36 protein-coding genes are annotated in these 40,849 nt (G+C 60.2%); 13 read left to right on the forward strand and 23 right to left on the reverse strand.

The window, feature by feature from the left end:
- The 12 genes from B7Y64_RS13790 to B7Y64_RS13845 form a co-directional block, all read right to left on the reverse strand.
- Positions 1–3,371: glutamate synthase central domain-containing protein (locus tag B7Y64_RS13790; RefSeq protein WP_291329162.1), on the reverse strand; the 3,371-nt coding region annotated here is incomplete at its 3' end.
- Positions 3,372–3,556: 185 nt separating this feature from the next.
- The gene (locus B7Y64_RS13795) at positions 3,557–4,252 is read right to left on the reverse strand and encodes a transposase (protein ID WP_024814130.1); all 696 of its coding nucleotides are present in this window, start codon (positions 4,250–4,252) and stop codon (positions 3,557–3,559) included.
- 101 nt (positions 4,253–4,353) lie between these two features.
- Positions 4,354–5,280, reverse strand: coding sequence for an SAM-dependent methyltransferase (locus tag B7Y64_RS13800; protein WP_291327211.1), 927 nt, complete (start codon positions 5,278–5,280; stop codon positions 4,354–4,356).
- Positions 5,277–5,900 carry a DUF1415 domain-containing protein gene (locus tag B7Y64_RS13805; RefSeq protein WP_291327213.1) on the reverse strand — a complete coding sequence of 208 codons (624 nt, stop codon included), beginning with the start codon at positions 5,898–5,900 and terminating at the stop codon, positions 5,277–5,279. The genes B7Y64_RS13800 and B7Y64_RS13805 overlap by 4 nt, the downstream gene beginning before the upstream one ends.
- A gap of 179 nt (positions 5,901–6,079) precedes the next feature.
- Positions 6,080–7,252 carry a deoxyguanosinetriphosphate triphosphohydrolase gene (locus B7Y64_RS13810; RefSeq protein ID WP_291329164.1) on the reverse strand — a complete coding sequence of 391 codons (1,173 nt, stop codon included), beginning with the start codon at positions 7,250–7,252 and terminating at the stop codon, positions 6,080–6,082.
- Between the two features lie 84 nt (positions 7,253–7,336).
- Complete coding sequence (aroB, locus tag B7Y64_RS13815; RefSeq protein WP_291329179.1) at positions 7,337–8,431, reverse strand: 3-dehydroquinate synthase; 1,095 nt, start codon at positions 8,429–8,431, stop codon at positions 7,337–7,339.
- A gap of 402 nt (positions 8,432–8,833) precedes the next feature.
- Positions 8,834–10,432 carry a carboxypeptidase-like regulatory domain-containing protein gene (locus B7Y64_RS13820; protein ID WP_291329166.1) on the reverse strand — a complete coding sequence of 533 codons (1,599 nt, stop codon included), beginning with the start codon at positions 10,430–10,432 and terminating at the stop codon, positions 8,834–8,836.
- 23 nt (positions 10,433–10,455) lie between these two features.
- On the reverse strand, positions 10,456–12,594 hold the full coding sequence (locus tag B7Y64_RS13825) for a type IV pilus secretin PilQ (RefSeq protein ID WP_291329168.1): 2,139 nt from the start codon (positions 12,592–12,594) through the stop codon (positions 10,456–10,458).
- The gene (locus tag B7Y64_RS13830) at positions 12,591–13,133 is read right to left on the reverse strand and encodes a pilus assembly protein PilP (RefSeq protein WP_087743824.1); all 543 of its coding nucleotides are present in this window, start codon (positions 13,131–13,133) and stop codon (positions 12,591–12,593) included. Before B7Y64_RS13830 ends, B7Y64_RS13825 begins: the two co-directional genes overlap by 4 nt.
- Positions 13,130–13,798, reverse strand: a complete 669-nt coding sequence (locus tag B7Y64_RS13835) for a type 4a pilus biogenesis protein PilO (RefSeq protein WP_087743821.1) — start codon at positions 13,796–13,798, stop codon at positions 13,130–13,132. Before B7Y64_RS13835 ends, B7Y64_RS13830 begins: the two co-directional genes overlap by 4 nt.
- A gap of 3 nt (positions 13,799–13,801) precedes the next feature.
- Positions 13,802–14,422 carry a PilN domain-containing protein gene (locus B7Y64_RS13840; RefSeq protein WP_291324391.1) on the reverse strand — a complete coding sequence of 207 codons (621 nt, stop codon included), beginning with the start codon at positions 14,420–14,422 and terminating at the stop codon, positions 13,802–13,804.
- A complete protein-coding gene (locus tag B7Y64_RS13845) occupies positions 14,419–15,498 on the reverse strand; it encodes a pilus assembly protein PilM (RefSeq protein ID WP_291324378.1) in 1,080 nt (359 codons plus the stop codon). The genes B7Y64_RS13840 and B7Y64_RS13845 overlap by 4 nt, the downstream gene beginning before the upstream one ends.
- A 281-nt stretch (positions 15,499–15,779) precedes the next feature.
- On the opposite strand from B7Y64_RS13845, the gene B7Y64_RS13850 reads away from it, so the two are divergent.
- On the forward strand, positions 15,780–18,179 hold the full coding sequence (locus B7Y64_RS13850; protein ID WP_291329171.1) for a penicillin-binding protein 1A: 2,400 nt from the start codon (positions 15,780–15,782) through the stop codon (positions 18,177–18,179).
- 112 nt (positions 18,180–18,291) lie between these two features.
- Here the strand turns inward: B7Y64_RS13850 and cyaY are convergent, their stop codons facing one another.
- Positions 18,292–18,621 carry an iron donor protein CyaY gene (gene cyaY, locus B7Y64_RS13855; RefSeq protein WP_291324380.1) on the reverse strand — a complete coding sequence of 110 codons (330 nt, stop codon included), beginning with the start codon at positions 18,619–18,621 and terminating at the stop codon, positions 18,292–18,294.
- A gap of 12 nt (positions 18,622–18,633) precedes the next feature.
- Here cyaY and B7Y64_RS13860 point away from each other — a divergent pair, with 12 nt between their 5' ends.
- Positions 18,634–18,843: a lipoprotein gene (locus B7Y64_RS13860; RefSeq protein ID WP_081739334.1), complete on the forward strand. Its 210-nt coding sequence runs from the start codon at positions 18,634–18,636 to the stop codon at positions 18,841–18,843.
- A 122-nt stretch (positions 18,844–18,965) separates the two neighbouring features.
- Positions 18,966–19,793 carry an MBL fold metallo-hydrolase gene (locus B7Y64_RS13865; protein ID WP_291324381.1) on the forward strand — a complete coding sequence of 276 codons (828 nt, stop codon included), beginning with the start codon at positions 18,966–18,968 and terminating at the stop codon, positions 19,791–19,793.
- 67 nt (positions 19,794–19,860) lie between these two features.
- On the opposite strand, the gene B7Y64_RS13870 is transcribed toward B7Y64_RS13865, so the two are convergent.
- The 5 genes from B7Y64_RS13870 to B7Y64_RS13890 all read right to left on the reverse strand — a co-directional run bounded on the left by B7Y64_RS13870 (position 19,861) and on the right by B7Y64_RS13890 (position 25,951).
- Positions 19,861–20,502, reverse strand: coding sequence for a protein-methionine-sulfoxide reductase heme-binding subunit MsrQ (locus B7Y64_RS13870; protein ID WP_291324382.1), 642 nt, complete (start codon positions 20,500–20,502; stop codon positions 19,861–19,863).
- A 46-nt stretch (positions 20,503–20,548) separates the two neighbouring features.
- Positions 20,549–21,544 carry a protein-methionine-sulfoxide reductase catalytic subunit MsrP gene (gene msrP, locus B7Y64_RS13875; protein ID WP_291329173.1) on the reverse strand — a complete coding sequence of 332 codons (996 nt, stop codon included), beginning with the start codon at positions 21,542–21,544 and terminating at the stop codon, positions 20,549–20,551.
- A 143-nt stretch (positions 21,545–21,687) separates the two neighbouring features.
- Positions 21,688–23,022, reverse strand: coding sequence for a c-type cytochrome biogenesis protein CcsB (gene ccsB / locus B7Y64_RS13880; RefSeq protein WP_291324384.1), 1,335 nt, complete (start codon positions 23,020–23,022; stop codon positions 21,688–21,690).
- Between the two features lie 8 nt (positions 23,023–23,030).
- Positions 23,031–25,175: a cytochrome c biogenesis protein ResB gene (locus tag B7Y64_RS13885; RefSeq protein WP_291329175.1), complete on the reverse strand. Its 2,145-nt coding sequence runs from the start codon at positions 25,173–25,175 to the stop codon at positions 23,031–23,033.
- Between the two features lie 134 nt (positions 25,176–25,309).
- Positions 25,310–25,951, reverse strand: coding sequence for a c-type cytochrome (locus tag B7Y64_RS13890; protein WP_024814114.1), 642 nt, complete (start codon positions 25,949–25,951; stop codon positions 25,310–25,312).
- Between the two features lie 72 nt (positions 25,952–26,023).
- On the opposite strand from B7Y64_RS13890, the gene yihA reads away from it, so the two are divergent.
- Positions 26,024–26,776 carry a ribosome biogenesis GTP-binding protein YihA/YsxC gene (yihA, locus tag B7Y64_RS13895; RefSeq protein ID WP_024814113.1) on the forward strand — a complete coding sequence of 251 codons (753 nt, stop codon included), beginning with the start codon at positions 26,024–26,026 and terminating at the stop codon, positions 26,774–26,776.
- Positions 26,777–26,826: 50 nt separating this feature from the next.
- Positions 26,827–27,732 (forward strand): alpha/beta fold hydrolase, encoded by a 906-nt coding sequence (locus B7Y64_RS13900; RefSeq protein WP_291324385.1) that lies wholly within the window; start codon positions 26,827–26,829, stop codon positions 27,730–27,732.
- A 163-nt stretch (positions 27,733–27,895) separates the two neighbouring features.
- Here B7Y64_RS13900 and B7Y64_RS13905 read toward each other — a convergent pair whose 3' ends face one another.
- Both B7Y64_RS13905 and B7Y64_RS13910 read right to left on the reverse strand, forming a co-directional pair.
- A complete protein-coding gene (locus tag B7Y64_RS13905) occupies positions 27,896–28,762 on the reverse strand; it encodes a lysophospholipid acyltransferase family protein (RefSeq protein ID WP_024814111.1) in 867 nt (288 codons plus the stop codon).
- Entirely contained in the window at positions 28,759–29,607 is an 849-nt protein-coding gene (locus B7Y64_RS13910) for a lysophospholipid acyltransferase family protein (RefSeq protein WP_114654735.1), read from the reverse strand. Before B7Y64_RS13910 ends, B7Y64_RS13905 begins: the two co-directional genes overlap by 4 nt.
- 132 nt (positions 29,608–29,739) lie before the next feature.
- Here B7Y64_RS13910 and metK point away from each other — a divergent pair, with 132 nt between their 5' ends.
- Positions 29,740–30,930 carry a methionine adenosyltransferase gene (gene metK / locus B7Y64_RS13915; protein ID WP_024814109.1) on the forward strand — a complete coding sequence of 397 codons (1,191 nt, stop codon included), beginning with the start codon at positions 29,740–29,742 and terminating at the stop codon, positions 30,928–30,930.
- A 366-nt stretch (positions 30,931–31,296) separates the two neighbouring features.
- Positions 31,297–32,334, forward strand: a complete 1,038-nt coding sequence (locus tag B7Y64_RS13920) for a bifunctional nicotinamide-nucleotide adenylyltransferase/Nudix hydroxylase (RefSeq protein WP_291324386.1) — start codon at positions 31,297–31,299, stop codon at positions 32,332–32,334.
- 75 nt (positions 32,335–32,409) lie between these two features.
- Here the strand turns inward: B7Y64_RS13920 and cho are convergent, their stop codons facing one another.
- Positions 32,410–33,270, reverse strand: coding sequence for an excinuclease Cho (gene cho, locus B7Y64_RS13925; protein WP_291324387.1), 861 nt, complete (start codon positions 33,268–33,270; stop codon positions 32,410–32,412).
- Between the two features lie 256 nt (positions 33,271–33,526).
- The gene (locus B7Y64_RS13930; protein ID WP_291324388.1) at positions 33,527–34,156 is read right to left on the reverse strand and encodes a hypothetical protein; all 630 of its coding nucleotides are present in this window, start codon (positions 34,154–34,156) and stop codon (positions 33,527–33,529) included.
- 189 nt (positions 34,157–34,345) lie between these two features.
- Here B7Y64_RS13930 and B7Y64_RS13935 point away from each other — a divergent pair, with 189 nt between their 5' ends.
- Positions 34,346–34,768 (forward strand): HU family DNA-binding protein, encoded by a 423-nt coding sequence (locus B7Y64_RS13935; protein WP_086926366.1) that lies wholly within the window; start codon positions 34,346–34,348, stop codon positions 34,766–34,768.
- A 207-nt stretch (positions 34,769–34,975) separates the two neighbouring features.
- Here B7Y64_RS13935 and B7Y64_RS13940 read toward each other — a convergent pair whose 3' ends face one another.
- Positions 34,976–35,386 carry a hemerythrin domain-containing protein gene (locus tag B7Y64_RS13940; RefSeq protein WP_024814104.1) on the reverse strand — a complete coding sequence of 137 codons (411 nt, stop codon included), beginning with the start codon at positions 35,384–35,386 and terminating at the stop codon, positions 34,976–34,978.
- A gap of 820 nt (positions 35,387–36,206) precedes the next feature.
- On the opposite strand from B7Y64_RS13940, the gene B7Y64_RS13945 reads away from it, so the two are divergent.
- The 5 genes from B7Y64_RS13945 to B7Y64_RS13965 all read left to right on the forward strand — a co-directional run bounded on the left by B7Y64_RS13945 (position 36,207) and on the right by B7Y64_RS13965 (position 40,626).
- Positions 36,207–37,859 (forward strand): cbb3-type cytochrome c oxidase subunit I, encoded by a 1,653-nt coding sequence (locus tag B7Y64_RS13945; protein ID WP_114654738.1) that lies wholly within the window; start codon positions 36,207–36,209, stop codon positions 37,857–37,859.
- Positions 37,849–38,493: a cbb3-type cytochrome c oxidase subunit II gene (locus B7Y64_RS13950; protein ID WP_114654739.1), complete on the forward strand. Its 645-nt coding sequence runs from the start codon at positions 37,849–37,851 to the stop codon at positions 38,491–38,493. Before B7Y64_RS13945 ends, B7Y64_RS13950 begins: the two co-directional genes overlap by 11 nt.
- A gap of 19 nt (positions 38,494–38,512) precedes the next feature.
- A complete protein-coding gene (locus B7Y64_RS13955) occupies positions 38,513–39,118 on the forward strand; it encodes a cytochrome c (RefSeq protein ID WP_291324389.1) in 606 nt (201 codons plus the stop codon).
- A gap of 153 nt (positions 39,119–39,271) precedes the next feature.
- Complete coding sequence (locus B7Y64_RS13960; RefSeq protein WP_236637175.1) at positions 39,272–39,949, forward strand: SCO family protein; 678 nt, start codon at positions 39,272–39,274, stop codon at positions 39,947–39,949.
- On the forward strand, positions 39,946–40,626 hold the full coding sequence (locus B7Y64_RS13965; RefSeq protein ID WP_291329177.1) for a hypothetical protein: 681 nt from the start codon (positions 39,946–39,948) through the stop codon (positions 40,624–40,626). The genes B7Y64_RS13960 and B7Y64_RS13965 overlap by 4 nt, the downstream gene beginning before the upstream one ends.
- The last annotated feature ends 223 nt before the right edge of the window (positions 40,627–40,849 follow it).

Consider the following 40,849-nt stretch of genomic DNA (forward strand, 5'->3'; position numbering starts at 1 on the left):
AGCACCAGGGTCTGCTGGGTTTCGGCCAGGCCGATTTCCCAGGGGCCGCCGCAATGCTTGATGGACGACCAGGGCGATGCGCCCGTGCCGCCGTCATGGCCGGCAATCACGACGTGGTCGCTCTTGCACTTGGCCACGCCCGCAGCGATGGTGCCCACACCCACTTCCGACACCAGCTTGGTGCTGATGCTGGCGTGCGGTGCGACGTTCTTCAGATCATGGATCAGCTGCGCCAAGTCCTCGATGGAATAGATGTCGTGGTGCGGTGGGGGCGAGATCAGGCCCACGCCGGGCACGCTGTGACGCAGCTTACCGATGTAGTTGGACACCTTGCCGCCAGGCAGCTGGCCGCCTTCGCCGGGCTTGGCGCCCTGGGCCATCTTGATCTGGATCTGGTCAGCGCTGGACAGGTATTCGGCCGTGACGCCAAAGCGGCCCGACGCCACCTGCTTGATGCGGCTGCGCAGCGAGTCGCCGTCCAGCAAAGGCAAGTCGACCTCGACGTTCTCGGCGCCGATCACGCTCTTCAAGGTATCGCCCTTCTTGATCGGGATGCCCTTGAGTTCGCTGCGGTAGCGTGCGGCATCTTCGCCGCCTTCACCCGTGTTGCTCTTGCCGCCGATGCGGTTCATGGCCACGGCCAACGTGGCATGCGCCTCGGTGCTGATGGAACCCAGCGACATGGCGCCGGTGGCAAAACGCTTGACGATTTCCTTGGCGGGCTCGACCTCGTCGATCGGGATCGCCTTGGAGGGATCGATCTTGAACTCGAACAGGCCACGCAGCGTCATGTGGCGCTTGCTTTGGTCGTTGATGAGCTGGGCGTATTCCTTGTACGTGTTCCAGTTGTTGGCGCGCGTGCTGTGCTGCAGCTTGGCAATGGCGTCGGGCGTCCACATGTGGTCTTCGCCACGGGCGCGCCAGGCGTATTCGCCGCCCGCGTCCAGCATGGTTTCGAGCACCGGGTCGTCACCAAAGGCGGCCTTGTGCATGCGGATGGCTTCTTCGGCGATTTCGAACACGCCAATGCCTTCCACGCGGCTGGCGGTGCCGGTGAAATATTTGCCCACGGTTTCCGTGTTCAGGCCGATAGCCTCGAACAGCTGGGCGCCGCAGTAGCTCATGTAGGTGCTCACGCCCATCTTGGACATGATCTTGGACAGGCCCTTGCCGATGGCCTTGACGTAGTTGTAAATGGCCTTGTCTGCCGACAGGTCACCACCCAGTTCCTTGTGCATGTCGGCCAGGGTTTCCATGGCCAGGTAGGGGTGCACGGCCTCGGCGCCGTAGCCTGCCAGCACGGCGAAGTGGTGCACTTCGCGGGCGGTGCCGGTCTCGACCACCAGTCCGGCGGTGGTGCGCAGGCCCGCACCCACCAGGTGCTGGTGAATGGCCGACAAGGCCAGCAGTGCGGGAATGGCCACTTGCGTGGCGCTCACGGCGCGGTCGCTGATGATCAGGATGTTGGCGCCGCCCTTGATGGCATCCACGGCCTGCGCGCACAGCGAAGCCAGCTTGGCCTCGACGCCTTCGCGGCCCCAGTCCAGCGGGTAGGTGATGTCGATGGTTACGCTCTTGAACTTGCCGTTGGTGTGGCTCTCGATGTCGCGCAGCTTGGCCATGTCGGCAAAGTCGAGCACGGGCTGGCTCACCTCCAGGCGCATGGGCGGGTTGACCTGGTTGATGTCCAGCAGGTTGGGCTTGGGGCCGATGAAGCTGTTGAGCGACATCACGATGGCCTCGCGGATCGGGTCGATCGGCGGGTTGGTCACCTGGGCAAACAACTGCTTGAAGTAGTTGTACAAGGGCTTGTTCTTGCCCGACAGCACGGCCAGCGGGCTGTCGTTGCCCATGGAGCCAATGCCTTCCTCGCCGTTTCGGGCCATGGGCGCCATCAGGAACTTGATGTCTTCCTGGGTGTAGCCAAAGGCCTGCTGGCGATCGAGCAGCGGCAGATCGGCAGGCTGGGCCGCCGCCACTTGCGCGCCAGCGTCGATGCTGTCGAGCTTGATGCGCAGGTTCTCGATCCACTGCTTGTAGGGCTTGGTGTTGACGATGTTGGCCTTGAGCTCATCGTCGTCGATCATGCGGCCTTGTTCCAGATCGATCAGGAACATCTTGCCGGGCTGCAGGCGCCACTTGCGCACGATCTTGTTCTCAGGAATCGGCAGCACGCCCGATTCGGATCCCATGATGACCAAGTCGTCATCGGTGATGCAGTAGCGCGAGGGACGCAGGCCGTTGCGGTCCAGCGTGGCGCCGATCTGGCGACCGTCGGTGAACACGATGGAGGCCGGGCCGTCCCAAGGCTCGAGCATGGCGGCGTGGTATTCATAGAAGGCGCGGCGCCGCTCGTCCATGGTGGTGTGCTGCTCCCAGGGCTCGGGGATCATCATCATCACGGCCTGGCTGATGGGGTAACCGGCCATGGTCAGCAACTCAAGGCAGTTGTCGAACGTGGCGGTGTCGGACTGGTCGGCGAAGCTGATGGGGTAGAGCTTTTGCAGGTCAGCCGCCAGCACGGGCGAAGCCATCACGCCTTCACGCGCCTTCATCCAGTTGTAGTTGCCCTTGACGGTGTTGATTTCACCGTTATGCGCCACATAGCGGTAAGGGTGGGCCAGCGGCCACTCGGGGAAGGTATTGGTTGAGAAACGCTGGTGCACCAGGCCAATGGCCGAAATGCAGCGCTCGTCGGACAGGTCTTTGTAGTACACGCCCACCTGGTCGGCCAGCAGCAGGCCCTTGTAGACCACGGTGCGGCTGGACATGCTGGGCACGTAATACTCTTTGCTGTGCTTGAGCTTGAGCGCCTGGATATTGGCGCTGGCGGTCTTGCGGATCACATACAGCTTGCGCTCCAGCGCGTCCTGCACGATCACGTCGTTGCCACGTCCGATGAACACCTGGCGCAGGATGGGCTCCTTCTTGCGCACGGTGGGGGACATGGGCATGTCCACATTCACCGGCACATCGCGCCAGCCCAGCAACACCTGGCCTTCGGCCTTGATAGCGCGCTCCATCTCCTGCTCGCAGGCCAGACGGGATGCGTGCTCCTTGGGCAAAAAGATCATGCCCACGCCGTATTCGCCAGCCGCAGGCAAGGTCACACCCTGCTTGGCCATCTCTTCGCGGTACAGCGCGTCGGGAATCTGGATCAGGATACCGGCACCGTCACCCATCAGCGGGTCGGCACCCACCGCACCACGGTGGTCGATGTTTTCCAGGATCTTCAAGGCCTGCGTCACGATGTCGTGGCGCTTGATGCCTTTGATGTGGGCCACAAACCCGAGGCCGCAGGCGTCGTGTTCGTTACCCGATGAATACAAACCGTGTTGTTGCAGATGCTGGATCTCGGCAGCCGTAGTCATGGCGCACTCCTCATATTTTTCGCAGGGAATGCAAGATTAGTGCAATGCAACATATTTGCGCAAGCACAAAAATTGGGGTCAGATTCCAATTATTTCTGATACATTGCAAAAAACATGGAATTAGGGACACATCAATATTGATAGCTGTCATTCCTTATCCATCAAGCGCCATAAATCAATTTAACTTAATTTTTCGGTGTGATTGCGGGCCGCCCTGCCTTGGCCTTAGCAACGCGGCGGGGCGATTTTTTTTGCAACTCCGCCACAAACTCCGCATCGCCCAGCGCCCATCCGCTCAATGCCGCTTCGGTCAAAGCAGCCTGATCGCCACTGCCAATGCCCGCCTGCACCAACCCTGCATAGGCTGCTTCGCGCGCAAACGGCGTGTTGCCCAGCGCCCAATACAACGCATGCGGGGTCACGAGTTTGTCGATGCGCTGGCCCAGGTAATGGGCGTGGCTGGACCACTGCCAGGCCCCCGGTTGCGCCACCATGCCGGCCCGCACCGGGTTCAGATCGATATACACCATGCAGGCGAGCAAATAGCGCTCCGTCTCGATCAGCGTGGAGCGGTAGCGCCCCTCCCACAGCGTGCCACTGCGGGCGTGGCGCTGGTTGAAATAGCGCACATAACTGCGCCCCACCGCCTGCATCATCAAAGGCAACGCCTCGGCCGTGGCCGGTGTGGCGAGCAGGTGAAAGTGGTTGTCCATCAGGACATATGCATGGACCGCGACCGCAAACTTATGTGCGTTTTCGGCCAAAAGCGCCATCATGGTGGCGAAATCCTGGGTGTCCGCAAAGATCATCTGGCGGTTGTTGCCGCGCTGAATGATGTGGTGCGGGTAGCCGGGAAGCGTGAGACGGGGCAGGCGGGCCATGGCGAAGTCCTGAACAAGGAAACACGGGCAATTTTAATTGAGCTCTGACCCCAATTATTGAGTTGGCCACGTATTGCCCCTGAGGAGTGTTTGCCCGGACCCTATTCCTGCGGCGACACGGCGGCGTCTGCCGACAGCCCGAAACGCGCTCCCAAAGCCTGCTCGAGCCCGAACTCGCGCAAGATGGCGCGCAGCCGCTCCTGGGCGCTGCGCTTTCTCTGGCCGGTGTAGCGGGCGATGATCAGCTCGTTTTTCATGCTGTGCTCCCAACCCACCAGTTCGGTCACTGTGACCTGGTAACCGCTGGCCTCCAGGTGCAGGCACCGCAACACGTTCGTTACCTGGCTGCCCACCTCGCGGGTGTGCAGCGGGTGGCGCCACAGTTCGGCCAGGGGCGTGCGCGCCAGTTGCAGAGCCTTGCCCTGGCGCAGGCAGGCAGCCACTTCGGCCTGGCAGCAGGGCACGATGACCATCGCGCGTGCCTGTTTTTGCAGGCCGAAGGCAATGGCATCGTCGGTGGCGGTGTCGCAGGCATGCAGCGCGGTCACCACATCAATGCGCTCGGGCAGCTCGGCCGCATCGGTGGATTCAGCCACCGACAGGTTCAAGAACGACATACGCCCAAAGCCGAGTTGCTGGGCCAGTGCACGCGATTTTTCGACCAGCTCGGCGCGCGTTTCAATGCCGTAGATATGACCGCGTCCCAGCGCCTTGAAATACAGGTCGTACAGGATAAAGCCCAGATACGACTTGCCCGCGCCATGGTCGGCCAGCGTGGGGCTGTGCCCGTCGGCCGACATTTCCTGCAGCAAAGGCTCGATGAAATTGAACAGGTGGTACACCTGCTTGAGCTTGCGGCGTGAATCCTGGTTCAGCCGCCCTTCGCGCGTCAGGATGTGCAGCTCTTTCAACAACTCAACGGACTGCCCCGGGCGCAGCTCGGACAACTCTGCGCTGGCTGCCGGCAGGTTTTTGGAAGGTACCTTGGTAGCCGCTTTGGTTACCGCCTTGTGGTCCGCGGCTTTCATGCCGGGTCCTTCGGCAGTTCAGGCGTGGTTGCCGCCGTGCTCACGCCCACGTCCAGCGCCTGCCAGCCTGGCATACCCAGTTGCTCCAGCACCTCCATGTTGCGCTCGTAGATGGCTTCGGCCTCGGGGTAGGCCTGCACTGCCCGGTCAATACTGTCTTCGCGCAGCAGGTGCAAGGTGGGATATGGCGCGCGATTGGTGCAGTTGGTGACATCACCCGCACCGGTGCCCGCAAACTGGAACTGCGGATGAAAGCTGGCAATCTGCAGGGTGCCGTCCAGGTCCAGCTCCTCCAGAACGTCTTCGGCCAAACCCAGGAAATCGTTGAACTCCAGAAAATCCTGCAGGCAGTCCGGCGCCATCAGCAAGGTGGTGTCGCGCACCTCGGCAGGGGCTGCGGCCAGATCGGCCAGCTCGCGCCGCAGGTCTTGCGCCAGTGCCTCAGCACCGGTGGCAGCGCTCACCACATAGTGAATCTGCCCCTTGGCGTGCACGCCCTTGGCAAACGGGCACAGGTTCAGCCCGATCACGGCCCGCTCCAGCCAGCGCACCATGTCCTTCGTGATGAGGTCCGCCCGTTCAGAAGGCGCGAGGGGCGGCGAAGGGGCGGCAGCGTTCATGGCAGATCGATTCAGAAGACAACAAAAAAGGGGTGAAGTTTACCGAACCGCAGCCACCACGGCGGGCCAATCGCAGCGGCTGAGTGCATTTGCAAATCGGTGACGTTTGGCAAAGCCGCAGGCAGCACTGAAGTACCACAAGGCGCATCAACAGCAGCACCGGTGATTTGGTGATGACATCAGCCCAGCAGGCGCAGGCCGGTCAATCGCTCGTGTTCGCGCCCCGCGAAGCGGTCCGTCATTCCGGCGATGAAATCTGCCACCGCCCGGGCGCGTGCCGAGGGCTCGCCTTCCAGTGCCTGGCGGGTGAAACGGGGCTTCATTTCGCGCGGCTCGGCCACATACGCAGCAAACAGCTCGGTTACCACGCGCTGGGCGCGCCCGGTGGTCTCCACCACCTGCGGGTGGCGGTAAAGGTTCTTGAAAAGAAACCGCTTGAGCTCCGATGACTGGGCCCGCATGGGGGCGCTGAAGCCCACCAGCGTTGCGGCCAAACGCACGTCGGCCACACTGCGGGGCGCGGCACTGGCCAACGCGGCGCTGGTGGCCTCGATCACGTCATAGACCTGTGCACTGAGCATGCGCCGGATGGCTTCATACAGCAGGCGCCGCTCCATCGCCGCGCCCACCAGATGCGGATGCTCGGCCTGCGCCACACAGCGGTAGTGGTCAAACAGAGGAACATCGGCCAGTTGCGCCAGCGTGATCAGGCCCGAGCGCACGCCGTCATCAATGTCATGCGCGTTGTAGGCAATTTCGTCGGCCAGATTGCACAGCTGCGCTTCCAGACTGGGCTGCTCCCTGCGCAAAAACCGCCCCCCCACGCCTCCAGGTTCATTCAGCTCCAGCCGCTGCGCGTTTGCCTGCGAGCAATGTTTGAGCACGCCCTCCCGCGTTTCGAACGTCAGGTTGATGCCGTCGTAATCGGGGTAGCGCTCTTCGAGGTGGTCCACCACCCGCAGACTCTGCAGGTTGTGTTCGAACCCGCCATGGGCCTGCATGCACCCGTTCAGCGCATCCTGCCCGGCGTGCCCGAAAGGGGTGTGGCCGAGGTCATGGGCCAGAGAGATCGCCTCCACCAGGTCTTCGTTGATGCGCAACGACCGGGCAATCGAACGCCCCAGTTGCGCCACCTCCAGCGAATGCGTGAGCCGCGTGCGAAAAAGATCTCCCTCGTGGTTCAAAAAAACCTGGGTCTTGTAAACCAGCCGACGGAACGCCGACGAGTGCACGATGCGGTCACGGTCACGCTGGTAGTCGGTGCGCGTGGGCGCAGCAGGCTCAGGATAGCGGCGCCCACGCGACAACGCAGGGTCGCAGGCATAGCACGCCAGAGAAGAGCTTTGGGTCAAATTGGCCTCTAGCGCTTTAACAGCAAGCGCTTAAAGCTATCACATTAATAGCAATTGATTCAATAAATACCAGGTGACGGCCTGTCACCCGGCGCAGCAGGCGTCAATCACCTCGCGCACCAGCGCATCGGGTGCGGCACGCACGCAGGCCCGGCCCGGCCCGTCGATCAGCACAAAGCGGATCTCGCCCGCCTCCGCCTTCTTGTCCACGCGCATCAGTTCCAGATAGCGGCCGGCATTGTCAGCAGCATCCAGCACCGCGCCACGCAGGGGCAATCCAGCACGCTGCACCAGCACCTTCAAACGCGCCACAAACGCGTCATCCACCAAGCCCAGCCGGCACGACAGCTCGGCCGCCATCACCATGCCGGCCCCCACACCCTCACCATGCAGCCAGGCGCCATAGCCCATACCGGCCTCTATGGCATGGCCAAAGGTGTGGCCAAAATTCAAAATGGCGCGCAGTCCGGCCTCGCGCTCGTCCTGCCCCACCACCCAGGCCTTGATCTCGCAGCTGCGCCGCACTGCATGCGCGAGCGCCGTTCGGTCGCGCGCCAGCAGGTCATCCATGTGATCTTCGAGCCAGCCCATGAAATCCATGTCGGCAATCGGCCCGTATTTGATGATCTCGGCCAGGCCAGCGCTGAGTTCACGCACCGGCAAGGTATCGAGGGTCGCCAGGTCACACACCACCAGTTGCGGCTGGTAGAACGCACCAATCATGTTCTTGCCCAGCGGGTGGTTGATGGCCGTCTTACCTCCCACCGACGAATCCACCTGCGCCAATAGCGTGGTCGGCACCTGCACAAACGGCACCCCGCGCATGTAGCTAGCGGCGGCGAAGCCGGTCATGTCGCCAATGACTCCACCACCCAGGGCGAACAACACGGTTTTGCGGTCGCAACCGTGCTGCAGCAGGGCATCAAAAATCAGGTTCAGGGTCTGCCAGTTTTTGTGTTCCTCGCCGTCGGGCAGGACTACGGTGTGGACCTGGGCGTACTTGGGTGCGAGCGCCGAGCGCAGGGCATCGGCATACAGCGGCGCCACTGTGGTGTTGGTGACGATGAGGGCAGCGGTCGCCTTGGGCAGCGCGGCGTAGTTGGCGGGGGTGGCCAGCAGGCCAGGGGCGATGGTGATGGGGTAGCTGCGGTCGGCCAGGTTGATGGCGACGGTTTGCACGACGCTGGCGGGCAATGAAATCGACGAAGTGGACGATGCAGATGCACCACCATCGCGCTGCAAAGCAGAGTTCGGTGAGGTAATTACAGTGGACATGGTGGGCCTAGTTTAGGGCAGCCGCACGGTACGCCGGCTGCTCACAGTTCGCGCAAGGGAGTATCCGATGCCTTTTTTGCGACTGAGACCCTGAGAAGCAAACAAGTTGGGCAACGGAGTCCGTCACCCCAATTTCCCCCGCAAATAGCCGAGACCGATTCCGAACGGAAGATGATCTAAATCACCCCTGACAGAGTAAAAAAGCCGCCGCAAAACAAAAATTCAGATTCCACGCGATAGTGGCTCTGTCAGAACAAAACAGACCGATATTCACGACACCGATCTGTTTCGCCCCAAAGATGGAGTTCAATCAGGCGTGAAGCAGTCATTCACGCCATAAGCAGGCGTCAAGAACGAACCGTTTTTGTCATCGCCCTCGACAAAACCTGTTGTATAGGTCTTTTCCACCACCCCCTCAGAACCTGCCACACTGGTAGTCACTTTCACCGCATATTGAAGCCAAGTCGCAACATTCATAGGGTACTCCACCTGTATGGTGGCGCGACCATTCGTGCCGGTTGTTTTATCACCGATAAAAGACAAAACCACATCCGCTTTGCGCGGTGAAATTTCGCCATCGCCGTCACCGGCGAGGATTTCATCTGCGTCCAGAAATCCGTTCCGATTCAAGTCTTCATTCCGGCACCAAGTGCGTGGACTGGCATATAGCCCTTTTCCATAGGAACGCAGATCAACACTCGCAGAGATTTGCGCATTGGGCACCGCATTGCCAGCTGCATCCGCCACTGCAATATCAAACTTCTTGATGTAGGTGAGATTGTTCGCGCCTTTCACCAGCTCGTTGTTATCACCCAAGGTGATTGAAAGTGGCTGACTGGCAACCGTCATGGTTGCAATTCTGAAATTTGGACAAGCGCCATTCGCGATCTCCGCGTCAGTCAGGCCATAACACACTCGAACCTGAACTCCATCTGTGGGACTGGACCGCGTACCAGCAACATATTCAGAAAACGCTTGACCGGTGGAATCGCTATAGACTGTGGCAGCACCCGTTGAAATCACTTCACCACTGCCCAGCCCCGGCGGAACAATCTCGAAACGGGCGCGAACATTCGCAATAGCTTGGTTGGTCGCGTTTTGAAACACCGCCCTCAAGCCCGCCCGATTCGTGCTGGAGCCCGCCGTATTGGGCGCAATGGTGTTCGGAGTAATAGCCAAGCTGGCTGCGCTAATCACTCCCGTTGCATTAGGAATACCAGTTCCTCCAGGCAGCAATACCTGCACGTCTGGCGTCTGGGCAGTCACACCCGAAGCAGTCGCCACAATGGTGTATGTACCCGCAGAAACAGGGGCAGCCGGCAATTGAACGGTGACATTGCCATCGCTATCGGTAGCCACACTTTGTGTGAAACCCAGTGTGCCACCCAACTTGACGGGGACCTGTGCGATACCAGACCCATTAACGTCAGTTACTTTGATGGACAACGTAGCCGGGCCGCCAGGAACCGGTACTGCAGGGACCAAAGACAAAGCCACTTTACTGCCAGTGACAGGAATCACTGCTGTCGCAGTCTTATCTCCCATCTTTATGGTCGCCGTAATATCCCTATTGGCCTTGCTGCCTCCAATAGAAATTTTCCCGGAAGCTTTACCTGTGGCGTCGGAAACAGCCACTTCTGGCGTATAAACACCAGAACTAACCGAAACTGCCAAAGCGGCATTTGCCACCGGATTGTTATTGGCATCCAGAGCAGTGACCGTTAACGTGGCCTCATCCGAGCCCGAGTTGGTCAATGCATTTTTATTCAGCTGATAAACGATGTTCGCGACACTTACCGTTGCAGGCTGTCCGTTAGGTGGCGTCCCTGAATTCCCTCCCCCACCACCACAAGCCACCAACACAGCCACCAATGGCACGGTCAATATTCTGAAAAGATTTCTCATTTTTTCCCCAACAATTAATCTATTTACCGCACTGGACCACGGTCAGTAATGACCTTTGGCGTAATGAAAACCAGCATTTCACGCTTAGAGGACTCTTTCGTCCTGCTCTTGAACAAATTGCCCACCACCGGCACATCACCCAGCACGGGAATCTTGTTTTCCTGATTGGTGTCTTCCATTTCGAAAATGCCGCCAATCACCACGGTTCCGCCGTTTTCGATCAGGATTTGGGTTTTGATGTGCTTGGTGTCGATGGCTACGCCCTGCGTGGTGGTTTCGCCCCGGCTGTCCTTGTTGATGTCCAGGTCGAGAATGATGCTGCCCTCGGGGGTGATCTGCGGGGTCACTTCCAGCTTCAACACCGCCTTTTTGAAGGCCAGGGTGGTTGCGCCATTGGGCGCGGTCACTGAATAGGGATATTCGGTGCCCTGCTCGATCAAGGCCTTGGTCTGGTCGGCGGTGATGATGCGCGGGCTCGATACGATCTTGCCCTTGCCATCGGCCTCCATGGCCGAGAGCTCCAGCGTCAGGAATCTGTTGGCAGCAGAGTTGAATATGGAGAGGGCAAAACTCCCCACACTCCTGACGTTGGACAGGCTGGCAGGCAGGTTGACAAAATTCCCGTCTGTGTTTGTGGTCCCGCCCGCGCCACTGGAGGCAACCGCATTGCTGTAACTGGTACCAAATGCCACACGATTGTTTCCACCAATCCCATAGCCGCCATCGCCGCCGCGATTGGCTCGCAAATCCGTACCGCCCAATCTCACCCCCAACGACCGGCCGAAGGTATCTCGCGCCTCCACAATTCGGGCCTCGATAAGAACCTGACGTACCGCAACGTCCAGCGTCGCAAGCAACTGCCGCACGTCTTCAAGCTTGCTGGGTGTGTCGGTCACAAAAAGCTGGTTTGTACGGGGCTCAGAAATAGCACTTCCTCGTTCCGTCAAGAATCTGGTGGAGGAGCCGGTGCCGCCACTCGAGCTGGTTGTTAACTGCGACACCATATCCGCAGCCTTGGCGTAATTCAGCTGAAAAGCTTGCGTTTTAAGGGGCTCCAACTTCTGAATGGCCAGCGCAGCCTCGAAATCCTTCTTGGTGCGCGCATCAATTTCGTCCTTGGGGGCAATCCACAACACGCTTCCGGATTTGCGCATGCCCAAGCCCTTGGCATCCATGATGATCTGGAGGGCTTGGTCCCATGGAACATCTTTCAATCGCAGCGTCAAGGCACCAGTCACGGTGTCCGATGTGACAATATTAAAGTTGGTGAAATCTGCAATGACTTGAAGCAAAGATCTGACTTCAATATTCTGAAAATTCAGCGAGAGTTTTTCACCGCTGTAGCCAGGCCCCTGGGTCAATTTGCTCAAATCCACCTTCTTTTGGCGAATTTCCACAACAAATTGGTTATTGCTTTGGTAGGCGCTGTGATCCCAGTCGCCAACGGGTTCCACCACCATTCGCACACGGTCACCCTGTTGGGATGTTGTCACCATTTGAACGGGCGTTCCGAAATCTGTCACATCAAGACGCCGACGCAGTCCTTCAGGCAAGGATGAGCGGAGAAAATCGACAGTCAGCCCCTTGCCCTGGCGGTGAAGATCAACACCGACCTGACTGTTGGCAAGGCCGACAACAATGCGACCAGAACCATCTGCACCTCTGCGGAAATCAACGTCTTTCAAAGGAAGCGTATCGCTGCTGCCGCTTTCTGCGAATATCGTGGTGGAGGACTGCTGCGAAGCTGCTGCCGAAGTGGTAACGGGCAACAAAGAGATAAGAAGCGTCTTGCCTTGCAGTTCAGCCTGGTAGGAAGTGGCTTGCTTGAGATTCAAAACGAGGCGTGACCGATCGCCCGCCTGTACGACATTGATAGACTTTAAGTTTCCCTGGTTCACATCGACAACGGACCGCCCCATTGCATTGGTGGTTCCAGGAAAATCCAGTGCAATGCGCGCTGGTGACTGAATTGCAAAACCCGTAGGCACTGCCGAGAGTGGCTGAGATAGTTCAACACGAACCACTTCTGCGCCACCTTGCATCGTGCCAGTGACTGCCTCGATGGCACTTTGTGCCATGGCAGCTGTTGCTGCCAGCGTAGTCACTACCGCAAAGATCGCACTTTTGTAGTGATTCATCATCCAGATATTTTTCGTTGTCATTTCTTTCCCTCTTGCAGGTCAAGCGATGCGGTGCGCTCTATCCAATCCCCGGTGGCGTCTTGCACTATTTCGCGCAAACTAATTGCCGTTTCGGAGATTTTGGTAATTTTTCCATAATTTTGGCCAAGATAATTTCCCACCCGAACCTGATACAGCAAATTATCGACTTTGAGAAGCGCCGTAGGTGTTCCGGTTTTGTTCAGGCTACCGACCATCGTCATGGCGTCCAGCGGAAATGCCTCCAATGGCTCTTTCCTGCGCGCCATTTCAGGAGCAATCAACGTTGCATTGGAGGCAATCTGAACCGAATCGCGCCGCAATGCCTGCGTGAGCTTGAGTTGATTGAACGGTTCAATACCATTCTCTACCGTATATGCTTGCGGCTGGAACTGCTTGGGCTCGGAAAGGGGGGTAATGCGCGGCTTGGTAGTGGCGCGCTGATCGGCCATCCATTGGCGCAATTCATCCTCGCCCGCTGGACCGCAACCGCTTAAAACCCCCGCACATAAAATCAAAGCAAAACGACCGGTCCACATCATTTCTTTCCTCCGGCATTTTTTTGCGCCTGAACCTCTTCAGGATCCAGGTAGCGGAAAGTTCTCGCGGTGGCATCCATGGACAACATGCCAGCCTCCTTCCCCGCCGGAACAATCGAAATATTGTTCAAAGTCACAATACGGGACAAATGCGCAACATCCGATGCAAATGCACCCATGTCGTGGTACTTTCCCGTCACTTTCACGGCAATCGGGAGTTCCGCGTAATAATCTCGGACGACGATTTGACCAGGGCGGAATAGATCAAATTGCAAGCTCCGCCCCAATCCCGCCTGGTTGATATCTGACAGCAAGGCAGCCATTTCCGCCTTGCTGGGCAATTGCTTTTCAAGCTGAATCACATACTGCTGTATCTGTTCGCGCTGCTTCTTGAGCGCATCCAGACTTACAGCCTTTACAAGTTTCTTCGTATAGTCTTCGCGAAGAACCACTTCCTTGCCACGCTCCGATTCAAGCTCTGCCTGGTAATCTGTCAGTTGGACAAACCAAAGTACGGCAGCAACACCGAGGGCGATGAATGCACAGAGCAAAAACTTCGGCAAAACCGGCCAAAGCGATGGATCTTTGGGATCCAGATTTTTAAACTGCCGCTGCAGATTGCTCTGCAGTGCAGCGAAATCAATTTTTGAAGCTTGTGTTTTTGCCATACGCTACTTTCCCGCAGAGGCAGCAACAGTCGAGCTAGCAGCATCCATGGCTTTTTGCGCCTCACTGGATCGCATGAGCTGAAATTTCAAATTGAAAGCACCAACACGACGCTGGTCCCGAGGTGTCAATGCCACGTTGCTGGCGACAATTTCCACCAGTTCCGGTTTAGAAAACCAGGGGGTGTTGTTGGTAAGGTTGCGCAGCATCTCCGAAACGCGTTCATTGGATTGCGCCATGCCTTGCATGGAAATGGTCTGGCCATCTTGCTTCATGCTGGTGATGTAGACGCCATCCGGCAACCGCCTGACGAGTTCGTTCAGCAGATGTACCGGCAAATTCCGGTCTGATTGCAGATCCTCCACAGCCTTCTGCCGTGCGCGCAAAGAAGCAATTTCCTCTTCGATGGACGCAATTTCCTTGATTTGCCCATCAAGGACCTGGATTTCACGCTGAAGAAAACTGTTCCTCTCCTGCTGGTCTGTAATCATGACCTGGAACCACCAATAGATAGCTCCTGCGATAGCAAGACCCAGCAGAAACGATGCAAACATCGTTGCCTGAAAAGCCTCGCGCCTGCGTTTACGCGCAGCCTCCCGGTGCGGGAGCAGATTGATCAAAATCACTGCAGAAACCTCCGCATAGCCAAACCACATGAAGTGAGATATGAAGGGGCTTCACGCACCATCTTTTTCAAACGGACGGAACTTCCAATCTCCATTCCGTCAAACGGATTGACAGCACTGCACGCAAAACCAGTCTGACGGGTGACCGCCTCCGTCAAACCCGGCAGCGGTGCCGATCCGCCAGCCAGCATGATGTGATCAACACGGTTGTGCGGCGTACTGGTAAAGAAAAATTGCAGCGCTCGACCAATTTCTTGGGCCATGCTTTCAACAAATGGTCGAAGCACCGCTGTTTGGTAGTCCTCTGGCAAGTCCCCGTTGCGCTTCTTGCTTTCGGCCTCTTCGACGGAAAACCCGTATTGCCGCACGATAAGTTGCGTCAATTGCGCCCCGCCGAATGCCTGGTCCCGGTCGTACAAGACCTCTTCATTGCGAATGACCTGCATGCTCGTGGTAAGCGCCCCGACTTCAAACAATGCGACAAGGGCGTCCACCCCTTTGTTGGGCAGCGCTTCGATCAATCGTCCAGCAGCAAGCCTTGACGCGTACGATTCGATATCAACGACCACCGGCTTGAGCCCAGCCGCCTCGGCAAGACCTTGCCGGTCTTGCACTTTCTCCCGCCGCGAGGCCGCAATCAACACATCCACGTCGCCGGGCGCATTTTTGCTAGGCCCAATAACGCAGAAATCCAGACTGACCTCGTCCAGGGAAAAGGGAATGTACTGGTTCGCCTCGGACTCGACCTGGACCTCGAGCTCCTGCTCTGTCATGCCACCGGGCAGAGTGATCTTTTTGGTGATCACCGCCGATGGAGGCAGCGCCAAGGCAACGTTCTTGGTACGGGTGCCACTCTTTTTGACAAGCCGGCGCAATGCATCAGCAACCTCATCGAATTTTTCGATGTTACCGTCTGTGATCCAACCACGCTCCAGCGGTTCGATGGCGCAGCGCTCGAGCACCAGCCCACCGCCCTTGTCGCGCCCTAGCTCCACCAACTTGACGCTGGAGGAACTGATGTCGATACCCAGCAGCGGTGCGGACTGGCGACTAAAAAAAGACCCCGTTGAGATCAAAATTGGTCTCCTGTAACTTGCCAAAATGACGCAACAAAACTTAACATTTCACATGAATGCTATCAGTAAGATAGTTCTCGGGCAAAGCGTTTTAGCCACCCGCATTCTTTCGGGCGTTGCCAAAAGCAGACGATTCTTAACCGTGCTGCAATACGCTTGACGTAGTCATCCGCCACTGTGGGCGGCCCGCGCCTGCGTGGTCCGTCCCCGGGTCCTTCCCCAATAAACCAGCCCGAGATTGCCATTTTTTATAATGGCGGCTCTTTTCCTTCCGAAGCGATATGGCGCCCCCCAACTCCCCCAAGCAACCTCACAAGCCAGACGCTTCGGCGACCGACCGACGCCCTGGCTGGCTACGCTGGATTTTTCGCGCCTTCCTGTGGATCGGCGGGCTCGGGTTGGCTGGGGGGCTGGCCTTGCTGCTGGTCATTGGTGTGGCGCTCGCCATGGCCTACCCCAATCTCCCCGACGTCTCTGATCTTGCGGACTACCGACCCAAGCTTCCTCTGCGGATCTACTCGTCGGAAGGTGCTTTGCTGGGAGAGTTCGGCGAGGAAAGGCGCAACCTGACGCCCATAGGCGAGATCCCCACCGTGGTGAAAGACGCAGTGCTGGCCATTGAAGATGCACGGTTCTTCCAGCACGGTGGCGTCGATTACAAGGGAATGATGCGCGCAGTCCTTGCCAATCTGGGGCGCGTCAAAAGCCAGGGCGCTTCAACCATCACCATGCAAGTGGCTCGCAATGTTTATCTATCATCAGAAAAAACATTTACGCGGAAAATTTACGAAATATTACTAACATTCAAACTCGAGCATTTGCTCACAAAAGACCAAATTCTCGAGATTTACATGAATCAGATTTATTTGGGCAACCGTGCCTACGGATTTGCCGCCGCATCCGAGGCCTATTTTGGAAAACCGCTGAAGTCAGTTTCCATCGCCGAGGCAGCGATGCTGGCGGGGCTGCCCAAGGCGCCCTCTGCGTACAACCCGATCAACAACCCCAAGCGCGCCAGGTCACGCCAGCTCTACATCATTGAACGGATGGAGGAAAACGGTTTCATCACGGCCGAAGAAGCTGCGGCCGCAAAGAAGGAAGAAATCAAAATCCGCTCAGGACAGGACAACACCCGCGTCCACGCCGAATATGTGGCCGAGATGGTGCGGCAACTGATCTTCAACCAGTATGGCAATGAGGCTTACACCCGCGGCCTGAATGTGTACACCACGCTGAACGCGGCCAACCAGGATACCGCCTACGCGGCCCTGCGGCGCGGCATCATGGATTACGAACGACGCCAGCAGTATCGCGGTCCCGAGCAATTCGTGAACCTGCCCAACGCTCCAGAAGAGGTGGAGGACGCCATCGACGAAGCGCTTGCCAGCCATCCAGACAACGGAGACATCCTGGCAGCAGTGGTGCTGGAGGCCACCGCACGCAAGATCGTGGCTGCGCGCGCGAACGGGGACACTGTTGAAATCACGGGCGACGGACTCAAGCCTGCGCAGTCGGGTCTGAGCGACAAGGCAGCCCCCAACATCAAGATTCGCCGCGGCGCCGTGATTCGCGTGGCCAAGACGCCCAAAAACGCCTGGGAAATCACCCAACTCCCCGAGGTCGAGGGTGCTTTGGTGGCTGTCGATCCACGCAACGGAGCCATCAAGGCGCTGGTGGGCGGTTTTGATTTTGACAAGAACAAGTTCAACCATGCAGCCCAAGCATGGCGCCAGCCGGGTTCCAGTTTCAAGCCCTTCATCTATTCCGCCGCGCTGGAAAAGGGCTTTACCCCGGCCACCGTTGTCAACGACGCTCCGCTGTTTTTTGACGCAGGCGTCACTGGCAGTCAACCCTGGGAGCCCAAAAATTACGACGGAAGATACGACGGCCCCATGACCATGCGAACGGGGCTTGCAAAGTCCAAGAACATGGTCTCCATTCGCATCCTGCAGGCGGTAGGGCCCAAAACGGCGCAGGAGTGGGTCACCCGTTTCGGGTTCGAGGCTGAAAAGCACCCCGCCTATCTGACCATGGCATTGGGTGCGGGTTCTGTTACGCCCTTGCAAATGGCATCGGCCTTCTCGGTGTTTGCCAATGGTGGCTACCGCGTCAACCCTTGGTTGATTACACGCGTGACCGACCACAAGGGTCGGGTGATCTCGGAGAACCCGCCCCCTGACATCAGCGATCTGCCTCGCGCCATTGATGCAAGAAATGCATTTGTCATGAACAACCTGTTGCAGGAGGTCACGCGCTCGGGGACTGCTGCACGGGCGCAAGCCACTCTCAAGCGGACGGATCTGCATGGCAAGACGGGCACCACGAACGACTCGGTGGACGCCTGGTTTGCTGGCTATCAGCCTACCTTGGCCGCTGTGACGTGGATCGGCTATGACAAGCCGCGCAACCTGGGCAGCCGTGAAACCGGGGGCGGACTGAGCTTACCGGTATGGATCAACTTCATGGAACGGGCCCTCAAGGGCGTGCCAGTCATGGAGGCCACTGTGCCGCCAGGGGTGGTGAATGTTGGTGGTGAGTGGTTCTATGAGGAATATTCGCGCAACGCGGGCGTTGCAAACGTAGGCCTGGAAAATCGGCCCACCCCTTCATCGACCGTGGCACCGCAGGCGCCACCGCCACCCGAAGAACGCGGTCGCATACTCGACCTGTTTCGCAACTGATTCTTTGCAAGATGCGGTCCTGCTGTGTTTTCACAGTGGCGCCGCATGTGCAATACATGTCCGGGTCTCGTCAATGCAAGGCTGGCTCGGCTCCCGATCCTGCCAGCGCTAATCAGGCCACGAATCGCAACGGCGTGCCCGACTGCTGTTCGGCATCCCGGCTCAGCCGGTGAAAGAATTCGCCGGCACCTTTGGTGTCTTGCCAGGCCAAGCCATCAAACCGGTAGTGGTATCCGCCCGACTTTGCGGCCATCCACACCTCATGCAGCGGTTTTTGCAAGTTGATGATGATTTGACTGCGGTTGGGAAATGTCAGTGTCACCATGCCGCCTGTGCGCTGGCTGTCCACATCGGCGGCCCCCTCATCGTTGATGCGATCGCAACTGCGTTCAACGGCAAGCAGCAGTTTTTCAGCCTGGTCCAGAAATTCAAGGTCGGTCATTACAATTTACGCATGTTGAGAGCTTCCCAAATTCTAGTCAGGTCTATTGCCCTTGCTGCCAGTGCGGCAGTGCTGTGGGGCTGCGGCCAGCGCGGCCCCTTGTATCTACCTGGGGCGCCTGAAGCCAGTCAACGCGCCACGTTGCCTGAAACGCTCTCCCCTGTAAAAACGGAACCGGCAGCACCCGCCACGGCCGCACCACCCGCTTCCGTGCCACGGTGACTGTGCAGGCGGCGGCCTTCAGGTATGTGAAACGCACAGGGCAAATGCAAACTTGATTCTTATCAAGCACTAAGAACGTGGGTAATCGTACAGTCGATGTTTTATTGCATTGCAGCATCGACATGGCCCTGGAACTCTATCGCGACAAGCATCACGCCTGCCTCATGTTTACCGACCTCATCGAGGAGGATGGGCAGGCGGTTCAGGCCAACCAGTTCCTGATCGTCGATGACGACACGGGCGCCATCATCGATCCCGGATGCAACCTCGCCTTCAATGAATTGTTCATGGGGATGTCCATGCACTTCCCGCCCAGCAAGCTGGCGTATGTCATCGCATCGCATGCCGATCCAGACATCATTGCCTCACTCGATCGCTGGATGAGCACCACCAAGGCTTCGCTGGTGATTTCTCGGGTGTGGGAGCGGTTTGCCCCCCATTTCACCAAGGTGGGCAAGACAGAAAACCGCGTGATCGGCGTGCCCGACAGTGGCGGCCACCTGCCTTTGGGGCGCCACGAACTGGTGTTGCTGCCAGCGCACTTCATGCACTCCGAGGGCAACTTCCATTTCTACGACCCGGTCAGCCGCATTCTTTTCACCGGCGACCTGGGCGTGTCAATGACGTCGGGGGCAGAGGCGCGCATTCCTGTCACCGATCTGGCTGCGCATATCCCGCGCATGGAGGGTTTTCACCGCCGCTACATGGTGTCCAACAAGATCTTGCGGCTGTGGGTGCACATGGCGCGCCAGCTGGACATCGCCATGCTGGTGCCCCAGCATGGCGCACCCATCATGGGAAAAAAGGCCATCAGCGATTTTCTGGACTGGATCGAAAACCTCATGTGCGGCATCGACTTGTTTGATGACCGCGCCTACCAGATCCCGACCGCCCACATCGACCCGGTAAGCCGACAAATGCGGCCAGCACTGCACGCGGTGAACGCTTGATGGTTATTGACAAAATCGGCTCCAGCCCTTTCGCATAAAGCGCTAACAGCTACTATTTTAGTAGCATTCAAAATGACTTTGCGGCTTTGCCGTTTCCCGAAGACCGTGCCGCCCTGGAGACCATGCGCCGCCACAGGCGCCAGCCCAGCAGCACCGACAGAATGGCGGCATACACCGCAACTTCCGCAAAGTCGTTTTTGCCCGCGCGCATCCAGAAAAAATGCAGGATCGCCAATCCGGCCACTCCATACACTGCCCGGTGCAGCGCCTGCCACCGGCGCCCTCCCAATGCCCGAATGGCACGTTGGAATGAGGTGGCTGCCAACACGGCGAGCAGGAAAAACGCCAGGAACCCCACCAGGATAAAGGGGCGCTTGGCAATGTCGCGTGCTATCTCGGCAAGGTCAAAGCCCATGTCGAACCCGCTGTAGCTCAACAGGTGCAGCAGCGCATAAAAAAACACAAACAGGCCCAACATGCGCCGAAAACGGGCCAGTTGCGGGCTTGCGGTGGTGACGCGCAGCGGCGTCACCGCAAGCACCAAGCACAGGGCCCGCAGGGTCCAGTCGCCTGTGGCACGGATCAGCGCCTCTGCCGGGTTGGCGCCCAGCTGGTTGGTGGCGGCCGCGTAAACCAGCCACACCAAGGGAAGCAGACACAACACAAACAACACCGGTTTGGCCACCGGATGGAGCAGAAGTTTTCTCATGGCACAACGCACCGGACGATTGGCCCGATGTCCCCCGCGGCGGTGTTCAATAAAACTTCTTGAGATCCATGCCGGCGTAGAGCTGGCCCACCTGGGGCTCGTAGCCGTTGAACATCAGGGTTTTGCGCTTCTTGGCAAACAGGCCGTCTTCGCCAATGCGGCGCTCAGTGGCCTGGCTCCAGCGCGGATGATCCACCTCGGGATTCACATTGGAATAGAACCCATATTCCTGTTTGGCTGCCTTGTTCCAGGCCGTTCCTGGCTCTTTCTCGACAAAACGGATCTTGACGATGCTCTTGGCACTTTTGAAGCCATATTTCCAGGGCACCACCAGGCGCACTGGCGCGCCGTTCTGGTTGGGCAGCACTTCGCCATAAATGCCAAAGGCCAGCAGCGTTAGCGGGTGCATAGCCTCGTCCATGCGCAGGCCCTCCACATACGGCCAGTCGAGCACGCGCGAGCCCACATAGGGCATCGTCGCCTTGTCGGCCAGCGTTACGAACTCCACATACTTGGCGTTGCCCTGCGGCTCCACGCGCTTGATGAGCTCGGCCAGCGAGTAGCCCACCCAGGGAATGACCATGGACCAGCCCTCCACGCACCGAAGGCGGTAAATGCGCTCTTCCTGGGCGCTGAGCTTGAGCAGGTCTTCGATGCCGTATTTGCCGGGCTTCTTGACCAGGCCTTCCACCTCCACGGTCCAGGGGGCGGTCTTGAGGGTGTGTGCGTTGCGCGCAGGATCGGCCTTGTCGGTGCCAAATTCGTAGAAGTTGTTGTAGGTGCTCGCGTCCTTGTAGTCGGTGAGCTTCTCCATCGAGACCGACCCCGCCACCGCCGACCTGGCACCCGCCAGCGCTGCCAGTTTGCCTGGGCGCGCCACCTGGGCCATGGCCTCACGCCCCGCCCAGGAAGCCAGAGCGGCACCCGCCGCACCGCCCGCCATGAGCTTGAGCATCTGGCGGCGGTCTTCGTAAACCGAACGTGGGGTGATTTCGGAGGAGTGCGGGTGGATAAAACCCGAATCGCGCGATGGAATCAGCATGGAGGCTCCGGTCATTCTCTGGTTGAAACAGCTGTGCGGTAGAGCAGAACAACTGTTAGTTCGTTCCCTGAACCGATCAGGTTACACCGAGGACGCGAGAGTTGCAGGCCATGCCCTGCATGGCCTTTGCCATCATCGCGGTATCAAAGCGTGCCGTAGCTGTGCAGCCCGCTCAGAAACATGTTCACGCCCAGAAAGGCGAACGTGGTGACCACCAAGCCCACCAGCGCCCACCAGGCAGACACGGTACCGCGCAGCCCCTTCATGAGGCGCATGTGCAGCCACGCTGCATAGTTCAGCCACACGATCAGCGCCCAGGTTTCCTTGGGGTCCCAGCTCCAGTAACCGCCCCAGGCCTCGGCCGCCCACAGCGCCCCCAGCACGGTGGCAATGGTGAAGAACGCAAAGCCGACGGCAATCGACTTGTACATCACGTCATCCAGAATCTCGAACGACGGCAGGCGCTCAGCAATGCGTTTGCGACCCATCAAAATGCCCGCCACGATGAGTGCGGAGATGCCGAAATAGACCATCCAGTAGCCACCGCCGGTTTCGGCGGCACCCTGGCGGAACACAATGGGCTCGAAGCACAGCACTACGCCCAGCAGCCACAGGGGCGCCAGTTTGTACCAGCGGGTTTCACTGGCCTGCTGCTTGATGAGGTAGGCAAAGGCCACCATGGCTGCCAGCGCAAAAGTGCCGTAGCCAATGAAGTTGGCAGGCACATGAACCTTCATCCACCAGCTCTGCAGCGCCGGCACCAGTGGCTGGATCTCGTGCTGCTCGCGCACGAGCGTGTACCACAGCAAAAAACCCACCGCAGCGCTCACCACCAGCATCACGAAGCCACCCAGAGCACGCGTGCCGTACTGCTGCTCGTAATACAGATAGAACGCCGCCGTCATCCAGCAGAACATCACGAACACTTCGTAGAGGTTGCTGACCGGGATGTGGCCGATATCGGGGCCAATCAGGTAGCTTTCATACCAGCGCACCAGGGTGCCGATGAGAGCCATGCCCACTGCAACCCACGCAAGGCGCGAGCCGATCAGACTCATGGTGTGGCCTTCGCCCCTCGCAAACATGCCCAACCAGTAAAACGCCGTGCTCATGAAAAAGAGCATGCTCATCCACAAAATGGCCGACTGGCTGGACAGAAAGTATTTAAGCCCGAACACCGTCTCGGCACGCGCAAGGTTGCCCGCACCATCTTGCTGGTACAAGCCGATGGCTGCCAGTGCCAGCACCACCACGACCAGCATCAACACCTGCAGCGGACGCCAGAACCAGCCCAGCCATACGGTGCAGGGAATCGCGCCCAGCAGAATGCCTTTTTCGTACACATCCATGTAGCTGCCATAGCGCTGCAGCGCATACAGCCCACCTACGGTCACGATGGCAGCGAACAGCCAGTCGAACCAGTTGCGGCGGGCGAAGAACCCCTCGTTGAGCAAGATAGTGGTGGTAGCAGTGTTCATGCGTTGCCTCAGTGGGGACGAGCCCCGATCAGTTTTTCAGCGAGCTGGACGAACTCCCGGTCGCCGTCCATGGTCTTGCGATTGGTGGACAGTGCCATCAGCGCGTGAGACTGGTCCCCCTGCGGAGCGACCCACACCCACACGCGGCGCTCGCGCACATAGAGCATGGCAAAAACGCCCAAAATCAGCAAGGCGCAACCCAGATAGACAATGTTCTTGCCAGGGGCTCGCGCCACCTGAAACACGCTGGCCTGCACCTGGGTGAAGTCTTTGAGCTCAAAAGCCAGCGGTGCAGGATAGATCTGCGCATCGCTCAGCGAGAGCACCGCCTGCGTCATGAACGCCTGCGTCTGGTCACTCTGCTCCATGGGTTTCAGCCCTGCACGCTCACGCGTGAGCTGGGCCAGCTCGAACAGGGCTCCGTTGAGAATGCGCACCAGCACTTCGCCGGCACGCGAGCGCTCGGCTTCGGGCACGTTGGCCTCCATGAAGTCAGAGATGGCCTGCAAGCCACCGAGCGTCTTGCCATCAGGCCCATTGCTTCCGGCAAACAACGCCAGCGCCCGCAACGCAGATTGGGACAGCTGTGCAGCCAATTCGGGGCGCGATGGCTCTACCGCCAGCGCTACGTAACGGCGCACGGCCTCCTCACGCGCCGCCGGATCGCCGAGTGCGGCGTACAGGCGCATGAACTCTTCCATGGAGCTCTGCTCGTCGGCTGGAACGCGCAGGTAACGGAAGGGATCGGACGGGTTCTCGCGCACCCCCAGCAAAAACACCGGCACCCCGTCGCCCGTGTCCACGGGCAGCATGTAGTTGTGAAACTCGCGCGCCTGTCCTGCCGCATCGCGCAGCTTGTAGCTCACGCTGGGCCCTACATTGCGCAGTTCTTTCTTGGTCACCGTCTTGTTGGCAGCACCCAGGCGCGACTCCACCGACTCACGCAGATCGACCTTGCGCACATCGACACCTGAGCCCGGTGCGCCCACCACGTCACCAAAATTCTCGACATTGATGGTGCGCAGCGCCGTGAATTCCAGCGTTAGCTTCTCGCCGTCCGTATCACCGCCCCTGCCGACCAGTTCGGTGGATCCGCCCACCGTGCCTTCAATGTCAAATGCCTTGGCGCCCGCAGTCATGGGCACGGCGCGCAGCTTGAGGTGCGAGCCACCGTCGTCAAAGCTCGACTGGTAAATCTCGATGCCCTTGTAACTGGCGGGGTGATTCACCTCGATGCGGGCAGGCGTTTTCTCGCCAGTGGCCTTGTCGTGAATGATGACCTCGCTGGCAAACAGCTTGGGCATGCCGGTGGAGTAATGCTCCACAATGAATTTCTTGAGTTCGATGGCAAAGGGCAGGTCTTGCAACAGCACCCCGTCGGACTGGCTGAGGATGGCGGTGCCCGATTGCGTTCCCTCTGCAACCACCAGATTGCCCCGGAACGTGGGGTTGCGCTCGGACAGACGGTGTTCTGGCTTCACCTCGGAGATCAGGCCACTACCGGCGTAGGGTGTTTTGCCGCCCAGCAGCATCTGCGCTCGCACGATCAGGTCACCATCGAACAGCCCGCCCAGGCAGATCAGCACGATGGCGCTGTGTGCAGCGATGTAGCCGATCTTGTTGGCGGCCCCGGCCTTGGCCGCCACCATCCAGCCCGGACCCGCGCCCTTGGCCGAATCCCGCTGCTGCAGTTTCACCTTCCAGCCGCCACTGGCCAGCGTGCTGCCAATGCGTCGCGCTGCGGCCTCGGCCGGTTCCGCCAGCGAACCTTCGGCCTTGTGGTGAAAGGACCGAAGGCTTTGCTCGCGGATATTCTCTTTGTAGACCTTCAGATCCACCAGGATTTTGGGCGTGTTGCGCGCGATGCACAACGACGTGCTGACCACCAGAAAGGCCAGGATCAGCAGGAACCACCATGCGCTGTAAACCGCATTGAGCTGGATGGCTGCAAAGAGTTCTGCCCAGAACGGACCGAACTGGTTCACATAATTCACCGCAGGTTCATGCTGCTTGAGCACCGTGCCAATGACCGATGCGATGCAGATCACCGTCAGCAGCGAAATGGCAAAGCGCATGGAAGACAGCAGCTCGATGCCTGCACGCAGGGCCTGGGAGCCAGACCGGACTTGAACGCCTTGGGTTGTGTCAGACATGAAAGAGGTGAACGCAAGCACTAAAGAAAAAGGGCGGAGCCATCTTGAACGATGGGCCCGCCCGTCTTGGGGTTTGTTATTGGCGGTTGGTTCCAGGCTTCCCGCCTGGCGGGGCCGCCGAAATCACAAAAAAATCAGCGCAGGCCGGCAATGTAGTCGGCAACCGCCTTGATTTCCCGGTCATTGAGCTTTGCGGCTACCTGGGTCATCTGCAGACTGTTGGCACGCGAGCCGTCGCGGAACATGTTCAGCTGCGACACGGTGTAGTCGGCATGCTGACCCGAAAGGCGGGGATATTGCGACGGAATGCCCGCGCCATTGGGGCTGTGGCAACCCGCGCAAGCAGCAATCTGGCGGTCTGCGATGCCGCCGCGGTAGATGCGCTCACCCAGTGCCACCAGGGCCTTGTCGGTCGACGTGCCGGGCGTGGCGGGCTTGGAGGCCGCCCAGTACGAGATGTTCTTCATGTCCTCGTCGGTCAGCATCGATGCAAAGCCGGTCATGATGGCGTTGCTGCGTTTGCCGGACTTGAACTCCTGCAACTGCTTGACCAGGTATTCCGGATGCTGCTGTGACAGCTTCGGATTGACAGGAATGGCGGAATTGCCATCTGCACCGTGGCATGCAACGCACACCGCAGCGTAGCTGGCCTCGCCTTTGACCAGGTCGGGCTTGGCCGCCTTGGTCGGCGCCGCAGGTGTTTCACCCGCAGAAAAGGCCGGGAGAGCGGGTGCTGCCAGTGCGGCAGCCATCAGCATAGAGGCAAGCAACTTCATATCGAGGGTCTGTAATTAGGTCCGCAAAACCACGCGATTCTACAATGAGGCTTCAACGTATCCTAACTTTCCATGACGACACCCTCTTTCGCGCCAGTTGCTGGCTCCCTTTCGCCCGCACCAGACGCCAAGATCGCCATGGGCTGGATGCACACCGCCAAGTTCCTCACCACGGCTGCGCAACTGCACCATCTGCCGCCCATCCACGTGCCCGAGATAGCCTTTGTGGGTCGTTCCAACGCGGGCAAATCCACTTGCATCAACACGCTTACCCAGCAAAAGCAGCTGGCGTTCGCCTCTAAAAGGCCCGGGCGCACGCAGCACATCAACCTTTTCTCTCTGGGCAAACACGGCGTGACCGATGCCGTGCTCGCTGATCTGCCCGGCTACGGCTACGCGAAGGTGTCGCGATCCGACAAGGTGCGCTGGCAGCAAGTGATGGTCAATTACCTGGTCAGCCGCCCCGGGCTCACCGGCATCGTCTTGTTGTGCGACCCACGGCTCGGGTTGACCGAGCTGGACGAGGCTCTGCTCGAAGTGCTGCGCCCACGGGTCGAAGAAGGCCTGAAATTCCTCATCCTTCTGACCAAGGCCGACAAGCTCACACGCTCTGAGCAGGCCAAGATCCTGTCGATTACGCGACTGAACGCGGCCGGCGGAGATGTGATGATGTTCTCGGCCCTCAAGAAGCAAGGGGTGGACGAGGTGGCGCAATTGCTGTGGCAATGGGCGCACCCGGTGTTGCCTGCAACCGAAGCGGCGCAAGCGCCCCCCGAGTCGGCCCCCGAAGCACCGGAAAATTCTGGGGAATCTGAACCAAACTAGGCTCTGGCGCTTATGCATCAAGCGGCAGCAGCTATTGATTGCATAGCACCATGATTTTTTCAGAACCCATCAACCTGCCGCACGGCATCACCCTGCAGTGCCGCGTGAGCGGCGTGGCGGGGCGGCCTACCCTGGTTTTTTTGCACGGCTTTCCGGAAGGCGCCTTCATCTGGGACGCTTTGCTGCTGCATTTTTCGCGCCCCGAAAATGGCGGCTACCGTTGCGTGGCGCCATTTTTGCGCGGCTTCGGGGCATCGAGCAGTCCGGCGGAAGTGGCGGCTTATCGCGCCAAACACCTCGTGCAGGATCTCGTTGCGCTGATTGCCGCTGAATCCCCCGGCGGCGTACTCGAATGCCTGGTGGCGCACGACTGGGGCGGTGCGGTGGCCTGGAATCTGGCCAACCAGCAGCCCGGTCTGATGAAGCGGCTGGCCATCTTCAATTCACCCCACCCGGGGGCTTTTTTGCGCGAGCTGCAGCACAGCCCGGCGCAGCAGGCCAGCAGCCAGTACATGCACTTTTTGTGCAGGCCCGATGCCGAGGCACTGCTGGCCGAAAACGACTTTCGTCGCCTGTTTGCTTTTTTCAACAACCCGGACGGCAGCGCACCCGCGTGGTTGACCGACACCGTGCGCGCCCAATACCGCGCCCTGTGGCAGCAGGGCCTGACCGGCGCCTGCAACTACTACCGCGCCAGCCCGCTGCGCCCGCCCCGCGAAGGCGACCCGGCCGCGCAGGCAGTCACCCTGCCCGACACGATGCTGACCGTGGATGTGCCCACACTGGTGCTGTGGGGTATGGACGACCCTGCCCTGCTGCCCGGCCTGCTGGACGGCCTGCCGGGCTGGGTGCCGCAGCTGCAATTGCAGCGCGTGCCGGGCGCATCGCACTGGATCGTGCATGAACACCCGGAGCGCGTGACCGTGGAACTGCAGCGCTTTTTGCAATCAAACTGATAGCTGCTTGCGCTTTACCCATAAGCGCCAGAGGCCATTTTGACTCATATTTTGCAGCACAGGCTGCGCCATGCTGCTGCCACCATGGAGCTGTCTTGGCCGGGTTGCCGTCGCCCCCCCTGCGATAGAAGGCGCGCCGCACGCCATGAAAGCCCCGGGGAAATCAATACACCGATGGCTCGCCTGCGGGCCGCGTCTTGAACCGCTTGTGCACCCAGTAATACTGGCCGGGCATGGTGTCGATATAGGATTGCAGGCGCAGGTTCATCTGCGCCGTGTCGGCCTCTACGTCGTCAGAGGGATAGCCCTCCCAGGCTGGCGTGATCTCGGCCACGTAGCCGGTGGGTGTCAGGCGGGTGTACATGCCGATCACCTTGGCCCGCCCCAGCCGTGCAAACCGTGGCAGTGAGGGCACGGTTGCGGTTGGCACACCATAAAAAGGCACGAAGATCGACTCGCCGGGGCCAAAGTCCATGTCGGACAGCAGGTACAGCAGCCCACCCTTGCGCAGGTTGGAAATGATGGGTTTCACGCCATCGGCCCGGTTGAGCATGCGCACATCGCCAAAGCGCTGGCGCCCGGCCATGAACCAGGCGTCTACCGCCGGATCGGGGTGGGTTGAAAAAATGGATGTAAAGGCGCGCGGGGTGTGCAGCGTGAGCGCGGTGCCCCCGGCGTCCATGCCGTAAAAATGCGGGGCAAAAATGATGGTGGGGGTGTCGCCCTCCAGCTCGTTCAGCGCGCCCTGCAGCCGCACGCGCCGCTGCACCACTTCGCGCGGGGCAAACCACAGCCAGCTGCGGTCCAGCCAGGTCTGGCAGAACACCACAAACGTTTCGCGCGCCCAGCGACTGCGCTGCGCAACGGTGGCCTTTGGAAAACACAACGCCAGGTTGCGCAGGGCCACCTTGCGGCGCGGCACGGCCAGAACGTAAAGCAACTGCCCAAGGCACCAGCCCAGCGCGCGCAGCGCGGGCAACGGCACATGCGCCAGCACCCGCATGAACCACACCCCCAGGCGCCCGGTCATGCCGCGCCCCCGGGGGTGGCTTCAGCACGCGGCTGCTTGTAGCGGGCATAGCCCCACAGGTATTGCTCGGGACATTGGCGGATGAGGTGTTCCATGGCCTGATTGATCTGCAAAACAGCACTTTCCAGCCGCTCGTCCAGCGGCGCGGGCAAAGGCTCGAAGTGGGTGACGAAACCACGGCCCCAAGGCAGACGCTCGCAGCGCGCCAGCACCACGGCAGCGCCGGTCTGCTGGGCCAGGCGCACGGCCAGCGTCATGGTGTAGGCATCGCGGCCAAAAAAGGGCGACCAGACGCCCTGACCGTCGGGCGGCACCTGGTCGGGCAGCAGCCCCACCGCCTCGCCGCGGCGCAGTGCCTTGATCATCTGGCGCACGCCCGACAGCGTGGTGGGCACGGCCAGCATGCCGGGGCGGTTGCGCGCGGTCTCCATCACCCGCGCCAGCCACGGCTGGCGCGCTGGCCGGTAGAGCACGGTGATGGGGCCGCGCTCAGCGCTCCAGTGGCGCGCCGCCGCCTGGGCAGACAGCTCAAAACAGCCCTGGTGGGGCGTGAGAAACACAATGCCGCGCCCCGCGGCGTACGCCTGCTCTACACAAGCCTCGCCCACCATACCGCAGGGCAGAGGCGCACCCAGCCACAGCCGCGGCAACTCGGCCACCATGCGGCCCGCATGGGCCACTGCCGCGCGCACCGCACCAAACGAATACCCGGCCCGCGCCGAATTCTCGAGAAAGCGGCGCCGGTAGGTGGGCGACGCACAGAACGCCACCCAGCCCATGGCTGCGCCCATGACATGCAGCAACCACAGTGGGAATATGGAGAAGATTCGAAAAACCAATGGCATTAAAATGACCGGGTCGCTGAGTTAAATGAGCAACTTGCAGGGCGACGTTAAATAAATCTGCTAAAGCGTTCGCCAAAGCTCCTTCGGGGTGAGGGCAACGCCCTAAATGCCGGAACACAGGAGTTTATTCAAATGGCGAACGACTTTCTCTTTACCTCGGAATCCGTCTCCGAAGGCCACCCCGACAAGGTGGCAGACCAGATCTCGGATGCGATCCTGGATGCGATCTTCAAGCAAGACCCCCGCAGCCGCGTCGCCGCCGAAACGCTGACCAACACCGGCCTCGTGGTGCTGGCCGGTGAAATCACCACCAACGCGCATGTGGATTACATCCAGGTGGCCCGCGACACCATCAAGCGCATCGGCTACGACAACACCGACTACGGCATCGACTACAAAGGCTGCGCCGTGCTCGTGGCCTACGACAAGCAGAGCAACGACATTGCCCAGGGCGTGGACCACGCCAGCGACGACCACCTGAACACCGGCGCCGGTGACCAGGGCCTGATGTTCGGCTACGCCTGCGACGAAACGCCCGAGCTGATGCCCGCGCCCATTTACTACGCGCACCGCCTGGTCGAGCGCCAGGCCCAGCTGCGCAAGGACGGCCGCCTGCCCTTCCTGCGCCCCGACGCGAAATCGCAAGTGACGATGCGCTATGTAGACGGCAAGCCCCACAGCATCGACACCGTGGTGCTCTCCACCCAGCACCACCCCGACCAGAGCGAGACGCAGCACAAGATGAAGGCCAGCTTCATCGAGGCGGTCATCGAAGAGATCATCAAGCCCGTGCTGCCCAAGGAATGGCTGCAGGACACGAAGTACCTGATCAACCCCACGGGCCGCTTCGTCATTGGCGGCCCACAGGGCGACTGCGGCCTCACCGGCCGCAAGATCATCGTGGACACCTACGGCGGCGCCTGCCCCCACGGCGGTGGCGCCTTCAGCGGCAAAGATCCAACGAAGGTGGACCGCTCGGCCGCCTACGCCGCACGCTACGTGGCCAAGAACATCGTGGCGGCCGGCCTGGCCAAGCAATGCCAGATCCAGGTGGCCTATGCCATCGGTGTGGCGCACCCGATGAACATCACGGTCTACACCGAAGGCACGGGCGTGATTCCCGACTCCGAGATCGCCAAGCTGATTCAGTTGCCCGAGATCGGCATTGACCTGCGCCCCAAGGGCATCATCCAGATGCTCGACCTGCTGCGCCCCATCTACGAAAAGACCGCCGCTTACGGCCACTTTGGCCGCGAAGAGCCCGAGTTCAGCTGGGAACGTACGGACAAGGCAGCTGCGCTGCGCGCAGCTGCGGGCCTGTAAAGGCCCCGAGCGGAGCGCGCTTGGCTGTTTTTCGGCGCAGGCTCATATCGCGCAGCGATGTGAAGGCCTGCAAGGTCGGCCGAAGCCAACGCACCGACAAGGCGACGACGCTGCAGGCAGCGGCAGGGCTCTAGGCCCGCCGTTTGCCCCACGCAAACCATAAAGCTCCGGCAGGGCTGCACGCCAGCCATGCGGCGGCAAGCGCTCCACCGCCAGCGCAACCGCTATCAAACCAATAGCGGCCTGCGCCTGTATATTGAGCACTTAGAACAATAAGCAGTCGAAAACTGATACAGACCAAGCGCAAGGCGCTATTGTTTTTGATGCAGGCCAATCCCTGCTTGCACCAAGGTAGACCGGAGACACATGTACGACACCGCCATCTACATCGGGCGTTTTGAACCCGTCCACAACGGCCACATGGCCTTGCTGCAGCGTGCGCTTGACAGCGCCCGCAACGTGATCGTGGTGATGGGGTCGGCCTGGCAGGCGCGCTCACCCAAGAACCCGTTCACCTGCCACGAACGTGCCGACATGATGCTGGAGGCCCTGACCGAGACCGACCGGGCCCGCGTGCAGGTGCTGCCCATGCGCGACTACTACAACGAGGCGTTGTGGGTGCAGGCGGTGCGCAAGGGCGTGGGCCAGATCGCGGCAGCAGATGCCCACGTCGGGCTGGTGGGCCACTTCAAGGATGCGACCAGCAGCTATCTGAGCGCCTTTCCCGGCTGGGAGTTAATCCATGTCGAGCGCCAGGGCCGCATTGATGCCACAGCCATCCGCGATGCCTACTTTGGCGCCACGCCTGGCACCGTGCGGGCCAGCCTGAGCGACCTGGCCAGCCAGATGCCCGAGAGCACCCTGGGTTTTCTGGAGCGCTTTGCGCAAACCCCCTGCTACCCGGCACTTCAGGAAGAGTGGCGCATGCTGCGCGGCTACCGCGAGGCCTGGGCCGCAGCGCCCTACCCGCCGGTGTTTGTCACCGTGGATGCCGTCCTGCGCTGCCAGAACCATGTGCTGCTGATTCGCCGCGCCCACGCGCCGGGCAAGGGTCAGCGCGCAGTGCCGGGCGGGTTCATCGAGCAACGCGAAACGGTGTGGCAGTCGTGCCTGCGCGAGCTGGCGGAAGAAACCCATTGCGAGTTGCCCGAGTCGCACATGCGCGATGCCCTGCAGTCGGTGGCGGTGTTCGACCACCCCGACCGCAGCCAGCGCGGACGCACCATCACGCATGCGCACTATTTCGATCTGGGCGATGCGCCGTTTCCGGCCGTACGGGCAGATGACGATGCCATGCAGGTGGAGTGGGTGCCCGTGGAAAAACTGGCCGCGATGGAAGAAGAGTTTTTTGAGGACCACTTCCACATGCTGGACCACTTTCTGGTCCTCACGACTCCGCCGTGAACCCAGTCAGCCGCGCTGCACAGCTTGCACCGCCACGGAAACTTTTGCCTTCGCCCAGGGCCCCACTGCCCCTGCCTAAAGCAGGATGACCTCTGCGCGGCCACTCAGGATGGGCTTGCACAGGATCTTGTAGCCGTCCGCATCAAAGCCCGGCGCCACCTTGTCCAGCAGCCGGGCTTCGTCTGCATCACGGACGCTGCCCAGGTAATGCCAATGGTGGATGACGTGGATTTGCTGCCCGTCACCGTCGCGCTCGACCAGTCCAATGGCGCCCGGATAGGGCCAGCAGGCCACCCGCAGCCCTTCAAGGCCGGTGAACAGGCGCTGCCGATGCACATCGGGGTCTTCATCGCCGCGGCACACGCCCGCGCACTGGTGCAGCATGGCCCGAAAGCAGGCACGGCCTTTGGGGAGCTTCTCCAGGCCCAGGGCGGCGTAGCACAGGCGCTGGTCGTCGGCCACCTGGCGCAGCGACTCCAGGGCCGCATGGCGACTGGCGTACAGGCCATACAGATCGGGCGCGGTGGCAAAGTTCAGGTCTTTGGAATAGACCACCTCGGGCAAGCCACCCTCTTGCACCCGCAGGGAACACAGCTGGCGGTTGCGCCGCAGCTTCTGGTTGAGCAGCGGGTGCTGCTGCTTGATCAGGCGCGCTTCGAGCAGCAATGCGCCGATCTCACCGGCGGTGCGGACATGGCTGATGCGCAGGGTCTGGCGCAGCAGGCGCGCTTCATCGGGATTGCGCAAATGGGCCAGCAAGCGGCTGCGCAAATTGACGCTTTTGCCGATATACAGCGGCAGATCGCCCTCGGCCCCATGAAAGATATACACACCCGGCGCGCAAGGCATGCCCTCGATGGCCTCACGCAGGTGACTTGGGTATTCATAGACCCGGGCCTCGTCAAACTCGGGGTGGCGACGGCGGTGCAATTGCATGCTCAGTTCCGAAACAGCGTCAGTGCAGCGGTGACTACACCCCACACCTCGATGGTCTGCCCCTTCCTGGGGCGAATGTCCGGGTAAGCCGGATTGGCGGCCACCGGGCGCACACGGCCATGGTGCGCAAACAACTATTCTGGGTAATTAAAGTCGTAAACCCAGGCCGAGCATCCATGTGGGTTTGCAGGCTTCCGACTTGCAAGAGTGTCGATCTGAACTCGTAAACACACTACCCAGTCAATGGCATGCCGCGCTATGCCAGCCGATAGCTCCCTTTGCCCCGCTCACGCACAGCCTTAGCGGCAACCAGCCTCCTCATCGCCAAGCCGACGGAACCCAGAGGGATTCCCGCCCCTTGGGCAATGGTCCCCTGGGTCAAAGTCACCCAACTGCGGCGGTCCAATACCTTTTGCAGGTGCGCCAAGACCTTTTCGTCGTTTGAACTCAAGCGTTGAGGCTGGCTTGCCGTGTCCTTCGTCCGCTTTCGCAGCGGTTTGGTCTTGAGCGACTGCCGGTGCGGCGCAGACTTGACGACCACGTCTTCCGCCTCGTCAAGGCTTTCCGCGCCTTGGCGGGCACGAGAGTGCCTTCCATGGTCCGGCAACGCAACAATGACTGGCGTCTCGGGCTGCATCATTTCCGCAGCTCCTCCGTACATAGTCTTGAGTTGCTCTTCGATGCTTTGCAACTCATGCGCCATGCGCGCCACGGCGCGCAATTGGGCATAGGCGCGGTCGGCCTCGGAACTGAAGGGCTCACTGGCAACAATACCGACCACACGGCCGGCGTTGGACTGGACTTCCTGCGCGAATGCCTCTCGGGCGGTGTGCAAGCCCTCCCCAGCCTTTTGCAGGGCCAACAGGGTCGAGGGAGAAATGGACATGGGAGCTCCTGAAATGAGACATTGCGGCTTGGCATGCTGCTCGATGCCATTGCCGTGAAGATTCGAGTCTATTGGAGAGCCGATAAGCCCGCTGCACGAGCCTGTCAGAACACTGCTCCTAGAATCCGAATCGCTTGCCTGAATTCATCAGGCAGCGCATATCAATTCACCAACCCAAAAAGATCCACCATGGCAACTGCAAAGAAGACATCCACTCCCGTCAAGAAGACTACGAAAGCGGCACCCGCCGCCAAGAAGGTCGCGCCTGTTGCCACCAAACCGGCAGCGGTTGCCATCAAGCCCATCAAGACGGTTTTCAACAAGACCACGTTGATCGCCCATCTGGTCGAGCAATCTGGTGTGGAGCCCAAGGCAGCCAAGGCAGTTTTCGCCGCATTGGAAACCGCCATCCTGGGTTCGGTGCACAAGAAGGGATCGGGGGAGTTCACCTTGCCCGGCCTGATGAAGATCGGCCTGCAGCAGGTGCCTGCGAAGAAGAAGCGTTTTGGCAAGGATCCCTTCACGGGTGAGGAGCGCTGGTTCCCCGCCAAGCCTGCATCGGTGAAGATCAAGACGCGCGCGTTGAAGAAGCTCAAAGACGCGACGCTCTAAGCAACGCTTCAAGCAGGCGCCCCATCCGCGGCACATCAGCGGCAATGTGCTGCAGCACACCAGGCAAATAGGTCACGTTGCGCACTACGTGGTGCGCCACAGCTCAGGGAAAATCTGCCGGGGCTGCTTGAGTCTTTTCCTTGAGGCACTCGCGCTCGATGAGTCACCAGGCAGGCATGTGATGGGTGTTTCGGATTTTGCAGCCGGTCACGCTGCCTCTATGCGCGGGTAGAAGTCGCGGTTCTCGCGCTGCATGCGTTCGTGCACCATGCGCAGTACGCGGTTGGCGTCGTCGCGGAATGCCTGCTCGTCGTGAAGCACACTGTCGGCCCGGTTCCAACGCCGCGCGAAGGCCTCGTAGGCCTGGGCGATGGGCCCCATGTCCGTTTGGTACTGCTGGCCCATGCGCGCCAATTCGGGGTTGTCGCCACGTTGCAAAGCCGGGTACAGCGCCTGGTCTTCCACTGCCAGGTGCAGCTTGATGGTGGAGCTCATGCTGACGATGAGCCTTGCGATGTCGGCGGCGTTTTGCGCCACCCCAGCCTGCGCGAGACGCCGCAGGGCCGAGATGTTGCTCATGATGTCTGCGTGCTGGTGTTTGAACTTGTCGATATTCATGGAATGCTCCGTGGATGAAGAGACTGGCGGGTGTAACCCATGGCCCCCGGTTGGAGGATCAGCGGGACTCCTGCGGCGATGGAGTGCAGACTCGATTCGCAACGGAAGTGCTTCGGTGCGCTAAGAATGATTCCCTTAAAGAATCATAATATATGCATCTTTAACGAATCATCAAAATTCTTGTCGGCGTTGTCGGCCTGGTTTCCATGGTCATGGGACAAGAGTCCGCCCTTTTGGGTGAACGGGGAGACAGTCACCTGGCGGGAAAAGGCCACGCCAGGTTGACTACTCACGATGCACGGACATGCGCGTAAAGGTCGGTTGTCAGCAAGGCCGTGGAAGTCACAGTGAAGACCATTGAGGTGTCTTTGGAAACACAACGGTCTATTTGGCTTTCAGGTCGCACTCAAGCCATGCGGATGCTCAGTACCGAATCGCCCAGGCTTTGCCGGAGGCCATGGAATAAGGCAGATCGGCATAGCCTGACAGGTTCAATATGCAAGCGGGGGAGTTTGCATAAGAGCAGCCCGTCACGGCAGCAGTACCAAGCCCGATAGCTGCAGTTCGACCTCCGGGGCGAACGCCATTGCTCGCTGACGTTCTCCCCCGCAAGTGAGGGAGGTTTGGCCTGACATCCTTAACACTGCTAGTCAGCAGGACATTGTCACACTTTAAACATGCATTTCTTATGAATCATAGAATTCCTGCGTGAATGCTTAGCACGCACAAGAAACGCCGTGATTGCTCTACCTCAACTTTCCCGTAGAGGCTTGAGGCGTTCATTCATTTTTGTAGTGGATACCCTAAAGGACTGACGCTCATGGACAGCGCGATACTGAGTTTGCTGGGTGCATTTTTGCTCTCGATCATGGGGCTGTTTGTTTTCATCTGGTCCATGCGCAAAGGCCTGTTGGTCGAGAACCCGCGGGCGGCTTCGGTTATCTTTGTCCGTGGCGAAATTGGCAAGGTAGACGACCCGGCGCTGCAAGAAGCAGGGCAGGTGCGATTGCAGGTGGCAGCGGCGGAGCCTGGTAGCGACCTGCACGTGGCCGACCCTGATGAACTGCAGCACCGTGTGGCGGCCGACCGTTCCAGTGCGTTCCCGGTATTCATGTTCATTGCTTTTGCCTGCCTGTGGCTGGTAGTGGGCTCACTGGCGGGATTGACTTCATCGCTCAAGCTGCACATGCCCGACTGGCTGGTGGGCGAGGCGTGGCTCACATTCGGCCGCATCCGCACGATCCACCTGAATGCGGTGCTGTATGGCTGGATCACCAATGCCGCCCTGGGCGTGATTGTCTGGGTGCTGCCACGTCTGCTGCGCACGCCGCTGGTGGGAGCGATGTGGGTGATGGTGGGCGGAGCGCTGCTCAATACCGGCATTGCCAGTGGCATTGGCGCCATTGGCGCTGGGTGGACTGACGGTATGGAATACCTCGAAATCCCATGGCAGATCGGGATTTTCATCGCTGCAGGCTTCATCTGCATTGTCGGCCCCGTGCTGTTCACACTGGTCAACCGCAAGGTTGAATCACTCTATGTGAGCGTCTGGTACATGGTGGCGGCCCTGCTCTGGATCACCTTGCTGTTCGTGGTGGCGAAGCTGCCGGGCGTGCACACCGGTGTGCAACAGGCCACCACCAATTGGTGGTACGGCCACAACGTGCTAGGCCTTTGGTTCACGCCCATTAGCGTGGGCTCGATCTACTACTTCCTGCCCAAGATCATTGGCAGGCCGGTGCGCTCGTACAACCTGTCTATCCTGGGCTTTTGGACGCTGGCCTTCTTCTATGGTCAGGTGGGTGGCCACCACCTGATCGGAGGGCCGATTCCGGGCTGGCTGACCACGCTGTCCATCGTGCAAAGCATGATGATGATCATTCCCGTGGTGGCCTTCACCATCAATATGGCTGGCACCATGTGGGGGCGGATGCACCTAGCGCTGCACTCGCCCACACTGCGATTCATGATGTTTGGTGGGCTGATGTACATGCTGTCGTCGCTTCAGGGCTCACTGGAGGCATTGCGCAGCGTTAACCAAGTGACGCATTTCACGCACTTCACAGTGGCCCATGCGCACCTCGGGGCCTACGCCTTCGTCACCATGGTGTTGTTCGGCGCCATCTATTTCATGATGCCCCGCGTTCTGAACTGGGAGTGGCCTTATCCGCGGCTGATCTCGCTGCAGTTCTGGCTGGCAGCCATTGGTATCGGCATCTATTTTGTGGGTCTGACGATTGGCGGCTGGCTGCAAGGACTGGCCATGCTCGACGCATCGCGCCCGTTCATGGAATCGGTGGCCGTGACGATCCCCTACCTGCAGTGGCGCAGCGTGGGTGGTTCGTTGATGGTTCTGAGCCACCTGATCTTTGTCGGCCATTTCCTGGCCATGGTGCTGCGCTTTGGACCTGCGCGCACCGGCGCGGCGCTGTTTTCGCCCCGACTGACCACGGAGCTCGTACATGGAAAATGAAGTCAAGCTGGCCGCAGGCGCCGTGGTGTCGTTGGCGATTGCGACAGCGGCGCTGGTGGTGCTGCCTTACATGCAAGTGAGGGATGTGACACCGCCCGAGGCACTCAAGCCCTACACCAGCGCCCAATTGCGGGGCCGTGATGTCTATATTGCCAATGGCTGTGTCTACTGCCACAGCCAGCAGCCGCGTGACCGTGGCCTGGGGCCCGATCTTGCGAGAGGCTGGGGCCGCGCCTCGGTGCCTGGCGATTACTTCTACGACAAACCTCATTTGCTCGGCAGCATGCGCACCGGACCGGACTTGTTCAACATCGGCGGGCGCCAGCCCAGCAAGGACTGGCACCTGGGCCACCTCTACCAGCCCCGCGCATATGTTCCGGGCTCCATCATGCCGTCCTACCCCTATCTCTTCGAGGTCAAGGATGCCGCCGAGCCCGGTGACGAGGTGCTGAATCTGCCGCCTGGGCAGGGACCATTTGGCCGGGTGGTAGTTGCGCGCCCCGAGGCGCTGGACCTGGTCAAGTACATGCAGGGACTGGACCACACCTATCCAGTATTGCCGCCGGCCCCACAAGCAGCACAGGGCACCGAGGCACAGCCGCCTGCGGGCGCAGCCTCCAGTGCTGCATCTTGACCCACTGCGAGAGGCATCCATGTTGAATGAACCAAGTACCCAATACCGGGCACAGCAGCGCGAGAACGCCGACCCTGAAGAACGCACAAGGCCCATGCCGCTGATCGTTGCGGCGGTCACGCTGGCCATGGTGGCGTTTGGCGTTATCTACATCCTGCTGTCGGACCCCTTTGGCAACTCGGAGCTGGGTGACCGTCGCACACTGGCAGACCTGTCAGGCCCTGCGCCCGGTGCGTCGGGCGCGGTTGATGGCAAACAGCTCTTTGCTGCCAACTGCGTTGCTTGCCACCAGGCCACCGGCAAGGGCTTGCCAGGCGTTTTTCCTCCCCTCGATGGCTCAGAGTGGGTGCAGGGAGAAGAACGCACGCTGGCCAACATTCTCCTGTACGGCGTCAGCGGCGAAATGGAGGTAGCTGGCATCACGTACAAAGGCGCGATGCCTGCCTTCCAGCAACTGGGCGATGCCGAACTGGCGGCACTGGCCAGCTACATCCGCGGCAACTGGTCGAACAAAGCGGGCGCAGTTCAGCCCAATCTATTCGAGCACGAACGCAAGGCCAGCAACCGCTCCGCTCCGTTTGAAGGCGGGGCCGCGCTCAAGGCCCTGGCTTCCAAGCCGGCCTGACGCTGCCGTGTACTGGCTGACGGTGTCCATGTTTCTGGACCGGCGCGCACCGCCGGTCATCGCTGTGCGCACAGCCTGCATGCCTCGGGCGCAGGGAGGCAAAGCCAAGCTCCACCGCGCGGCGAAATGCCATGCCGGGCGTAGGAGCCACACGTGACGGTGTTGCGGACAGCGCTGCTCAGCGTGGGGCTGGCAGTGGCGGGATATGCCTCTGTGTCATGGCTCACCCATGATTTCCAGGTGTGGACGGCCGAGGGCGCACGGCGGCTCGAAGTGGCGCTGCAGCCTGTTGCCATGCCGCCCGTGGTGGTCGATGGCCCGGGCATAGCTCCGCAGCTACTCACCCGTTGGCTGGCCGTGCCCGGTTACGTTACCGTGGTCGATTTCATCTACACGCGCTGTCAGACGGTCTGCCTTTCACTGGGTAGTACCTTTCAGCAACTGCAGAGCAGTCTTCAGCGCGATCGCGCCACGCAGGCAGTAGGCGCCCTCATCACAACCACAGAAAGCGCGGGCGGACGTGTGCGCCTGCTGTCGCTCAGTTTCGATGGGGGATACGACACCCCGGCCCGATTGCAGGCGTATGCCCAGAAATTGGAAGCCGACCCGGTCGTGTGGCAACTGGCACGGGTGCCCGACATCGCGCAGAACGCGCTGTTACTGCACCGCCTCGGGGTGGTGGTGGTGCCCGATGGGCGGGGTGACTACGAGCACAACGCGGCGCTGCTCGTGGTGGACGACCAGGGGCGGCTGGTGCGCATCTTCGACCAGGCCGAACAGCAGCTGGCGCTAGATTACGCGCGCGATCTGGCCCAACGGCAATTGCCATGACAACCCCCCGTATTGCCGCCTTCAAGAGCCATTGGACGTTGATATCCACTAGGGCCCGTGCAGGCGCGGCCACGCTATGCCCGCCGCGGCGCCAGCGAGCGCTGGGGCTGTCCCTGCTGGCGATCCTGCTATTGCCGCCTGTGCGCCATGCCCTGGAGGCCAGCATGGCGCGGCATATGTTGGTGCAGTTTCCGCTGCTCCTGTGCGGCGGTGCCCTGCTGGTCGCCGGCCTGTCGTCCCGTACGCGTGCATTCGTTGACCGCTGGAATGCCCACGGCATTAGCGGCCTCGTGGGAGTGTCCCTGGCTCTGGCCGTACTCATGGTGCCACGGGTGCTTGACCTCGCGCTCATCGACCCCGTCATCGAAATCGCAAAATGCACGGCCCTCGTACTGGCGGGTGGGGCGCTGCGGCTGTCCTGGCGCCCGGCGGGGATGGTGGTGCAGGCATTTTTTCTGGGCAATGTGTTACCCATGACAGCCGTGGTTGGCCAGCTCTACATTGATTCACCCGTGCGGGTCTGCAACGCCTATTTGCTGGACGACCAAGCTTTGCTCGGCCAATGGCTGGTGCGCGCAGCTATCGTGCTGGCCGTGCTGTGGCTGATGCAGGTGGCGCGTGCCTTGACGCGTCAGGAAGTGCGGGTTGCTCCACCATCGGCTCCCGACACAGCCTAAGGCCCCTCGATGCAAGCCACCTCCACCAACCACATATGCTCCCCGTGTGAGCGCTCTATGCGCATGCGGGATACGCACTGACGGCGTTCATGACGGGTCTGGAAAGACCGGTTTCCTTTCCTAGCAGGCTGCTGAAATACTACCCCTACGGCCGAACCTGCTCAGCGGCTGCAAGTGCGTTTGTCGCAGCAGTTTCCGTATTCTGAAAGTCAGCCCGTAAAAC

Source organism: Acidovorax sp. 35-64-16 (assembly GCF_002281195.1).
Taxonomy (GTDB): Bacteria; Pseudomonadota; Gammaproteobacteria; order Burkholderiales; family Burkholderiaceae_C; genus Acidovorax; species Acidovorax defluvii.

Bases quoted from the DNA above. Each gene is read 5' to 3' on its own strand.
- B7Y64_RS13795 (WP_024814130.1), bottom strand. From the start codon at position 4,252: ATGGCCCGCCTGCCCCGTCTCACGCTTCCCGGCTACCCGCACCACATC.
- B7Y64_RS13800 (WP_291327211.1), bottom strand. From the start codon at position 5,280: ATGAAAGCCGCGGACCACAAGGCGGTAACCAAAGCGGCTACCAAGGTA.
- B7Y64_RS13805 (WP_291327213.1), bottom strand. From the start codon at position 5,900: ATGAACGCTGCCGCCCCTTCGCCGCCCCTCGCGCCTTCTGAACGGGCG.
- B7Y64_RS13820 (WP_291329166.1), bottom strand. From the start codon at position 10,432: ATGAGAAATCTTTTCAGAATATTGACCGTGCCATTGGTGGCTGTGTTG.
- B7Y64_RS13825 (WP_291329168.1), bottom strand. From the start codon at position 12,594: ATGACAACGAAAAATATCTGGATGATGAATCACTACAAAAGTGCGATC.
- B7Y64_RS13830 (WP_087743824.1), bottom strand. From the start codon at position 13,133: ATGATGTGGACCGGTCGTTTTGCTTTGATTTTATGTGCGGGGGTTTTA.
- B7Y64_RS13835 (WP_087743821.1), bottom strand. From the start codon at position 13,798: ATGGCAAAAACACAAGCTTCAAAAATTGATTTCGCTGCACTGCAGAGC.
- B7Y64_RS13850 (WP_291329171.1), top strand. From the start codon at position 15,780: ATGGCGCCCCCCAACTCCCCCAAGCAACCTCACAAGCCAGACGCTTCG.
- cyaY (WP_291324380.1), bottom strand. From the start codon at position 18,621: ATGACCGACCTTGAATTTCTGGACCAGGCTGAAAAACTGCTGCTTGCC.
- B7Y64_RS13860 (WP_081739334.1), top strand. From the start codon at position 18,634: ATGTTGAGAGCTTCCCAAATTCTAGTCAGGTCTATTGCCCTTGCTGCC.
- B7Y64_RS13865 (WP_291324381.1), top strand. From the start codon at position 18,966: ATGGCCCTGGAACTCTATCGCGACAAGCATCACGCCTGCCTCATGTTT.
- B7Y64_RS13870 (WP_291324382.1), bottom strand. From the start codon at position 20,502: ATGAGAAAACTTCTGCTCCATCCGGTGGCCAAACCGGTGTTGTTTGTG.
- msrP (WP_291329173.1), bottom strand. From the start codon at position 21,544: ATGCTGATTCCATCGCGCGATTCGGGTTTTATCCACCCGCACTCCTCC.
- ccsB (WP_291324384.1), bottom strand. From the start codon at position 23,022: ATGAACACTGCTACCACCACTATCTTGCTCAACGAGGGGTTCTTCGCC.
- B7Y64_RS13885 (WP_291329175.1), bottom strand. From the start codon at position 25,175: ATGTCTGACACAACCCAAGGCGTTCAAGTCCGGTCTGGCTCCCAGGCC.
- B7Y64_RS13890 (WP_024814114.1), bottom strand. From the start codon at position 25,951: ATGAAGTTGCTTGCCTCTATGCTGATGGCTGCCGCACTGGCAGCACCC.
- yihA (WP_024814113.1), top strand. From the start codon at position 26,024: ATGACGACACCCTCTTTCGCGCCAGTTGCTGGCTCCCTTTCGCCCGCA.
- B7Y64_RS13900 (WP_291324385.1), top strand. From the start codon at position 26,827: ATGATTTTTTCAGAACCCATCAACCTGCCGCACGGCATCACCCTGCAG.
- B7Y64_RS13905 (WP_024814111.1), bottom strand. From the start codon at position 28,762: ATGACCGGGCGCCTGGGGGTGTGGTTCATGCGGGTGCTGGCGCATGTG.
- B7Y64_RS13910 (WP_114654735.1), bottom strand. From the start codon at position 29,607: ATGCCATTGGTTTTTCGAATCTTCTCCATATTCCCACTGTGGTTGCTG.
- metK (WP_024814109.1), top strand. From the start codon at position 29,740: ATGGCGAACGACTTTCTCTTTACCTCGGAATCCGTCTCCGAAGGCCAC.
- B7Y64_RS13920 (WP_291324386.1), top strand. From the start codon at position 31,297: ATGTACGACACCGCCATCTACATCGGGCGTTTTGAACCCGTCCACAAC.
- cho (WP_291324387.1), bottom strand. From the start codon at position 33,270: ATGCAATTGCACCGCCGTCGCCACCCCGAGTTTGACGAGGCCCGGGTC.
- B7Y64_RS13930 (WP_291324388.1), bottom strand. From the start codon at position 34,156: ATGTCCATTTCTCCCTCGACCCTGTTGGCCCTGCAAAAGGCTGGGGAG.
- B7Y64_RS13935 (WP_086926366.1), top strand. From the start codon at position 34,346: ATGGCAACTGCAAAGAAGACATCCACTCCCGTCAAGAAGACTACGAAA.
- B7Y64_RS13940 (WP_024814104.1), bottom strand. From the start codon at position 35,386: ATGAATATCGACAAGTTCAAACACCAGCACGCAGACATCATGAGCAAC.
- B7Y64_RS13945 (WP_114654738.1), top strand. From the start codon at position 36,207: ATGGACAGCGCGATACTGAGTTTGCTGGGTGCATTTTTGCTCTCGATC.
- B7Y64_RS13950 (WP_114654739.1), top strand. From the start codon at position 37,849: ATGGAAAATGAAGTCAAGCTGGCCGCAGGCGCCGTGGTGTCGTTGGCG.
- B7Y64_RS13955 (WP_291324389.1), top strand. From the start codon at position 38,513: ATGTTGAATGAACCAAGTACCCAATACCGGGCACAGCAGCGCGAGAAC.
- B7Y64_RS13965 (WP_291329177.1), top strand. From the start codon at position 39,946: ATGACAACCCCCCGTATTGCCGCCTTCAAGAGCCATTGGACGTTGATA.